The 57,231-nt window shown below is 70.8% G+C and carries 46 protein-coding genes, 2 tRNA genes and 3 pseudogenes (1 of these 51 only partly in view); 20 read left to right on the top strand and 31 right to left on the bottom strand.

The window, feature by feature from the left end; genetic code table 11:
- The 9 genes from ACFXOM_RS16660 to ACFXOM_RS16620 all read right to left on the bottom strand — a co-directional run.
- Positions 1 to 1,154, bottom strand: partial view of a protein phosphatase 2C domain-containing protein gene (locus ACFXOM_RS16660; protein WP_384945492.1) — the 5' portion only. It extends 178 nt beyond the left edge of the window; 1,154 of the gene's 1,332 nt are visible here — the first part of the coding sequence; the start codon lies at positions 1,152 to 1,154; its stop codon lies off the left edge, out of view.
- 3 nt (positions 1,155 to 1,157) lie between these two features.
- Positions 1,158 to 3,788 carry a tetratricopeptide repeat protein gene (locus tag ACFXOM_RS16655; RefSeq protein ID WP_384940646.1) on the bottom strand — a complete coding sequence of 877 codons (2,631 nt, stop codon included), beginning with the start codon at positions 3,786 to 3,788 and terminating at the stop codon, positions 1,158 to 1,160.
- A gap of 235 nt (positions 3,789 to 4,023) precedes the next feature.
- The gene (locus ACFXOM_RS16650) at positions 4,024 to 5,331 is read right to left on the bottom strand and encodes a hypothetical protein (RefSeq protein WP_384945494.1); all 1,308 of its coding nucleotides are present in this window, start codon (positions 5,329 to 5,331) and stop codon (positions 4,024 to 4,026) included.
- 89 nt (positions 5,332 to 5,420) lie between these two features.
- Complete coding sequence (locus tag ACFXOM_RS16645) at positions 5,421 to 6,461, bottom strand: glutamate ABC transporter substrate-binding protein (RefSeq protein WP_384945496.1); 1,041 nt, start codon at positions 6,459 to 6,461, stop codon at positions 5,421 to 5,423.
- Positions 6,462 to 6,472: 11 nt separating this feature from the next.
- Positions 6,473 to 7,915, bottom strand: coding sequence for a hypothetical protein (locus ACFXOM_RS16640; RefSeq protein WP_384940592.1), 1,443 nt, complete (start codon positions 7,913 to 7,915; stop codon positions 6,473 to 6,475).
- Positions 7,916 to 8,403: 488 nt separating this feature from the next.
- Positions 8,404 to 9,390, bottom strand: coding sequence for an N-acetylglucosamine kinase (locus ACFXOM_RS16635; protein WP_384940590.1), 987 nt, complete (start codon positions 9,388 to 9,390; stop codon positions 8,404 to 8,406).
- Positions 9,381 to 10,646 carry a 6-phospho-beta-glucosidase gene (locus ACFXOM_RS16630; RefSeq protein ID WP_384940589.1) on the bottom strand — a complete coding sequence of 422 codons (1,266 nt, stop codon included), beginning with the start codon at positions 10,644 to 10,646 and terminating at the stop codon, positions 9,381 to 9,383. Before ACFXOM_RS16630 ends, ACFXOM_RS16635 begins: the two co-directional genes overlap by 10 nt.
- Positions 10,647 to 10,941: 295 nt before the next feature.
- A complete protein-coding gene (locus ACFXOM_RS16625; protein WP_384940587.1) occupies positions 10,942 to 12,114 on the bottom strand; it encodes an ROK family protein in 1,173 nt (390 codons plus the stop codon).
- A gap of 318 nt (positions 12,115 to 12,432) precedes the next feature.
- Positions 12,433 to 13,530 carry a mechanosensitive ion channel family protein gene (locus tag ACFXOM_RS16620; RefSeq protein WP_384940585.1) on the bottom strand — a complete coding sequence of 366 codons (1,098 nt, stop codon included), beginning with the start codon at positions 13,528 to 13,530 and terminating at the stop codon, positions 12,433 to 12,435.
- Between the two features lie 227 nt (positions 13,531 to 13,757).
- Here ACFXOM_RS16620 and ACFXOM_RS16615 point away from each other — a divergent pair, with 227 nt between their 5' ends.
- Positions 13,758 to 14,294: an HNH endonuclease gene (locus ACFXOM_RS16615; RefSeq protein WP_384940583.1), complete on the top strand. Its 537-nt coding sequence runs from the start codon at positions 13,758 to 13,760 to the stop codon at positions 14,292 to 14,294.
- Between the two features lie 180 nt (positions 14,295 to 14,474).
- On the opposite strand, the gene ACFXOM_RS16610 is transcribed toward ACFXOM_RS16615, so the two are convergent.
- Entirely contained in the window at positions 14,475 to 17,369 is a 2,895-nt protein-coding gene (locus ACFXOM_RS16610) for a beta-N-acetylglucosaminidase domain-containing protein (RefSeq protein WP_385038272.1), read from the bottom strand.
- 240 nt (positions 17,370 to 17,609) lie between these two features.
- Here ACFXOM_RS16610 and ACFXOM_RS16605 point away from each other — a divergent pair, with 240 nt between their 5' ends.
- The 3 genes from ACFXOM_RS16605 to ACFXOM_RS16595 are packed head-to-tail and all read left to right on the top strand — an operon-like array spanning position 17,610 to position 20,278.
- Entirely contained in the window at positions 17,610 to 17,834 is a 225-nt protein-coding gene (locus ACFXOM_RS16605) for a hypothetical protein (protein ID WP_384940579.1), read from the top strand.
- The gene (gene malQ, locus ACFXOM_RS16600; protein WP_385038269.1) at positions 17,835 to 20,015 is read left to right on the top strand and encodes a 4-alpha-glucanotransferase; all 2,181 of its coding nucleotides are present in this window, start codon (positions 17,835 to 17,837) and stop codon (positions 20,013 to 20,015) included.
- A gap of 20 nt (positions 20,016 to 20,035) precedes the next feature.
- On the top strand, positions 20,036 to 20,278 hold the full coding sequence (locus tag ACFXOM_RS16595; protein WP_384940575.1) for a hypothetical protein: 243 nt from the start codon (positions 20,036 to 20,038) through the stop codon (positions 20,276 to 20,278).
- A gap of 104 nt (positions 20,279 to 20,382) precedes the next feature.
- On the opposite strand, the gene ACFXOM_RS16590 is transcribed toward ACFXOM_RS16595, so the two are convergent.
- The gene (locus ACFXOM_RS16590; protein WP_384940573.1) at positions 20,383 to 20,907 is read right to left on the bottom strand and encodes a MarR family winged helix-turn-helix transcriptional regulator; all 525 of its coding nucleotides are present in this window, start codon (positions 20,905 to 20,907) and stop codon (positions 20,383 to 20,385) included.
- 115 nt (positions 20,908 to 21,022) lie between these two features.
- On the opposite strand from ACFXOM_RS16590, the gene ACFXOM_RS16585 reads away from it, so the two are divergent.
- The gene (locus ACFXOM_RS16585) at positions 21,023 to 22,036 is read left to right on the top strand and encodes an EamA family transporter (protein WP_384940571.1); all 1,014 of its coding nucleotides are present in this window, start codon (positions 21,023 to 21,025) and stop codon (positions 22,034 to 22,036) included.
- Between the two features lie 82 nt (positions 22,037 to 22,118).
- Here ACFXOM_RS16585 and ACFXOM_RS16580 read toward each other — a convergent pair whose 3' ends face one another.
- Complete coding sequence (locus ACFXOM_RS16580) at positions 22,119 to 23,288, bottom strand: S8 family peptidase (RefSeq protein ID WP_385038266.1); 1,170 nt, start codon at positions 23,286 to 23,288, stop codon at positions 22,119 to 22,121.
- Positions 23,289 to 23,561: 273 nt separating this feature from the next.
- Between ACFXOM_RS16580 and ACFXOM_RS16575 the strand changes: the two genes are divergently transcribed.
- A complete protein-coding gene (locus ACFXOM_RS16575) occupies positions 23,562 to 24,236 on the top strand; it encodes a hypothetical protein (protein WP_384940567.1) in 675 nt (224 codons plus the stop codon).
- Positions 24,237 to 24,374: 138 nt separating this feature from the next.
- Here the strand turns inward: ACFXOM_RS16575 and ACFXOM_RS16570 are convergent, their stop codons facing one another.
- The 10 genes from ACFXOM_RS16570 to ACFXOM_RS16525 all read right to left on the bottom strand — a co-directional run bounded on the left by ACFXOM_RS16570 (position 24,375) and on the right by ACFXOM_RS16525 (position 35,995).
- Entirely contained in the window at positions 24,375 to 24,704 is a 330-nt protein-coding gene (locus tag ACFXOM_RS16570; protein ID WP_384940565.1) for a hypothetical protein, read from the bottom strand.
- Positions 24,705 to 24,790: 86 nt separating this feature from the next.
- The gene (locus tag ACFXOM_RS16565; protein ID WP_384945509.1) at positions 24,791 to 24,937 is read right to left on the bottom strand and encodes a hypothetical protein; all 147 of its coding nucleotides are present in this window, start codon (positions 24,935 to 24,937) and stop codon (positions 24,791 to 24,793) included.
- Positions 24,934 to 25,563 (bottom strand): ATP/GTP-binding protein, encoded by a 630-nt coding sequence (locus tag ACFXOM_RS16560; RefSeq protein ID WP_384940561.1) that lies wholly within the window; start codon positions 25,561 to 25,563, stop codon positions 24,934 to 24,936. The genes ACFXOM_RS16565 and ACFXOM_RS16560 overlap by 4 nt, the downstream gene beginning before the upstream one ends.
- The gene (locus ACFXOM_RS16555; protein WP_384940559.1) at positions 25,544 to 25,906 is read right to left on the bottom strand and encodes a DUF742 domain-containing protein; all 363 of its coding nucleotides are present in this window, start codon (positions 25,904 to 25,906) and stop codon (positions 25,544 to 25,546) included. Before ACFXOM_RS16555 ends, ACFXOM_RS16560 begins: the two co-directional genes overlap by 20 nt.
- Positions 25,903 to 26,328: a roadblock/LC7 domain-containing protein gene (locus ACFXOM_RS16550; RefSeq protein WP_384940557.1), complete on the bottom strand. Its 426-nt coding sequence runs from the start codon at positions 26,326 to 26,328 to the stop codon at positions 25,903 to 25,905. The genes ACFXOM_RS16555 and ACFXOM_RS16550 overlap by 4 nt, the downstream gene beginning before the upstream one ends.
- Entirely contained in the window at positions 26,325 to 27,785 is a 1,461-nt protein-coding gene (locus ACFXOM_RS16545) for a sensor histidine kinase (protein WP_384940644.1), read from the bottom strand. Before ACFXOM_RS16545 ends, ACFXOM_RS16550 begins: the two co-directional genes overlap by 4 nt.
- 206 nt (positions 27,786 to 27,991) lie before the next feature.
- Positions 27,992 to 30,562 carry an aminopeptidase N gene (gene pepN / locus ACFXOM_RS16540; RefSeq protein ID WP_384940555.1) on the bottom strand — a complete coding sequence of 857 codons (2,571 nt, stop codon included), beginning with the start codon at positions 30,560 to 30,562 and terminating at the stop codon, positions 27,992 to 27,994.
- A 119-nt stretch (positions 30,563 to 30,681) separates the two neighbouring features.
- Entirely contained in the window at positions 30,682 to 31,710 is a 1,029-nt protein-coding gene (locus tag ACFXOM_RS16535) for an aspartate-semialdehyde dehydrogenase (protein WP_384940553.1), read from the bottom strand.
- A gap of 185 nt (positions 31,711 to 31,895) precedes the next feature.
- Positions 31,896 to 35,231, bottom strand: coding sequence for a S8 family serine peptidase (locus ACFXOM_RS16530; protein ID WP_384940551.1), 3,336 nt, complete (start codon positions 35,229 to 35,231; stop codon positions 31,896 to 31,898).
- Positions 35,232 to 35,452: 221 nt separating this feature from the next.
- Positions 35,453 to 35,995 (bottom strand): CGNR zinc finger domain-containing protein, encoded by a 543-nt coding sequence (locus ACFXOM_RS16525; RefSeq protein WP_384945511.1) that lies wholly within the window; start codon positions 35,993 to 35,995, stop codon positions 35,453 to 35,455.
- A gap of 66 nt (positions 35,996 to 36,061) precedes the next feature.
- Between ACFXOM_RS16525 and ACFXOM_RS16520 the strand changes: the two are divergent.
- Positions 36,062 to 36,412, top strand: a pseudogene (locus tag ACFXOM_RS16520) (pyridoxamine 5'-phosphate oxidase family protein); the annotation flags it as partial.
- Positions 36,413 to 36,427: 15 nt separating this feature from the next.
- Positions 36,428 to 36,895 carry an NUDIX hydrolase gene (locus tag ACFXOM_RS16515; protein ID WP_384940547.1) on the top strand — a complete coding sequence of 156 codons (468 nt, stop codon included), beginning with the start codon at positions 36,428 to 36,430 and terminating at the stop codon, positions 36,893 to 36,895.
- Here ACFXOM_RS16515 and ACFXOM_RS16510 read toward each other — a convergent pair.
- Positions 36,892 to 37,902: a hypothetical protein gene (locus ACFXOM_RS16510; RefSeq protein WP_384940545.1), complete on the bottom strand. Its 1,011-nt coding sequence runs from the start codon at positions 37,900 to 37,902 to the stop codon at positions 36,892 to 36,894. The genes ACFXOM_RS16515 and ACFXOM_RS16510 overlap by 4 nt on opposite strands.
- A 178-nt stretch (positions 37,903 to 38,080) precedes the next feature.
- Positions 38,081 to 40,648 carry an aminopeptidase N gene (gene pepN / locus ACFXOM_RS16505; RefSeq protein WP_384940543.1) on the bottom strand — a complete coding sequence of 856 codons (2,568 nt, stop codon included), beginning with the start codon at positions 40,646 to 40,648 and terminating at the stop codon, positions 38,081 to 38,083.
- 138 nt (positions 40,649 to 40,786) lie between these two features.
- Between pepN (ACFXOM_RS16505) and ACFXOM_RS16500 the strand changes: the two genes are divergently transcribed.
- Positions 40,787 to 41,419 carry a DsbA family protein gene (locus tag ACFXOM_RS16500; RefSeq protein ID WP_384940541.1) on the top strand — a complete coding sequence of 211 codons (633 nt, stop codon included), beginning with the start codon at positions 40,787 to 40,789 and terminating at the stop codon, positions 41,417 to 41,419.
- Between the two features lie 134 nt (positions 41,420 to 41,553).
- Here ACFXOM_RS16500 and ACFXOM_RS16495 read toward each other — a convergent pair whose 3' ends face one another.
- From ACFXOM_RS16495 to ACFXOM_RS16485, 3 genes are all read right to left on the bottom strand, one after another.
- Positions 41,554 to 42,198 (bottom strand): superoxide dismutase, encoded by a 645-nt coding sequence (locus tag ACFXOM_RS16495; protein ID WP_384940539.1) that lies wholly within the window; start codon positions 42,196 to 42,198, stop codon positions 41,554 to 41,556.
- Positions 42,199 to 42,779: 581 nt separating this feature from the next.
- Complete coding sequence (locus tag ACFXOM_RS16490) at positions 42,780 to 44,213, bottom strand: amino acid permease (protein WP_384940537.1); 1,434 nt, start codon at positions 44,211 to 44,213, stop codon at positions 42,780 to 42,782.
- 61 nt (positions 44,214 to 44,274) lie between these two features.
- Positions 44,275 to 44,475 carry a hypothetical protein gene (locus ACFXOM_RS16485; RefSeq protein WP_384940535.1) on the bottom strand — a complete coding sequence of 67 codons (201 nt, stop codon included), beginning with the start codon at positions 44,473 to 44,475 and terminating at the stop codon, positions 44,275 to 44,277.
- A gap of 252 nt (positions 44,476 to 44,727) precedes the next feature.
- On the opposite strand from ACFXOM_RS16485, the gene ACFXOM_RS16480 reads away from it, so the two are divergent.
- A complete protein-coding gene (locus ACFXOM_RS16480; protein ID WP_384940533.1) occupies positions 44,728 to 45,321 on the top strand; it encodes a biotin transporter BioY in 594 nt (197 codons plus the stop codon).
- A 189-nt stretch (positions 45,322 to 45,510) separates the two neighbouring features.
- On the opposite strand, the pseudogene ACFXOM_RS16475 reads toward ACFXOM_RS16480, so the two are convergent.
- Positions 45,511 to 45,659, bottom strand: a pseudogene (locus tag ACFXOM_RS16475) (amino acid transporter); the annotation flags it as partial.
- A 99-nt stretch (positions 45,660 to 45,758) separates the two neighbouring features.
- Between ACFXOM_RS16475 and ACFXOM_RS16470 the strand changes: the two are divergent.
- Together ACFXOM_RS16470 and ACFXOM_RS16465 are read left to right on the top strand one after the other, a co-directional pair.
- Complete coding sequence (locus tag ACFXOM_RS16470; RefSeq protein ID WP_384940531.1) at positions 45,759 to 46,253, top strand: ribose-5-phosphate isomerase; 495 nt, start codon at positions 45,759 to 45,761, stop codon at positions 46,251 to 46,253.
- A complete protein-coding gene (locus ACFXOM_RS16465; protein WP_384940530.1) occupies positions 46,253 to 47,062 on the top strand; it encodes an Fpg/Nei family DNA glycosylase in 810 nt (269 codons plus the stop codon). The genes ACFXOM_RS16470 and ACFXOM_RS16465 overlap by 1 nt, the downstream gene beginning before the upstream one ends.
- Before the next feature lie 6 nt (positions 47,063 to 47,068).
- Here ACFXOM_RS16465 and ACFXOM_RS16460 read toward each other — a convergent pair whose 3' ends face one another.
- Positions 47,069 to 48,298, bottom strand: coding sequence for a GNAT family N-acetyltransferase (locus tag ACFXOM_RS16460; RefSeq protein ID WP_384940528.1), 1,230 nt, complete (start codon positions 48,296 to 48,298; stop codon positions 47,069 to 47,071).
- Positions 48,299 to 48,403: 105 nt separating this feature from the next.
- On the opposite strand from ACFXOM_RS16460, the gene ACFXOM_RS16455 reads away from it, so the two are divergent.
- Positions 48,404 to 49,546 (top strand): PP2C family protein-serine/threonine phosphatase, encoded by a 1,143-nt coding sequence (locus ACFXOM_RS16455; protein WP_384940526.1) that lies wholly within the window; start codon positions 48,404 to 48,406, stop codon positions 49,544 to 49,546.
- A gap of 60 nt (positions 49,547 to 49,606) precedes the next feature.
- Positions 49,607 to 50,090 (top strand): annotated as a pseudogene (locus ACFXOM_RS16450) (phosphohydrolase).
- On the opposite strand, the gene ACFXOM_RS16445 reads toward ACFXOM_RS16450, so the two are convergent.
- A complete protein-coding gene (locus ACFXOM_RS16445) occupies positions 50,038 to 51,192 on the bottom strand; it encodes an acyltransferase family protein (protein WP_384945517.1) in 1,155 nt (384 codons plus the stop codon). The pseudogene ACFXOM_RS16450 and the gene ACFXOM_RS16445 overlap by 53 nt on opposite strands.
- 443 nt (positions 51,193 to 51,635) lie before the next feature.
- Here ACFXOM_RS16445 and ACFXOM_RS16440 point away from each other — a divergent pair, with 443 nt between their 5' ends.
- Positions 51,636 to 51,830: a hypothetical protein gene (locus ACFXOM_RS16440; protein WP_384940522.1), complete on the top strand. Its 195-nt coding sequence runs from the start codon at positions 51,636 to 51,638 to the stop codon at positions 51,828 to 51,830.
- A gap of 405 nt (positions 51,831 to 52,235) precedes the next feature.
- Here ACFXOM_RS16440 and ACFXOM_RS16435 read toward each other — a convergent pair.
- A tRNA-Gly gene (locus ACFXOM_RS16435) sits at positions 52,236 to 52,309 on the bottom strand.
- A 142-nt stretch (positions 52,310 to 52,451) separates the two neighbouring features.
- Here ACFXOM_RS16435 and ACFXOM_RS16430 point away from each other — a divergent pair.
- From ACFXOM_RS16430 to clpX, 5 genes are all read left to right on the top strand, one after another.
- Positions 52,452 to 52,528 (top strand) — tRNA-Pro (locus tag ACFXOM_RS16430).
- A 192-nt stretch (positions 52,529 to 52,720) separates the two neighbouring features.
- Entirely contained in the window at positions 52,721 to 54,106 is a 1,386-nt protein-coding gene (tig, locus tag ACFXOM_RS16425) for a trigger factor (RefSeq protein WP_384940521.1), read from the top strand.
- Between the two features lie 290 nt (positions 54,107 to 54,396).
- Positions 54,397 to 55,002, top strand: a complete 606-nt coding sequence (locus ACFXOM_RS16420) for an ATP-dependent Clp protease proteolytic subunit (RefSeq protein WP_123190519.1) — start codon at positions 54,397 to 54,399, stop codon at positions 55,000 to 55,002.
- 84 nt (positions 55,003 to 55,086) lie between these two features.
- Positions 55,087 to 55,770, top strand: a complete 684-nt coding sequence (locus ACFXOM_RS16415) for an ATP-dependent Clp protease proteolytic subunit (protein WP_384940519.1) — start codon at positions 55,087 to 55,089, stop codon at positions 55,768 to 55,770.
- Between the two features lie 143 nt (positions 55,771 to 55,913).
- Positions 55,914 to 57,191: an ATP-dependent Clp protease ATP-binding subunit ClpX gene (clpX, locus tag ACFXOM_RS16410; protein ID WP_385038263.1), complete on the top strand. Its 1,278-nt coding sequence runs from the start codon at positions 55,914 to 55,916 to the stop codon at positions 57,189 to 57,191.
- Positions 57,192 to 57,231: the final 40 nt, after the last annotated feature.

Genomic DNA, 57,231 nt, shown 5'->3' with positions numbered 1-57,231 from the left:
ACCACCACCACCCCGGGGCGGTCCGGCTTGAACGCCGCCGTGTGCGGCTCCACTTCGTAGGCGTCGGCCCCGAGCCAGCCGGTGATGGCGTGGGCCCGCTCGTCCGCGTACGCCTCGGCCTCGCTCATGAGTCCCGCCGAGACCATCTGGGCCGCCCACGAGTCGTCCTCGGTGAGCCGGGCGGGCGGTGCCGTGCGGTCGTCCGGCACCCAGTATGCGCGACTGTCCCCGACCCAGCCCACGACCAGCAGTCCGGACGCCGCGACCGTGCCCACCAGGGTGCACGCCGGTGCGTTCTGGTGGCGGTGCGGGTCGTGTTCCATGGCCTGGCCGGGCTCGGACGCGAGGGAGTTGACGGCGGAGGCGGCCGCGAGAATCGCGTCGTGCATCGCCGCCTGCGGATGGGTGCCGCGCGGCAGGGACTCCCTCAGCGCCTCGCTCGCCGCGCCCGCTGCCGCCGCCGAGGCGTCGTCGGGCCGGGTCGCCGAGGACACCCCGTCGCAGACGATGGCGACGACCGCCGCGGACCCGTCGGGCAGGGCCGACGACACGACCGCGAAGGCGTCCTCGTTGCGGTGGTGGCGCAGCCCCCGGTCGCTGACGGCGGCGACCGCGTCCAGCTGCTGCTCCACGTGGTCGCGTTCGCGCGGCTGGGCGTGGCCGCAGTGTTCGCAGTACCCGTCGGTGTCGACGTGACCGGCACGGCACGCGACACAGAGCTTGGTACCCGCGGGAGGCGTGGCCGCATGGCCTTCCGCGTGCCCCGTCGCACGGGAGGAGGGGGCGGCCAGCTCGAAGTCGCCGGAGTCCCCCGCGGGGCCCGTTTCCCCGGGGCGTTCCCGGTCGGCCCCGTCGTCGGAGCCGACACCGCCGGTCACGGCTTCGCGTTCGTCGAAGGGTACGGCCGTCGACGGGGGTCGGCGCCCGCCCGGGTCCGCAGCCGGCAGCACGCTCGGCCGGTGCGACCGTCCGGACGCACCGGGGCCCTCCGTGCCCGCGGGGGAGCCGAGGGCGATCGTGGGGTGGTCCTGCTGCGGCTCGGGTACGACCGAGAGGTCGTGCCCGCACGCGCCGCAGAACAGGTCGCCGGACTCCAGCGGTTCCTCACAGCCGGGACACGTCGACCAAGTGGCCTGCTGGGGCTTCTGGGACATCACTCACACCCACGTCCGGGGGCGGAAACGGTTGGCCCGCTCCACCAGTTCGATGCGCTCCTCGCCGTTCCCGGCGAGCCGGGCGAGTACCCGGAACGAGCGCTCCAGCCCGAAGCGCAGACCGCGCTCGTCCAGATCGCTGCCGAGCAGGACACTCTTCGCCGGCCGGGCTCCGGTACTTCCGGAGAGCACCCAGTCCAGCGCCGTACCCAAGACTTCCGTCATCAGCCGCTCACGGCGCACCGCGTCGAGCCCGAGTCCGTCCAGCGCGGTGACCTGGTCGGCGGCGGCCGTCAGATCATCGATCAGCGGGTCGTCCGGGGCCCGTCGGCGCAGCCTCGCGCGGACGGCCGCGACCCGCGCGGCCGTGTAGTGGATCGACGCCTCGGGCACGGATTCCAGGGTACGCACGGCTCCGGCGCGGTCGCCGGCGGCGAGCTGTACCCGGGCCAGTCCGAAGGCCGCGCTGACGTAGCTCGGGTCGGTCGCCCACACCAGGCGGTAGTACTCGGCGGCGTTGTCGAGCTGTGCCAGGACCTCGGCGCAGACGCCGAGCGCCAACTTGGGTGCCGCCTCGCCGGGGAAGGCGTCGTAGACGGCGTCGAAGGACAGTGCCGCCGTCTCGTTGTCGCCGGTCCAGAGCGAGGCGATGCCGCGGTACCAGACGATGCGCCAGTCGTCCGGGTGACGGGCCTCGAGATCGGCCAGGGACGTCGTCGCGGACGTGAGCTCACCCATCTCCAGGCGCGCCCGTAGTTCGCGCAGCCGCAGTTCCACCGAGCTCGCGGGCGCGCTGTGCAGCGCGGAGATCAGCTCGGCGGGGGCCGAAGCCATCAGGCCCGCGAGGAAACCCGCGTTGGGGTCGTTCGGGTCGACACGGGGCACGGGCAGCGCGAGCGCCGTCGACCGCACGTCGAGTTCCGCGAGGAACCTTTCCGCGCCGCCGGCCGGGGTCGTCGGGGCGGTCGCCGCCTGCCGGGGCGACGGAAGCGCGGCCGGGGTCGGTGGACGGGTGGGCGCGGACGCCGCGCCCGTGCCGCTCAGCGCTGCGGCACCCGCAGCCGGACCGTTCGCGATGCCGGCCGCGCCGTTGACCGTGCCCGTTCCTGCGCCGGGACGCCCACCGCGGGGCGAGCCTGCAGGGGTAGCGGTCCCACCGGCGGCGGAAGCAGCGGATCGGCGGAGGAAGCCGCCTGTCGGGGTCCGCCGTTCACCGAGTGCCGACACCCCGCCCTCCAGCTTCCCGAACAGCTCCGTGTCCGTGACCCGGACCTCCGGGCCGAAGAGCGTGGACAGCGACGGGCGCGGACGTCCCGTCTGGAGGGCGACCACCTCGCGGAGCACCCCGGTCAGCTGGTCCGCCATCTCCTGCGCCGAAGCGAACCGGCGGCCGGGGTCGGGGTCGGTCGCCCGTACCAGGAGCCGGTAGAACGATTCGTACGTCCGGAACACCTCGATGTTGTCGGGGTCCGGGAGGGAGTCCACGAAGACGTTCGTGTATCCCTGGAAGTCGAAGGTCAGTACCGCGAGGGTGCGTGCCACCGTGTAGAGGTCCGAGGCGACCGACGGGCCCGCTTCGGCGACTTCCGGCGCCTGGTAGCCGACGGTGCCGTAGATCGCCGACTCGTCGTCGTCCATCCTCCGCACCGCGCCCATGTCGATGAGCTTGAGCTGGTCCTCGGTCTGGATCGCGTTGTCCACCTTGAAGTCGCAGTACAGCAGGTTGCGGCTGTGCAGGTGCCCGAGCGCATCCAGGGCCTCGATCCCGTACGCGCAGGCCTGCTCGACCGGTAGCGGGTCGCGCTTGCCGTGGGGGGTGCGGCGTTCGTTGGCGATCTCCTTGAGGGACTTGCCGCCGACGTACTCCATGACGATGTAGCCGTCCATGGATCCGGTGCGCTGGTCGAGGTGTTCGACGAAGTTGTAGATGCGGACGATGTTGGAGTGCTCGATCTCGGCGAGGAAGCGGCGTTCGGAGATCGCGGCCGCCATCGCGTCCTGGTCGCCCGTGTCGAGCAGGCCCTTGAGGACGACCCAGCGGTCGGACACCGCCCGGTCCACGGCGAGGTAGACCCAGCCGAGGCCGCCGTGCGCCAGGCAGCCGATCACCTCGTACTGGCCGTGCACGATGTCGCCTTCGCGGAGCTTGGGCACGAACGAGTAGGGGTGGCCGCACTTGGTGCAGAAGCCTTCGGTACGGCCGGGCCGGTCGCCGCGCGCACGGCCTACCGGCGCCCCGCAGTCGCTGCGACTGCAGAAACGCTTCCGCTCGGGTACCTCCGGCTGCTCCATGACCGCGGACCGCGGATCGGGTCGCGGCACGTCCGGAACCGCTACCAGGCCGGCGCCCAGCCGGTTCCGACCCGACGAGGAGGACGTGGACCCCGAGCTGCGCACCGACACCGAGCGGCCGGAAACGCGCCCGGACAGCGAACGGGACAGCCGCCCCGAGACGGACCGCCGTGACGTCGAGGAGCGCGACGAACGAGAGGAACGCGAACTACTGCGGGCCGAGGAACTGTTGCTGCTCCTGCCACCGCCCGTGATCCCGGTGGGCGGCGAGGACAGCGAGCCGTTCACCGAGACGACCGGGGCGAGGCCGCAGGTGTCGCAGTAGAGTTCGCCCCCGCCCATGTCCTCGTAGCGGCCCTCGCAGCCCGGGCGCTGGCACGTCGAGGGGGTCCCAGCGACGCCGCCTGCGGTCGGGGCCGACGCGGCGACAGGCTCGCCGGCCGGCTCCGCGACCGGGGCGAGGCCGCAGGTGTCGCAGTAGAGTTCGCCCCCGCCCATGTCCTCGTAGCGGCCCTCGCAGCCCGGGCGCCGGCACGTCGTCACGCCACTCATGCATCCCCCTGTTCGCGTGCGGACCTCATGCGTTCCCCCTGTGGTCGGCAGGACCGGCCTGACGCGGCACCAGGACGTCCGCGGCGGCTTGCTGGTAGCGGAGCACCGCCTGCTCGGCGGCGCGCAGATCGCAGGGCGCGCTCCACAGCATCCGCCGTGCAACGTCGTAGCGCTCGATCAGGAGGGGATCCTCGGCCATGCCGTGCCGGGCGACCTTCGCCCTGTACGCGTCGAGCCGGCCGCGCAGTTCGGCACGGACGGCCAGCGGTGCCGTCACCGCAGTCAACGACTCGCGGGCCCGGGACAGTTCGTCGTCGGCATCACGCTCCAGGGACTCCAGCAGCGGGGACAACCGGTGCCACTGGGCGTGCCGCCGGTACTCCGCCGCGGTGACCAGCCGTTCCTGCAGAGCGGTCGGCGGACCGCTGACCGCGGGGACCTCCGATGCGGCGATCTTCGCGAGCACCTCGCCGCGCGCCGCACGGGCCTCGGCGAGGGTGCGGTCCGCGCGCGAGAGCACGTCCCGGAGCCGGAACAGCCGTTCCTCGGAGTCCTGCCGCACGGCGAGGACCGCCTCGATCTCGCGGCGCACGTCTTCCAGGGCACGTGCCGCCCGGTCGTAGCGAGCAGTGTCCGGTCTACCGCCGCCGGGGGCCGAACTCGCCGACGCGGGAGACCAGAACGCCAGCGGATCGGACACGACCTGGGTGCGCAGCGAGGACAACTCGTGCGTGATCGACTCCAGATCGTCGCCCGAGGGGTGCTCGCCGGGCCGCACGCCGACCGAATGGGCCAGCGAGCGGGTCCGTTGCAGCTCGGCGGAGAGCAGGTCGATCCGGGCGGGCAGGGCCGACCACACGGTGTCGGCGGCCACCACCACGTCCAGGGAGCGTGCGTAGAGCGTGTTCATCCGACTGACCAGCCCCTCCAGAGTGAAGCGCTCGGAGAGTTTGGCCGGCCCCGTGAGGGAGGACGGCGGGTGCGCCGCGGAGCCGGCGACCGTCACGCTGGGCCCGCGCAGCCGGTCCGTCAGCTCGACCAGGTCCTCGCGGCTCGGCCAGCGACGCCTGGACCTGACCTCACGCGCCGAGTGCAGGGCCGCGGCGTACGCGTCGAAGTGGCTCCAGAGCAGCGTGATCGCCTGCTCGGTGGAGGCCCAGCGGTCCTTGGTGACGCCCGTCAGCTCCGCGCCCTCCAGGAGTCTGCGTCCTGCGTGGTCCTGGAGGGCGAGCAGCGAGGTCTCGATCGCCTCGTGCTCCTCCCCGAGCCGCGCCAGCGCACGGTCCACCTCGTCCCGGTCCATCACCGGCCCGGGGGGTCCCGCGACGCCCATCGATCACCTCTCCGCTCGTGCTCTCGGCTCCGGCAGCCGATACGCGGCCGGATCCTCTGCCGGACATCCTGCAGTACATCCCAACAGGCTCAGTTGTCCCGGTACTTAGGAGCAGGGGGGCCGGTGATGCCGGGCAGGTCCTTCTCCAGCCATTTCGCGTACGCCTGCATCCAGGGGCCCCTGCGGTAGTCGTCGAGCACCTTGTTGACGCGGCGGACGAGATCGTCCTTGCCCAGTTTGGTCGCCACGCCGTAGTACTCGGTGGTGAACGGCTTGTCGCCCTTCAGTTCCACGGCCGGGTCCTGGGCCGCCTGGCCGGCCGCGAGGGCGGCGTCCGTCACCACGGCGTCGACCTCGCCGAGCTGGAGCCTGACCAGGCAGTCCAGCTGGTTGGGGACGGTCAGCCGGTCCTCGTCACCCGCTCCGCCGTCGTCCTCGTCCTTGAAGACCGCGCCGTGCGACTCCTTCTGCAGTGCCTCGAACGCCGTCGATCCCTCCGCCGAGCAGACCTTCCGGCCCTTCAGCGAGGCGTCGTAGCCGGTGATCGCGGACTTCCTGGGGGCGAGCACCTGCTGTCCGGTCTGGAAGTACGCGGTGGAGAACGCGACCTGCTTGATGCGGCTGCAGTTGATGGTCATCGTGCGCACGACGATGTCGACGGTGCCGTTGTTGAGCGCTGCGATCCGCTGGTTGGTGGGGATCGCTCGGAAGATGACTTTCTCCGGGTCTCCGAGTACGTCCCGGGCGATCGCCCGGGCCAGATCGATGTCGAAGCCCTCCAGCTTGCCGTCCGCCCTGCGGTAGCCCCAACGGTAGCTGTTCTGGTCGATGCCGACGACCAGCCTGCCGCGCCGCTTGATCTCGGTGACCGCCGCTCCGTCCGCCGAGGAAGGCCGCAACGAGGCCTCCGGGTTCGTGCAGTCGTCCGCCGCCGTCTGCACCGCCGTGCTCCGACCCGCCCCGGCGACCGAGGAGGGACGGGTGTCCGAGCCGTCCGATGCGGGCGGGAGGGCGACCGCGGCGGTCAGCGCACAGGCCGCGGCGAGGCAGCCAGCACCACCCCGGCCGCGCAGCGCACGCACCGTGCGGCTGATCCGGGTCATCGACCGCTCCGTGCCGTCGATCGTCATCGCTCCCCCTCTCACCGGTACTCCGAAAGCCTGCGTCCGATGCCCAGGACCGCGCCCAGGGCGCCGAGCACCGCGAGGACCGCCGCACCGACCGGCAGACCGGTCAGCGCTCCGCGCCCGGCCTCCGCGGACCGGGTGAACTCCGTCTGCTCGTGCGCGAGGGCCTTCTCGAGTGCGGCGTCCACCCGGTCGAAGGACTGGCCCGTGGAGTCCTTGCTGCCGATCACCTTGGCCAGTGCCCCCTCGTAGTCACCGGCCCTGTCCGTGTCACCGGCCGACTTGTGACGGGCCCGCCACTCCTTCACGGCGGACGTGGCGCCCGCGACGGGGTCGAGCCCCTCGGGGTCGTCGGCGAGGCGCGCGGCCCGGTCGAGGGACGTGCTGAGGCTGTTCATGCCCGCCGTGTAGTCGGACTCGTACTTGTCACTCTTCCCGTCCGGCGTCAGCACGGCGCCCCGCGAGACCAGGATCAGGTTCTCGTTCGCCCGGGCCTTCAGGCTGCTGATCCGGGCGTCGTTGAGGACCTTCAGGGACTCCTGACCATGCACACGGGCGTCGTTCAGCTCGGCGCTGGCGACCGCGTGACCGACGCCCAGCCACAGCACGATCACCGTGGAGGCCGCGGTGGCCACGACCAGTCCGTGGTTGAACACCCGGTTCGTCAGGTGGTAGTTGCGGCGCTGTGCCGCGTACAGGGCGCCCAGGGCCACCGCACCGAGGCTCAGGGACAGGAACGGCCACAGCCGGGCGGCGTCGTGGTCGTCGTGCAGGCGGGCCGTCTCCGCGTCGTAGAGCTTCTGCGCCGCAGGGAGCAGTTGGGTGGTCATCTGCTGGTTCGCGTAGCGCAGGTAGGCGCCGCCCAGCGGGAGTCCTTGGCGGTTGTTGGCGCGGGCACGCTCGACCAGGCCGGTGTAGCGGGGCAGTTGCTCGTTCAGCGTTGCGATCCAGCGCCCCGACTCGCTCGAACCATCGGTGGTCGCGGCGGCCTTCACCAACAGGCGGGAGGCCCCCGCGATGTCCCTGCGGTAGCGCTCACGGGCCGCTGCGGGTTCCTCAGCCCCCGCCAAGAAGCCGCTCGCCGCGGCGGTGTCGGCGTCGGCCAGCGAGCGGTAGATGTTGGCCGCGTCCGCGCTCAGCGGCTGGCTGCGGCCCACCACGTCGTCGGCGAAGGACGCGCGGTCCGCGACTTCGAGGGCGGACACGGCGCCGAACGCGAGGACCAGCGCGGCCAGTACGGCACCGATGATCCGCAGTCGGCCGGGCTCCGTCGTCGCGGCGGCGCGCAGTTGCGCCGTCGTCTCCGCCCAGGCGCTGCGCCGTGGCGGCGCGCCCGGTGGCAGGGCGGACTGCTCCGCGGACGGTTGGGACGCCGGGCCCGGCTGCGGCCACGGCGGCGCGGGCACCTTCGGCAGCGGCGGCGCCTGCGGGCCTGCCGCGTGCGGCGTGTGTGTCACCTTGACCTCCCCCTCGGTCACTGACGACGTCCCGCCCCCCGGCCAGGCGGGAACGGCTTCCGGCCAGCAGTATGGCCGCAGGGGCGGACGACCACACCCGTGATTCTCTGGATCTTGAGCCATCGGGCCTGCGGCGTCAATGCTGCCCCTGCACTGCTGATCCGTGACGCATGGCGGTCTTCCCGCCACCGTGCGGGGAGGCATCCCCACCCGTCCCACGATCTCCCGTCGGTGTGCTGTCCGGTGTTCCTGCCCCGTGACCCCACCGTGAACACGTCGGGGGATGCCGCTCGGTTCCCGGTACGCCGCGTTCGCCGGTAAGGGGCGTCCGGACGCCGCCTTCCAGGGCCTCCTCCGCGGGCGCACCGTCTCGCACCGCCGGCCAGGACGCCGTCGGGGCCGCCGGACAGGTTCGGTTCGCACCGTCGGCGCCGTGCGTTCACCACGAGGCGACTCCGTCCCACGGGTGAACGGTTGCGCATCCGTATTCACGGGGACCAGGGAACCCGGCCGAAGTGCGCGCGCAGACGCGCCTGCGGCGGCGCGGGCACGCCGAGGTGGTCCAGCCCGAGGAGTGCCGCGCCCAGCACCGGGGGAGCCGTTACGACGGTCAGGTCGGCATGCGGTGCGCGCACGGCGAGGCGTTCGACGATCCCTGCGTCAAGCCGCGGGTGACGGGCGGCGAGGACTGCGCCGCCGAGCACCACCGGGGCGGCCTCGTCCGACAACCCGAGCCGGCCCAGTGCGACGACCGACAGGGCGACCACCTCGTCCGCGAGCCGATCGACGATCGCCTGGGCGACCGCGTCACCGCCCTCGCTTGTGGCGAAGAGGACCGGGGTGAGTTCCTGCTTGCGGGAAGCGGGGATGTGCCGAAGGTGCAGGGCCTCGATCAACGCGTACATCGTGGGCATCCCGAAGTGCCGCGGCAGCGTGCGAGCCAGCTGCGTCGGGTCGCCCCGCCCGTCGTCGGCCCGCGCCGCGAACCACAGGGCCTCGTCCGCGAGTCCGGCACCTCCGCCCCAGTCGCCGGAGATGGTGCCGACAGCGGGGAAACGTGCGGTCCGGCCGTCCGGGAGCAGCCCCACGCAGTTGATGCCCGCGCCGCACACGACGGCGACGCCCCTCGGTTCGTCCGTTCCCGCACGCAGCACGGCGAAGGTGTCGTTGCGCGCCGTGGAGGTGACCCCCCATGCGCGTGCTCTCAGCGCCGTGGACAACTCTGCTTCCTCCGGGGGGAGATCGGCTCCGGCGAGGCACGCCGAGACGTGCTCGGCGTGCCTGGCGCCGGCACGGGCCAGAGCCCGTTCCACCGTGGTCCCGAGCGCGTCGAAAGCCGCCCCGACGCCCGTCCGCTGCGGCTGGAAGCCACCGCCGCGGGCCGTTCCCAGCAAGGACCCGTCAGGTCCGACCACCGCCACGTCGGTCTTGCTGTTTCCGGCGTCGATGGCGAGGACGGCAGCGTTCACGCCCACGGAAGGTGCTCCCTGTTGTGTGCGACCAGCCGGTCGGTGAGCGCCTCGGCATGTGCGTACTGGCCGATCAGCGGGTGGGACAGCAGCGCGGTGAAGACCCGGTCGCGGCCACCGCGGAGGGCGGCTTCCAGTGCCAGGTCCTCGTATGCCGACACGTGGGCGATCAGGCCCGCGAAGAGCGGGTCGACGGGGGGCACGGTGAGCGGTGCGGCACCTTCGGGGCCCACGGAAGCCTGCACTTCGACGACCGCGTGGTCGGGGAGGAACGGCAGCGTGCCGTTGTTGCGGGTGTTGACCACCTGGTACGGGCTGCCGCCCCCGCCGAGCAGCGCGGCGGCCAGGTCGACGGCTGCCTCCGAGTAGTAGGCGCCGCCGCGCCTGGCGAGCAGCTCCGGTTTCTCGGCGAGTGCCGGATCGCCGTACATCGCCAGCAGTCGCCGCTCCAGTGCGGCGACCTCCGCGGCCCGTGGGGGCTTGGTCGCGAGGTCCCGCACGACCTCGTCGTGGGCGTAGAAGTAGCGCAGGTAGTACGACGGGACCACGCCGAGCCGGTCGAGGACCTCGCGCGGCAGCCCGAGGTCCCGGGCGAGTGCCTCCGCGTGCCCGGCGAGCAACAGGGGGAGCACGTCGGCACCTTCGGGGCCGCCGAGTCGTACAGCTGTTTCCCAGGTGAGGTGGTTCAGCCCGAGGTGATCGAGGTGGACCTCACCGGGGGGCACCCGGAGCAGTGCGGCGAACTTCCGCTGCAGCCCGATCGCCACGTTGCACAACCCGATGGCCCTGTGCCCCGCCCGCAACAGGGCCCGCGTCACGATGCCCACGGGGTTGGTGAAGTCGATGATCCAGGCGTCCGGGCTGGCGCGCCGCACCCGGTCGGCGATGTCGAGCACCACCGGAACCGTGCGCAGCGCCTTGGCGAGACCGCCCGCGCCCGTCGTCTCCTGTCCCACGCAGCCGCACTCCAGCGGCCAGGTCTCGTCCTCCTGCCGCGCTGCCTGTCCGCCCACGCGCAGTTGCAGCAGGACGGCCCGAGCGTCGGCCACCCCCGCGTCGAGGTCGGTGGTGGTGGTGATCCTCCCGGGGTGGCCCTGTCGCGTGAAGATCCGTCTGGCCAGTCCGCCGACGCGTTCCAGGCGGTCCGCCGCGGGGTCGACGAGCACCAGTTCGTCGACCGGCAGCGTGTTCCGGAGCCGGGCGAAGCCGTCGACCAACTCAGGTGTGTAGGTGGATCCGCCACCCACGACTGCGAGTTTCATGGGTCCAAGCCCTCCACGGGGGTCGATGGGGCGCCCCGGCGGAGGGTGCCACCGGGGGAAGCCGGTCGTCACGGGGGTGTCCGTGGTCGCCGTTCGCCGGCCCGTCCGGGGGTGGTCGAGGCGCAACCCGCTCGGGGGTGCGCCACCGCGGCAGGTCCGGCGCCGGACCTCCGTCTCCGGCGTCGCGCCGGCGCGGGTGGAGCTGCCGTGCAGCACGCCGCCGCGTCGACCGCACGACGGGCGTCCTAGGGCGGTTTCCTGGCACGGCGGGAGTCTCCCTTGTGGTGGGCCGGTCTCAGCGTGAGGTGTCGAAGACCTCGTCCCGGGTGGCGGCGAGGGCGGTTTCCAGTGCTCCGCGCAGCACGGGGTGTCGTTGCACCTCTCCGATGACCAGGCGCGGCCGCGCGGCGGCCAGGTCGGTGAGTTCGCGCTCCACCCGTTTCCGCAACGGTTCCCCGCCGGCCCTGACCAGTGGGCCGGACAGGACGACGAGACCGGGATCGAGTACGGCTACCAGCGCGGCGAGCCCGGTGGCCAGCCCGGTCGCGTGGGAGTCCAGCAGCCGGTGGTGGGGACCTCCCCCACCGGCGTCCGCCGCGTCCGCCGAGCGCTCCAGCAGCTCCGCTGCCACTCGCGTGCACGGGCCGCGGCCCACGTGCTCGACACCGAGGTCCTCGGCCAGCCGGACCACCGCCCGCGCCCCGGCCAACTGCTGGAAGCCGCCGCTGCCCGTGCGGGAGACCCGCCGCGCGAGCGGTGTCCCCGGAACGGGCAGGAATCCGACCTCCCCTGCGCCCCCGGTGACGCCCCGGTGCAGTCGGCCTCCGATCAGGAGCGCCGCACCGATGCCCGTCCCGCTCCACAGCAGGACGAAGTCCTCGTGGCCCCGGCCTGCACCGAGCCGCTGCTCGGCCACTGCGACCAGGTTCACGTCGTTCTCGTACTCCACCGGCGCGGGCAGCGCCGCGGCCAACTCGTCGAGCAGCGCGGGGGCGTGCCACCCGGGGAGGTGGGACGCGTACCGCAGCCGCCCCGTGGACGGGTCGAACGCACCGGGGGTGCCGACCACCAGCCGGCGCACCGCGCGTCGGGGGATCCCGGCGACCTCCACCGCCCCGTCGAGGGCCTCGGTCACCTGCCGGACCACCGCGTCGGCTCGCCGGCCCGGCGTCCTGACCACGTACTCCCCGGCCACCGAACCGGTGAGGTCGGCGACGGCCGCCCGGATCCGCCGAGGGGTCACGTCGAGCCCCGCGGCGTACGCGGCGCGCGGCTCGATGGCGTACAGCCGCGCACCGGGGCCGGGTCGGCCCTCGGTCGTTCCGGTCGCGACGACCAGCCCGGCGGCCTCCAGCCGGGCCAGCAGTTGGGAGGCGGTGGGCTTGGACAGCCCGGCCAGCTCGCCGATCCTGGGCCGCGACAACGGTCCGCCGGCCAGGAGGAGGTCGAGTACGGCGCGGTCGTTCATGGCACGGAGGACACTGGGGGTCCCAGCCACGTCGATCCACCCGCCCTTCCCGCCGTCCTGCACTGTTAGGAAGGTTTCCTGTTCTTCGGCGCGGGAAACGCGGGGGATGTTCGCCCGGGGCGCCCACTACCCCTACCGGGGCCGGGGACACCTCCTACTGGTCACGTCGGAGGCGCCCTTTCGGGCCGCGGGCGCGCTCATCCGGGCGAGGCCCCGCGGCGCGGAGGGGACCCGTGGCGCGTCCGGGGAGGATCAGCAGGCGTTCCGTGCTCGACCCTCACCTGCGCGGTGGGTCCGCCCGGGGCCCTGGGACGCAGCTCACTTCGACAGCGGCGTGGGCGGGGCGATGGGCGACGCCGCGATCGACTGCGGCGAGGTCGCCGAGGAGTACGCCGACGGCGCCGCCATGCCGGCCGTCGCGTCCTTGGCGGGCGGCTCGTCCCCGGCCGTGGGGGGCGTGTCGCCGACGATGCGGATGCCGGCCTCGTCGAACGCCCGCTTGATCCGCCAGCGTAGCTCGCGCTCCACGCTCAGGGCCTTGCCCGGCATGGTCTTCGCGGAGACCGAGACCGTCATCGAGTCCAGTCGCACCTCGGTCAACCCCAGGACCTCGACCGAGCCCCACAGTCGTTCGTTCCACGGCTCGTCCTTGGCCATCGCCGCGGCGGCGCCGTCGATCACGGCGCGGACGGTGTCCAGTTGCTCGGTCGGACGGACCGTGACGTCCACGGAGGCGGTCGACCAGCCCTGGCTGAGGTTGCCGATGCGCTTCACCTCGCCGTTGCGGACGTACCAGATCTCGCCGTTGTCCCCGCGGAGCTTCGTCACGCGCAGTCCGACCTCGATCACCTCGCCGGAGGCGACCCCGGCGTCGACCGTGTCCCCGACGCCGTACTGGTCCTCGAGGATCATGAAGACACCGGACAGGAAGTCCGTGACCAGGTTCCGGGCGCCGAAGCCCAGGGCGACGCCGGCGACGCCGGCCGAAGCGAGCAGCGGGGCCAGATTGATGTTGAGGGCGCCCAGGACCATGAGCGCCGCCGTACCGAGGATGACGAAGGACGCGACCGAGCGGAGCACCGAACCGATCGCCTCGGAGCGCTGCCGCCGGCGCTCGGCGTTCACCAGCAGACCGCCCAGGGCGGTACCCTCCACCGCCTGGGCGCTCCGGTTCATCCGGTCTATGAGCTTGGTGAGCGCACGACGGATGGCGATCCGCAGCGTCACGGCGATCACCACGATGAGCAGGATGCGCAGCCCGACACTGAGCCAGGTGGCCCAGTTCTCCTCCACCCAGCCCGCGGCGTTCGTGGCCGTTTCCGCCGCCTCGTCCAGGGAAACGGGCTTCGGTTGCGGATCAGTGGCCGGCTGGGCGGACCAGGACACGTCGGTGACCTCCGGAGCGTGCATCTGCATGCGTTGACGCGGAACCTCCACACTATCGGGGCCAGGTCGTGACCCTGCCGTTATCTCCGTGGGAGAGACGTGCCTCACCCGGGCGACCTGACGATGTGGTCGAGCGCACACAAAACTCTTCCGGCCCGTTACGAGGACGTAGTGGCGCTTCGACCAGGCATGAGGAGAGACTGAGAGCAGATCGTCCCGGCGCGAGCCACGCGCCGCCGGCGTACAAGGAGGCATCCGTGCCGCATGTCCTGGTCCTCAACGCGTCGTACGAGCCCCTCGGCGTCGTACCGCTCCGCCGCGCGCTCGTCCTCGTCCTCGAGAACAAGGCCATCTGCCTCGAGGAGTCCGGCGCCTTCATGCACAGTGCGACCCGGGTGATGCCCGCGCCCAGTGTCGTCAGACTGAAACGCTTCGTCCGGGTCCCCTACCGGGGGCCCGTTCCTCTGACCCGCCGCGCGCTGTTCGCCCGCGACGGTGGCCGCTGCATGTACTGCGGTGGCGTCGCAACCAGCGTCGACCACGTCATTCCGCGCAGCCGCGGTGGTCAGCACGTATGGGACAACGTGGTGGCCGCGTGCCGCCGCTGCAACCACGTCAAGGCCGATCGGCACCTGCGCGAGCTGGGCTGGCGGCTGAAGCACCAACCCGCCCCGCCGAGCGGTCTCGCCTGGCGCATCATCGGCACAGGGCATAGGGACCCGCGCTGGCTGCCATACCTGCAGCCCTTCGGCGCGGACGACGCGATGGCCCGGATCGACGGCATCTCCGCCTGACGGTCCGGGCCTCGTCATGAGGAGCGGGGGTCGGCTGCGGCGGCCCCCGCCGTGCGTGCTGCGTGCGGGCCGTTCGCCGTGACCGGAGGGGGCCGGCCGGTCCCGGACCCGTGGTCGCACCGCCCCCGTTCGCCCCGCCCGGTCAGCCGGACCCGGTCAGCCGACCTCGGTCGGTCACGCTCAGTCGGTCACGGCGTAGGCCTCCACTGACCACAACGAGTAGCCGTATCGGGTGGCACGGGCGTCGCCCTGCACCCGGACGAAGCGGGTGCCAGGCGCGTCCATGCGGACCGACTCACGGCCGCCGCGGCCGTCCCGTACGGTAGCCGCCGTGCGCCAGGTCCGGCCGTCGGCGGACACTTGGATGCGGTACCGCGAAGCGTGGGCGTCCTGCCAGCGCAGGACGACCTGGCCGAGGCGCACCTGCTGCGGCAGTTCCGCCTGCCACCAGGCGCCGTCCTCCGCGGGTGAGGACCAACGGGTGGACGGGTCGCCGTCGATCGCCGCGGAGGCGGGGAAGTCCGCCGTCTCGTCGCCGGACGACGAGGCGGTTGCAGTGCGCAGCAGGTCCCGGCCGCCGGTCCTCGGGTAGGCGCGGACGGTCAGGGTGCGTTCCTCGTCGCCGAAGGTGAAGGGCACCTCGTACTCGCCGGCCGGGGTCGTCGCGGGGACGCTCACCTCCACGGGCACCGCTGTGCGGGTGCCCCGGGGCACCCGGGTCTGCGGTGGCACGGTCACCTGGATCCCCTTCGGCGAGCGCACCGAGAGGGCCCCGCGCACCTCGTCGGGCCGCCGCGCCGAGACGAAGGCGTCGAAGCGCTGCGGGCGTCCGCCGATCTCCGTGTCCAGTTCGCCTCGCGCGAGTTCGAGGCGCGCCTGCGGTTCGTCCCCGAACCACGGGACGAGTGCGTGCACGCCGGACGCCCCGACGATGCGGAGCGCGTCCGCGCGCAGCCCATCCGTCCTGCTCTGGGTCCAGCCCGATGGCGTGAGCGGGCCGAGGCGGCGCCAGCCGCTGCCGGGAACGTGTGCCTCCAGCACGCCGTTCGAGCCGTCCTGGCCCGGCTCGGCCATGGCCGTCACCGCTTCGACCGGGCGGGCGCGGTCCAGCCGTACCGTGTGCGTGTCGGTGGTGCGGGTGACGGCCCCGGCCCTGCGGTCCGCCCCGGTCCATGCCGCCGACTCCTTCGCCGCCCGGCTCAGGAACGGGTCGAGCACGCCCTTCCCGACCGTGACGTGCTGTTCGGCGATCTCCCCGCGCAGCGGCTGGAGGGCCAGCGACGCCCGCCACGCCTTCGCGCCGTCGCCGAGGGACTGGGCCTGGAGCATGTCGACGGCCAGTTCGCCGGCCTGGCCGTACCGTGCCAGCTGCTCCACCCAGGGACCAACTTCGGCGCCGAGCCCGCCGAGGCGCTGCGGTGCCTCACGCATCACGGTGAAGGCCGCCCGCAGCCGCTGCGCCGAACGGTCCCGCGCGGTCGCGTCGGCGGTGCTGCGGGTCCGCCAGAACTCGGCAAGCAGTGGCCTCAGGTACGGGGACTCGTCGGTGTCGAGGAGGGAGGAGGCGTGGTTCCCGGCGAGCGCGGCGAGCGCCTCACGGGTTTTCGCGTCGTCGCCCGCGAGGTCGTTGATCGCCGCCCGCCAGGATTCCTGCGGCTGGTACCCCTTGGGGTTCCACGCGTAGTCCGCGGCGGTGAACAACGGGATGCGGGACGCGGTCGCCTGTTCCATCGCATTGGCGAGCAGTGCCGCCGAGCCGGTCGCCACCGCCGGTTCGCGGCCGGTGTACGGGCCGAGGAAGATGCGGTCCTGTGCGTAGTCGTTGACCGGGTAGTTGTCCACGGTCACCACCGGGTGCCGGAACACCTCGCGGGCGCCGGCGAGCTCTCGTCCGGTGATGGTCCGCGGTACGACCCCCACCCCCGTCCAGGCGACCTGCACCCGGGCGTCGAGCTCCGCGGCGAGCGCCGTGCGGTAGTCGGTCGCACCGTCCTGGTAGAACTCGGTCGGCATGACCGTGAGCGGCGCCGCTCCGGGATGGCGGTCGGCGAGGTGGCGTGCCACCTCGCCCGCCAGCCTCGCGTGTGCCTTCGCCGCGGCTTCGGGGCCCGAGCCGAAGGTGTCGGAGTCCCGGTCGCAGTGCCACTCGCTGTAGCTGACGTCCTGGAACTGCAGTTGGAAGGCGCGCACTCCGAGCGCCCACATGGCGTCGATCTTGCGCTTGAGCGCCTTGACGTCGTCCGCCGAGGCCAGGCACATCGACTGGGCGGGTGCGACGGCCCAGGCGAGCGTCACGTGGTTGCGGCGGGCCCGCTCTGCGAGGTCGCGGAACTCGGCGCGCTGGCCCGCGGGGTACGGCTCGCGCCAGCGGGCCTGCCGGAACGGGTCGTCGCCCGGCGCGTACAGGTACCGGTTCTGCTTGGTGCGGCCCATGAAGTCGAGCTGCGCCAGGCGCTGTTCACGGCTCCACGGCTGCCCGTAGAAGCCCTCCGAGGTGCCACGGACGGCGGTGCCCGGCCAGTCGCGAACGATGACCCCGGCGATGGAACGGCCCGTGACCAACTGCCGCAGCGTCTGGGCCCCGTGGAACAGCCCGTCCGCTCCGACGCCGTCGACGGCGACGGTCTCCCGGCCGGCGACACGGCCCACGGCGATGCGGTAGCCGCCGTCGGGCAGATCGGCGCGTTCGGCCGCGCGCAGGGCGCGCAGTGCCTCCTGCGCACCACTGTCGCCGAGATGGAGCACGGTGCCGCGACCCGGCAGCGAGGCGTGGACCGTCCGGACGCCCGCGGCGCGCAGCAGCTCGCGTACGACATCGACGGCGTACGGATCGGCGCCCGCACCGACCAGGAGGGTGACCTCCTCGCCGAGCGGCACGGCACGACCGTTGGCCTTCAGGGACTGCGGCCGGGGCCAGACGGCGGGGAGCGACGCGGCGTCCTCGCGTTCGGGAACGGCGGCGGTGGGGGCCCCCGGTACGTGCGGGGCTGCGACGGCCGGGGCCGTGCCGAGGAGCCCGCCCATCACGGCCACGGCCACCGCGGTCGCCGTTTGCTTCCTGTGCCCGAACCGCACGCGTGACTCCCCTCGCCCCCCGCTCCCGCCTCAATGGATTCGAGCCCACCACCGGTGTGGTGAACGTGTCAATCCGGGTGCCGGTTGTGTCGTGTTTGCGTGTCGGCGCGCGAAGGGCGTCCAACTTCCGCACGTGGAGCAGAATGTGACACGGAACACGATGGTGAGTGGTGTACGTCTGCGGCCGTGCCTTATGGGTAGGGCTGCTATGTCCGGTTGTCCACCGTTGGGAGGCCTCCAGTGGCCGCTTCTGCACAGCTCCTGCTCTCTGCCCTGTCCAAACAGGTGCCCGGTCCGCTGACCAGCGAGCCCCCGCTCGCCGACGCCGCGCCCCTGACCAGCGAGCCCCCGCTCGCCGAGGTTGCCCCCCTCACCAGCGAACCCCCCCTCGCCTACGCCGTTCCGCTCACCAGCGAACCCACCGCTCCCGGCACCGCCGGAGGCTCGGAGTCCCCAGGAGTCTGAATGGGCCTGGCCCGGCTGGCCGCGTTACACGGTGTCGCCACGTCGTACGCCCCGTCGCCGGGCGCCACCGTTCCCGTCCCCGACTCAACCGTCGTCGCCGTGCTCGCCGCGCTGGGCGTGGACGCCTCCACCCCGCAGGCGGTGCGCGCCGCCCTCGATGCGGCGCCGGTCGCGACCGGCACGCTGCTCCCGCCGACGGTCGTCGTGTGGCTCCCCCTCGACGCGCCGCCCGCCGCGGTCGGCGCCCTCCCTTCCGGCACGCTGCTGCGGGTACTGACGGAGGACGGGGTGACCGTCGAGTGGCGCGAGGGCGCCGCTCCGCACGGCGATGCGCCAGCCGACCGGGCCGGGCGGTCCCCGGGACCCGGGTGCGGCAGCGCGGGTGCCGAGCCGCCTCCCTCCCACTGGGGCCGGCTCCCCCACGGGGTGCACCGATTGACCGTGTGCACCCGGGACGGGCGGGACGCACGGGCGACCCTGATCGTCGCCCCCTCCGTCCTCGCGCGACCGGAAGGTCGCCAGCACGGGTTCCTGGTCCAGCTCTACTCCCTGCTGTCCAGCCGTTCCTGGGGGATGGGCGACCTGGGCGACCTCCGCGAATTGGCGGCGTGGGCGGGGCACGATCTCGGCGCCGGGTTCGTCCAGATCAATCCGTTGCACGCGGCCGTGCCCGGCGCGCCCACCGACCCCTCTCCGTATCGGCCGTCGTCGCGACGCTTCCCGGACCCGGTGCACCTGAGGATCGAGGACGTCCCCGAGTACGCGTACGTCACGGGCAGGGACCGGGTGCGGCTGGACGCCCTGCTGGAGAAGGCGGCGGTGCTGCGCGTGTCCGTCCTGGAGAAGGGCGCGCTGATCGACCGTGACGCGGTGTGGGAGCTCAAGCTCCGCGCGCTGGAGCTGGTGCTGCGGGTCCCGCTCGGGCCCGGCAGGAGGGCCGCCTACTGTGCGTTCCTCGCCGCTCAGGGGCGGGCACTCGACGATTACGCCACCTGGTGCGCACTCGCCGAGGTGTACGGCTCGGACTGGCACGCCTGGCCGGCCGGTCTGCGCGACCCGCTCTCGGCCGAGACGGCACGCGCCCGCGGTGAGCTGATGGACCGCGTTGACTTCCACTGCCGGCTCGCCTGGCTGACCGACGAGCAACTGGCCGCCGCCTCGCGCGCGGCCCGGGACGCCGGCATGGCGGTGGGCATCGTCCACGACCTCGCCGTCGGGGTGCACCCGGGCGGTGCGGACGCCTGGGCGCAGCAGGACGCGTTCGCCCCGGGGATCTCGATCGGGGCGCCGCCCGACGCCTTCAACGCGCGGGGCCAGGACTGGGGCTTGCCCCCGTGGCGCCCCGATGTCCTCGCCGCCACCGGGTACGCCCCCTACCGCGGGCTGCTGCGAGGGTTGCTGAGGCATGCCGGGGCGCTGCGCCTGGACCACGTCATGGGGTTGTTCAGGCTCTGGTGGGTACCGAACGGTGTCGAGCCGACGGAGGGCACGTACGTCCGCTACGACGCCGAGGCGATGCTCGCGGTGCTCGTCCTGGAGGCGCACCGTGCGCGCGCCGTGGTGATAGGGGAGGATCTCGGCACGGTCGAGCCCGGCGTCCGCGAGTCGCTCGCCCGGCGGGGCGTGCTCGGGACGTCGGTGCTCTGGTTCGAGCGCGACTGGGCGGGCACCCGCAGGCCGCTGCCCCCGGAGGGCTGGCGCGAGAACTGCGTGGCGACGGCGACCACCCATGACCTGCCGTCCACCGCGGCCCGTCTCAGGGGGGAACACCTGGTGCTGCGTCATCGGCTGGGGCTGCTCTCCCGGCCGCTGGAGCGGGAGCGGACCGAGGACCGTGCGGAGGTCGCGGAGTGGCGGGACCGGCTCGCCGCACTCGGCCTGCTGCCGGAGGGCACCCACGACGAGGAGGGCGAGATCCGGGCGGTCTACCGGTTCCTCCTGCGCACCCCGGCCCGGATGGTGGGGGTCTGGCTGCCGGACGCGGTCGGCGACCGGCGGCCGCAGAACCTTCCCGGGACGTGGGACCAGTACCCGAACTGGCGGCTGCCCGTCGCGGACGCCAGCGGACGTCCGATGTGCCTGGAGGACCTGGCTGCGTCGCCCCGGTTGCACGGACTGATGGAGATCTTCCGTCCCGCACCCGGACCCTGTACGGGCACCCCGGGCGCGCGTCGCTCCTAGCCGTTCGCTACGTTTGCACCGTGGACAAGAAGAACGCCCTGCGAACCGGCGCCGTCGCGGCCGGTACGACGCTGATGATGCTGCTGATGTCGTCCCCCGCGCTCGCGCTGACCCGCGACGACGGCGACGACCCGGGTCCCGGCCTGAGCGTGGCCCAGACGCTCGGTCTGTTCGTCGTGACGCCGATCGTCCTGTTCCTGCTGATCGCGGGTCTGGTGATGGTCCTCGACAAGTCCGACAGGCCCAAGAAGAAGCAGGCCTGACACCCACGACTTCCTGGGCGCGCGTCCCTTCACCGGGACCGCGCACCCCTGAGGGCGCCGCACGGCACACAGCCGTGCGGCGCCCTCCGTCATGTCCTGGGGCTTCATGCCCCCAGCGGGCCGAGCAGCTTCCTCAGCAGTCCGGCGAGCTCCTCGGCCTCCTTCCTGTCGAGGGCCGAGTCCAGCGCTTGTCGCTGTGCCGCCAGTCCGGCCACCACGGCCCCGTCCACCAGTTCGCGGCCCCGGTCGCTGAGCGTCACCCGCAGCGCCCGCCGGTCGTGCGGATCGGGGTTGCGGCTGACGAGCTCCGCCTTCTCCAGCCGGTCCAGCCGCCCGGTCATTCCTCCCGTGGTCAGCATCAGCGTGGCTGACAGCTGCCGCGGCGAGAGCGTGAACGGCTCGCCCGAGCGGCGCAGGGTGGCCAGGACGTCGAAATCGCCCCGCGAGATGCCGAAGGGGGCGTACGCCTCGTCCATCCGCAGCGCCATGGCGTGCGAGAGCCGGTAGATCCGTCCGAAGACGGCCATCGGGAGCGTGTCGAGTTCGGGACGCACGTCGGCCCACTGCGCGGTGATCGCGTCCACCGGGTCCTGTGCGGCCGGATCGCGGCCTTCGGGCATCGAGGTCATGGGTCCCAGTCTGCGTCCTCGTTCAGTTGCCGACAAGATAGTTGCTTGTCAATAAGTAACTTAGGGCTAAGCTAATTATTGGCAAGCAATTACTGGAGTCGCCGAAAGGGCCCGCATGTCCTGCAAAGCCGCCGTCATAGCCGTGACCGCACTCGCCCCGGTCGCCTGGGGCTCCACCTACGCCGTCACCACCGAGTTCCTCCCGCCCGACCGCCCCCTGTTCACCGGCCTCATGCGCGCCCTGCCCGCCGGGCTGGTTTTGCTCGCGCTCACCAGGACGCTGCCGCGCGGCACCTGGTGGGTGAAGTCGGCCGTGCTCGGCGCCCTCAACATCGGGGCGTTCTTCCCCCTGCTCTTCCTCGCCGCGTACCGGCTCCCCGGGGGAGTCGCCGCCGTCGTGGGCTCGGTCGGACCGCTCTTCGTCATCGGCCTCTCCACCGCACTGCTGGGCGAGCGCGCGTCCGTGCGGTCGCTGCTCGCCGCCGTTGTCGCCGCATTCGGGGTCGGTCTCGTCGTGCTGAAGGCGGGCGCGGCGCTGGACGCGGTCGGTGTCCTCGCCGCCCTGACCTCGTCGGCGTCGATGTCCGCGGGCACCGTGCTCACCAAGCGCTGGGGGCGTCCGGCCGGAGTCGGCCCGCTCGCGATGACCGGCTGGCAGCTCACCGCCGGCGGGCTGCTGATCGCGCCGGTGGCGCTCTTCGTCGAAGGCGCCCCGCCGGCGCTCGACGGGCGCGCCCTCGCCGGGTACGCGTACCTGGCGCTCGCCAACACCGCCGTCGGCTACTGGCTCTGGTTCCGCGGCATCGAACGGCTGACCGCCACCTCCGTCACCCTCCTCGGGCCTCTCTCCCCGATCACCGCCGCCGTGATCGGCTGGGCGGCGCTCGGCCAGGATCTCGCCCCGGTCCAACTGCTGGGCATGGCAGTCGCGTTCGCCGCTACGGTCACCGGACAGCTCGGGAACCGCGCGGCGCTGCCCCCCGCGGCTCCGGGGGCGCGGGCAAGGAAGGCGGTGGGCGCCGGGGCGGCGGTGCTGCCCACGGCGTTCCCGGGCGTGGTCCGCGCCGCGTCCCCGGGGTCGCCGGCCGGCCGGGACGCGGGCCGTACGGAGGGCCGCGACCCGGCCTGAAACAGTCCGCACGACCGGCCGGCGCCGGGGGCGCTGCAGGACGGGTGGCCAGCCGGGCCGCGGTCGGGGCGGGCCTGCCCGATCACAGGCCGCCGGTGAACAGCAACCGGTTGGGCGAGCGCGGTGAGATGGACTGCACCACGGAGCCGGTGGCCTGCCCGACGAGCCAGTCGGCGACCGCCTCGGCGTCGGCCGTGGGGTGGGCGGCCACGTAGAGCGCGGCCACGCCCGTCACGTGCGGTGCGGCCATGGAGGTGCCGTTCATGGACGTGCTGCCGCCGCCCATGAGGGCGGAGACGATGTCCGTGCCGGGGGCGTAGACATCCAGGCACCGGCCGTAGTTGCTGTAGTCGGTTTCCTGGTCCCCCCGGTCGGTGGCGCCCACCGCGAACGTGTGGGTCGCTCCGGCGGGAGAGACGCCGCAGGCGTCCGCCGCGGAGTTGCCGGCCGAGGCGACCGGCAGGACGCCCTTGTTGAAGACCGCGTCCGCGGCGGCGTTCGCGCTGGGAGAGCTGGCTCCGCCGAAGGAGGCGTTCATGACGGCCGGCCGTTGTGCGTTCCTGGCGACCCAGTCGAGGCCCGCGATGATTCCCGACCAGGGGCCCACGCCGTCGCAGTTGAGCACGCGCACACTGATCAGGGTGGCCTCGCGGGCGATCCCGTACGTCGCCCCGCCGGTCGTGCCCGCCACATGGGTGCCGTGGCCCATGCAGTCCTGCCCGTGGCGCCCGTCGCCGATGGCGTCGAAACCGAACACGGCACGTCCGCCGAACTCGGCGTGTGCGTAGTCGATCCCGGTGTCGACGACGTACACGTTGGCACCCCTGCCGGTGTGTGACGTGGTGAACTGACCGTCCAGCGGCAGCCTCCGCTGGTCGGTGCGGTCGAGCCCCCAGCTCGCCGCCGGGGTCGCGCCGCCCGCCTCGTGCACGGACACCAGGGCGTCCTCCTCCACGGCCGTGACGCCGGGGGCGAGCCGTACTGCCTCCAGTTGGCTCGCGTTGAGCGTCGCCGAGAATCCGCGCATGGCGCGGTTGTACGTGTAACGGGGTTTCACCCCGGTCTGTCGTGCCACTTCGACCGGGTCGGCCGCGGCATCCAGGGAGACGATGTACCTGCCCGTCAGCGGCTCGGTCGACCGGTACAGCGGGGCGGGGGTGGGGCCGGCCGGATGGTCCTCCGCCGCGGCAACCGGGGCCGCCGTCGAGGCGAGCAGCAGGGCGGCGGCCGCGCAGCGCACGAACAGGCGCATGGACACTCCCTTCGTCACGATGATCACGTCATCGTTCTCATCGACCCGCAGGCCCTCCCTCTTGAGCCGATGTCAGCCGATCGCCACAGCACGGCTCGTGACTCTGTTTCTGAATCAACTACAACTTTACCTAATCTTGGTGTGAAGTTGATCATTGTTCAGACAATCTCACAAATGACAGGCGGCGCCCGCTGTTCGGCCTTGGATGATCCCAAGTCCCGTATTGCACAGCGGTGTTCGCCGACCCCCCCGCACGGTTTGAAAGGCAACACCATGGCAATGAACCGCGTCATGCGGTACGGCAGCCGACTCCTGACTGCGACGGCCGCGGCATGCGGAATCGCGATATCGATCACTTCCCCCGCGGCAGCCGCCGAGCAGCCGACCCGTGAACTGCTCCGGGCGGACTGCGCGTCGGGCGTGGGCAAGTGCACCTTCAACTCCCCCCGGCTCGGCGAGGCGTACCTCGGAGCCTTCCACCAGGTGTCCAACTCGCTCTACAACTGCAGCTCTTCGGACGCCACCCAGTCCATGACCTGGAGCGACACCGTGGGATCCACGGACTCGCTCGGGGTCTCCGTCACCGTGGGCGGCAAGATCGCCGACATCGTGAACCTGAGCGTGACGACCTCGTACAGCCACACGTGGTCGAGCTCGCACGCGGAGAGCAGCTCGCTGAACATGACGGTCAAGCCCGGCGAAGTGGGCTGGATCTCCCGCGCCCAGGTGATGCAGAAGGTCTCGGGCACCTGGCAGACCCACTACGACAGCCCCAAGTGGGGTCACTACTACTGGTTCTTCGGCGACACCATCACGGGTCCGGCCCCCAACGGCACCGACGGCAAGAGCAACGCGGTCGTCGTCAAGAGCCGCAAGATGACCGAGGCGGAGAAGAAGTCCTGTTCGGCCGAGTCCCGACGGGGTCGTGCGCTCGTCCAGAAGCGCTGATCCGCGGCGCCGCGGCCCCGTCCCGCCCCGCGGGGCGGGGCCGCGGTCTGCGGGATGTTCCGGGCCCGGAGCCACCGTACGGACCGGGGGGCGGTTCCCCTGCGTGGACGGCGAGCTCCAGACCGGTCCGCCGCGTCATCAGGGTGTCGACGCCGGTGTCGGCGACGGCGCGGCCGATGCCCGGCCGGGGCACTCGCGCGTGCCGCTGCTGAAGGCGAGGTACGAGAGGTTGCCGTGGACCGGCGCCCTGGGGTCGGGCTTGACAGGGCCGAGTCGCCCGCCGTGAGCCGCGGCCCCGACGACGCGTGGCCGGAGGAGTCCGGTACGCCGACCGCTTGGGGCATCACCAGCGTGGGCACGCTCCGCGAAGTCGGTGACCGGGTCCGAGCCGTGCTCGGCGAAGCGGTCGATGAGCCGGCTCGCGAAACGCACCACGTAGCGCCGCACGTCACGCCGATCGAACTGCACCGGGGACTCCGGGACGACGCCACGCAGCCGCCGGTGCCCGTCCCCGTCGACGAACTGGCACACCGGCGGCCACGCGGCCGTCGGGCTCAGCGGACGGTCGGCTGGGACGCGGTCGTACAGGCGGTGCGTCCCGTCGGCGCCGAGTACGTGGGCCGGGCACCCGGGCGGCGGTGCGGCGCCGTGAGCGGGGTGCCGGGCACGCGTGCCGCGTGGGACTCCCCGGGAGCGGTCATGACGCCTCCTGAGTCGTCGCGAGGGTCTGCAGGTAGCGCATCAGCGTCATCAGGACGTCCTTGCCGGAGGACCGCTGCCGGGCGTCGCACAGCACGATCGGTACCGATGTCGGCAGGTCCAGCGCACCGCGCAGTTCCTCGACCGGGTAACCGGGAGCCTCGGGGAAGGTGTTGACGGCCACCACGAACGGCACGCCCCGTTCCTCCAGCCGGCCGATGACGTCGAAGCTGACTTCGAGCCGTCGGGTGTCGACGAGCACCACAGCACCGAGTGCGCCCTCGAACAGCCCGCGCCAGAGGAACCAGAAGCGTTCCTGGCCCGGTGTCCCGAAGAGGTAGAGGACCAGTTCCTGGTTGATGCTGATGCGGCCGAAGTCCATGGCGACGGTCGTCGACGTCTTGTCGTCGACGCCGGCCGTGTCGTCGATGCCGACGCCGGCCTGGGTCATCGTCTCCTCGGTCGTCAGCGGCCGGATCTCGCTGACCGACCCGACAAGGGTCGTCTTGCCGACCCCGAAGCCGCCCACGACCACGACCTTGACGGCGGCGGCTGCGGTCTGGGGCAGTACGTCCTCGCTCCGCGGGCCGGGGGTACGCGCCGGCTGCTCAGAGCCTTTGAAGTCCATCGATCACTGCCTCAATCAAAGCGCGGTCGGGGAGTTGGGCGGGCGGGATGGGCGCCCGGGAGATCACCTTGTTGTCGGTGAGGAGGTCGCCGAGCAACACGGTGACGACGCTGACCGGCAGTCCGGTGTACGCGGAGATCTCGGCCACGGACAGCGGTGACTGGCAGAGCCGGATGATCTCCGTGTGTTCGGGCTGCATACCGGGCTTGGGCGAGGACCTGGCCACGATCAGCGTGACCAGGTCCAATTCCACGGGGGCCGACGAGCTGCTGCGCCCGCCCGTGATGACGTAGAGCCGCTCGGGACTCGCGTCCTCCCAGTCCCCGCCGCCCGGGTGGCTCACCTGGTCCGGCCTTCCGCCGGTGAGGTCTCACCGATCCGGGGCGGACTGCTGATGTGCTCGCCGATCCGCAGCACGAGGTCGCGCATCCGCTGGCCCATCAGGCCGGCGTCGACGCCCTCGTCGGCGAGCACCGCGAGGAAAGCGCCGGCGCCGGCAGCCATCAGGTAGAAGAAGCCCCCGTCCATCTCGATCACCACGAGGCGCATCCTGCCGTCGCTGTACGGCAGTTCCGATGCGACGGCGCTGGCCAGCGACTGCAGGCCGGCACAGGCCGCGGCAAGCCGGTCCGCCGTGTCGGTGTCCGTGCCGTACTGGGCCATGCGCAGACCGTCGGCGGAGAGCACGACCACGTGCCTGGTCTGCGGCACGCCTTCCGCGAGGTCCTTGAGCATCCAGTCCATGTTGGCCTGCTGCTGAATCATGGCTGTGTGTTCCCCTTGCTGGCGTCGGTGGTCTCCCCGGAGAAGCCACTCTGGAAGGCGGCCAGCCACATGCCGGGCTGCACCTGTGATGTGGGCTCCTGGTCCGGAGCGGGCGTGGTCGAGGACGCCGTCGGCGTGGCGGGTGGCGTGGATGCGGCGACGGGCGCCCTGCGGCGCCTCTGGGGCAGGCCGTTCGAGGCCCGCTCGATCACGGCCGGCGGCGCTTCGGCGACGGCCGGGCCCCCGGCGGCCCGCGGTGCCGGGGCGGCCGCGGCGGCGTCGGCCGGGAGGGTCGTGCGGGGCACGGACGCGGCGCCGATGCCGTGGGCGAGGCCGGAGGCCGCAGCCGCCCCGGTGATCAGTTCCTGCGGCACGACGACGACCGCGCGGACCCCGCCGTAGGCGGAGGAGCGCAGCGACACCTGGAATCCGTAGGCCTGGGCGAGGCGGCCCACCACGGCGAGGCCGAGTCGCGGGGTCTCGCCGAGGTCGTTGAGGTCGATGCCCTGCTGTGCCTGGCGGAGCATCCGTTCGGCCCGGTTGCGGGCTTCCTCGCTCATGCTGACGCCACCGTCCTCGATCTCGACGGCGATGCCGGACTGGACGTCGACGGCGGTCAGATGGACCTTCGTCTGCGGGGGCGAGTAGCGGGTGGCGTTGTCGAGCAGCTCGGCGAGCGTGTGGATGAGGGGTTCCACGGCGGGGCCGACGACGGCGACCTCGGCCACGGAGTGAAGTTCGACGCGCTGGTAGTCGATGATCCGCGACATGGCGCCGCGCAGCACGCTGTAGAGCGGCACGGCGCGGCTCCACTGGCGACCGGGACGGGCACCGCCGAGCACGGCGATGGAGTCGGCGAGCCGGCCGATCAGGGCGGTGCCGTGGTCGAGGCGCAGCAGATCGCCGAAGACCTCCGGGAGCTTTCCGTGCCGGTCCTCCATCTCGCGCAGCTCCTGGGCCTGCTGGTGGACGATGGCCTGGACGCGGCGGGCGATGTTCACGAACGCGCGCTGTGCGGACTCGCGGAGGTCCTCCTCGGCGACGACGGCGTCGACGACCGTGCCGACGACCCGCTGGTGCGCCTCCGGGGCGATGAGCGAGGAGAAGACGTCCTCCGGGAACTCGCCCATGCGCAGCCGTTCCACGACGTCGGGGAGGAGGGTCCCGGCGAGGTGGGCGGTCTGGGCCGCCTGGTGGGCGAGTGCGGCATCGCGTTCGGCGACGCTGCGGCGCAGCGCGTCGATGGTCCTGCCTCGGCGAGCGGCCTCCGCGCCGATGGCGGCGACCATGACGGAGGCGACGGCACCGATGACGGCGACGGGCACACGGGACGAGTCGGACACCAGCACCACCGCGACGACGGTGGCGACAGCTGTCAGAGCGGCGGGTAGCAGCCACCCGAAAGAGGCCGCGGAACGCGAGCTCCCATTTCCGGGCGACGATTCCTCACGGACCATCAGCACCCTCAAAACCATCTGAATGGAAACGATCATATGACGACGGTGAGGGAGCATAGTCGTTCAGGAGCAAGGTTGTTGACGCCGGGTCACACTTCGGACACAGACGCTCGGTCCCCGTTACGGGCAAGCGAAAGGGCGCCGCGGACCGTGAGGTTCCGAGGCGCCCTCTCGTTCATCGGGGCGGGCCGGCAGAGCCCACCAGGTCAGGCCGCTGCGGCGTCCGCAGCCCGGGCCTTCAGCGCCCGCTCGACACCCGAACGGGACTCCAGCGCCAGCCGCCGCAGCGCAGGACTCGGAGCGGCCGAATCCAGCCAAGCATCTGTCGCGTCAAGGGTCTCCTTGGACACCTGCAGCGACGGGTAGAGGCCGGTCACGATCTGCTGGGCCATCTCGTGGGAACGGGATTCCCACACGTCCTTGACCGCCGCGAGGTACTTCTCCGCGTAGGGGGCGAGCAGCTCCTGCTGATCGGTCTGGACGAATCCGACGATGACCGCCTGCTGCACCGCGTTCGGCAGGGCGTCGGACTCGACGACCGAGGCCCACGCCTCGGCCTTGGCCTCCGGCGTGGGACGCGCTGCCCGCGCTGTCGCCGCATGGCGCTCGCCGGCAGCCGTCCTGTCCCGCTCCAGCTCGCCCGCGATCTCCGCCTCGTCGTAGACGCCGGTCGCGGCCAGCCGCTCCACGAACGTCCACCGCAGTTCGGTGTCGACGGCCAGGCCCTCGATCGTCTCCCGGCCCTCCAGCAGGGCCTCCAGCAGGTCCAGCTGCTGCGGGGTGCGCGCGGTCGCGGCGAATGCCCGCGCCCAGGCCAGCTGGTGGTCGCTGCCCGGCCGGGCAGCCCGCAGGTGCGCCAGCGTCGCCTCGGTCCACCGCGTCAGCCCGGCGTCGCGCCAGTCCGGCGCCGCGTACAGGTCGAGCGCCAGCTTCACCTGGCGCTGCAGCGACTGCACGACGCCGATGTCCGACTCCTTCGCGATGCCCGAGAGCACCAGGGACAGGTAGTCGCGCGCAGCCATCTCCCCGTCGCGGGTCATGTCCCAGGCGGAGGCCCAGCACAGCGCACGCGGCAGCGACTCGGCGAAGTCGCCCAGGTGCTCGATGACCGCCTGGAGTGAATCCTCGTCCAGACGGACCTTCGCGTACGACAGGTCGTCGTCGTTGACCAGCACCACGGCCGGGCGCGCCTTGCCCACCAGGTCCTGAACGGCGGTGAGCTCACCGTCCACGTCCAGCTCGACCCGATCGGTGCGCACCAGCTTGCCGGTGGCGTCGAGGTCGTAGAGGCCGATGGCGATCCGGTGCGGCCGCAGCATGGCCTCGCCCTTCGCGCCCGCGGGCAGCGCGGGGGCCTCCTGCTTGACGGCGAAGGAGGTGATGGCGCCCGAGGAGTCGGTGTCGATCACCGGACGCAGGACGTTGATGCCGGCGGTCTCCAGCCAGGCCCTCGACCAGGCCTTCAGATCGCGGCCGCTGGTCTCCTCCAGGGCACCCAGGAGGTCCGGCAGCCGGGTGTTCCCGAACGCGTGCTGCTTGAAGTAGGCCTGCACACCTCGGAAGAACTCGTCCGTCCCGACGTAGGCGACCAGCTGCTTGAGCACCGAGGCGCCCTTGGCGTACGTGATGCCGTCGAAGTTGACCAGCACGTCGTCAAGGTCGTTGATCTCGGCCATGATCGGGTGCGTGGACGGGAGCTGGTCCTGCCGGTACGCCCAGGTCTTCTCGGAGTTGGCGAAGGTGGTCCAGGCGTGCGGCCAGCGACTGCCCGGTGCGTACGCCTGGCAGGCGACCGAGGTGTAGGTGGCGAACGACTCGTTCAGCCACAGGTCGTTCCACCACTCCATGGTGACCAGGTCGCCGAACCACATGTGGGCCAGCTCGTGCAGGATGGTCTCAGCCCGCATCTCGTACGCGGCGTCCGTGACCTTGGAGCGGAACACGTACTGGTCGCGGATGGTCACCGCCCCCGCGTTCTCCATCGCCCCCGCGTTGAACTCCGGCACGAACAGCTGGTCGTACTTGGCGAACGGATACGCGTAGTCGAACTTCTCCTGGAACCAGTCGAAGCCCTGCCGGGTGACCGAGAAGATCGCGTCGGCGTCGAGGAACTCGGCGAGCGAGGGGCGGCAGTAGATGCCGAGCGGGACGCTCTGCCCGTCCTTCTCGTAGGAGCTGTGGACGCTGTGGTACGGCCCGACGATCAACGCGGTGATGTACGTGGAGATCCGCGGCGTCGGCTCGAAGTGCCAGACGTTGTCCTTCGGCTCCGGCGTCGGGGAGTTCGAGATCACGGACCAGCCCTCGGGAGCCTTCACCGTGAACTGGAACGTCGCCTTCAGATCCGGCTGCTCGAAGCTCGCGAAGACCCGGCGGGCGTCGGGCACCTCGAACTGGGTGTACAGGTAGGCCTGCTCGTCGACCGGGTCGACGAAGCGGTGCAGGCCCTCACCGGTGTTGGTGTAGGCACAGTCGGCGACGACCTTCAGCTCGTTCGGTCCCTCGAGCAAGTGCTTGAGCGCGATCCGCGAGTCCCGGAAGACCGCGGCCACGTCGAGCGCCTTGCCGTTCAGCACGACCTCGTGCACCGCGGGGGCGACGAGATCGATGAAGGTCTCCGCGCCGTGCTCGGCGGAGTCGAAGCGCACGGTCGTCACGGACCGGTAGGTGCCGCCCTCCTGCGCCCCGGTGAGATCGAGGTCGATCTCGTACGAGTCAACGGTGAGCAGGCGCGCTCGTGCTTGCGCCTCGTCACGGGTCAGGTTTGTGCCAGGCACCCGGTCATCCCCTCGGTATGTGATGTCTCGGGGCCATCCTTCCACGGCAGGGGGGTCCGCGAAGGGGGCGCTGCCGACCAGGGCGGGTCCGGTGGGACCCGCCCCGGTGGTGCCGTCCCTCAGCCCCTGAGCTCCTGCGCGACCAGCTCCGCGATCTGCACCGCATTGAGCGCCGCGCCCTTGCGGAGGTTGTCATTGGAGACGAAGAGGGCCAGTCCGTTGTCCACGGTCTCGTCCACCCGGATCCTGCCCACGTACGACGCGTCCCTGCCCGCTGCCTGCAGCGGGGTCGGGATCTCGGAGAGCTCGACACCCTCCGCGTCAGCCAGCAGTTCGTGGGCGCGTTCCACACTGATCGGACGCTCGAAGCGAGCGTTGACCTGGAGCGAATGGCCGGAGAACACCGGAACGCGGACGCAGGTGCCGGAGACCTTGAGTCCCGGGATCTCCAGGATCTTGCGGGATTCGTTGCGGAGCTTCTGCTCCTCGTCGGTCTCGTGGGAGCCGTCGTCGACGATCGAGCCGGCCAGCGGGAGCACGTTGAAGGCGATGGGGCGCTTGTAGACGCCCGGCTCCGGGTACACGACCGCCTCCCCGTCGTGGGTCAGCTCGGCGGCGCGGTCCGCGACCGCCTTGATCTGGCCGTCGAGCTCGGCGACGCCCGCGACGCCCGAGCCGGACACCGCCTGGTACGTCGTGGCCACCATGGAGACCAGCCCCGCCTCCTGATGCAGCGGCTTCAGCACCGGCATGGCGGCCATCGTGGTGCAATTCGGGTTGGCGATGATGCCCTTGGGGCGGTCCTTGACCGCGTGCGGGTTGACCTCGGAGACGATGAGGGGGACCTCGGGGTCACGGCGCCAGGCGGAGGAGTTGTCGATCACGACCGCACCCTGGGACGCGACCTTCTCGGCAAGTGCCCGCGACGTGGCGCCGCCGGCCGAGAAGAGCACGATGTCCAGGCCGGAGTAGTCGGCGACGGAGGCGTCCTCGACGGTGACGTCCCGGTCCTGCCAGGTGATGGTGGAGCCCGCCGACCGGGCCGAGGCGAAGAGTCGCAGTTCGTCGACCGGGAAGCTCCGTTCGGCGAGGATCTTGCGCATGACCGTGCCGACCTGCCCGGTGGCTCCGACGATTCCGACCTTCACGGGACTCCTCCGTATGTTCGTGCAGACTGCGTGGCCTGGGTGCCTTCCATGATGCGTATGTCCGTGGCCGCCTTGTCCAATCCATTGTCCGAGGGGCGGGACAGATGCTCCTGGTCACACACGGAGGGCGGGCGTCACGCGGACGCCCGCCCTCCGGGTGTGATGGGTCACACCGAGTCACTCGGTCACGGAATGACCTTTTCGATCACGACGCTGCCGGTGCCCGCGGCGGTTCCGCGCGCGTTCAGCAGCTGGACCTCGCCGAAGAACTGCCGGCCCTCGGGCGCGGCGCTGCCCACGTGGACCTCGGCGGCGACCTGCGCGGACGCACCGTTCGCCAGCTTCACTGCCTGGGCCTCGTCGACCTTGACGGTGCCGAGGGCGGGCGAGAAGTAGACGTCCCGGTAGTCGTACTCGGTGCTACCGGACGGGACCGCGTAGCCCACGACCTTGATGGTGTACGTGCCGGCGGCCGGCTTGGCGAGGCTCACGGCCTCGTCCGAGTCGCCGTCCGCGGACTGGCCGACCCGGGTAGCGCCCTTCCAGACCTCCAGGTCCAGGTCGGCCGCGTTGTCGGAGACGCCGCCGATGGCGACGTCGAGGCGCTCGACGCCCTCACCGACGGTGACGGTCGTCTCGAGGGTCTCGCCCTCCTTGATGGTGGGGCGGGTGACCTTCGCCGATCCGAGCGGGCCGCCCTTCAGCTTGCCGTCGATGGCGGCGAAGCCGTTGGCGACCGTCCAGTCGACCTTGGCCGGGGTGCCGACCTTGGCCTCGGAGATGGTCTTCACGGCCGGGTCGAAGGTCGCACCGAGGACGGTCACGTCCAGCTTGTACGGGTTGTTCAGCAGCGGGGACGTACGGCGCGCCTCGACCTCGATCTCCCAGACGCCCGGCTGCGGGTCGGCGTACGACCGCAGGTCGGGACGGCAGGTGTTGGCCGGGTTGTCGTAGTTCGGGTAGCAGTAGATCGTGGAGCTGTCCTCGACGCCCACGCCGTACGGGTGGATCGAGATGAACCGGGTCTGGCTCTTGTCCTTCAGACCGCCGAGCGCGACCTCGAGGGCCTTGGCGCCCGCGGGAACGTTGACGAAGTACGACCTGTGGCTGTTGCGCTGCACCGAGCCGGACGCCGAGTAGGAGTACGCCGGCTTGGCCAGCTGCTCGGCGGCGACGACGGTGGTCAGGATCTGCTTGTCGACGCCCTCGGTGCGGACGTCGTCCAGCTCCAGGATCGCGCTGTGCACGCCCTTGGTGCGGGCCTTCGCGTCGACCTTCACGGTGACCGGCTTGTTCAGCGGCAGCACCACGGCGCCGGACCCCGGCAGGTCGAAGGTGCCGTCGTTGTACTTCCAGTCCAGCTCGTGCTTGATCGGACGGTCCGGACCGGTGGTCCGGGTGATGGTGATCTCGTACGACTTCTTCTGGCGGGTCTTGAGGCCGCCCTCACGGTCGTACAGACCGGTGCCGAAGCCCGGGGTCTTCAGGAACTGGTCGATCGCGGTGTCGACCGGGGCCTTCACCGTGTAGTCGTGGGCAGTGGCGCCGTCCTTGATGGCGCGCCACGCGCCCACGATGTTGATCAGGCCGGAGCCCTGCTCGTGCGCGGCCACGCCGCGGATCTTCTTCGCGGTGCTGGTGAGCGCGGTGCGCAGGTTCGCCGGGGTGAGGGCGATCTTCTTCTGCTTCGCGGCGGAGATCAGCAGTGCGCTGGCGCCCGCGGCCTGCGGAGAGGACATCGACGTGCCCTGGAGCATGCCGTAGCCGGCCGGGAGCTGGTAGCCGGCTTCCTTCACCGATGCACCGGGCAGCCAGGTCTGGATGGTGTTGATGGCCGCGCCCGGGGCGGTGATGGTCGGCGTGAATCCGCCGTCCTCACGCGGACCGCGCGAGGAGAAGGGGAACATGGCGTACTTCTTCGTCACGGCCGAGCCGTAGTTGGCGGCCCAGGTCTCCTTGGAGACCGCGGCGCCCACGGAGATCACCTTGTCGGCCAGACCGGGGTCGCCGATCGTGTTGGTGCCGGGGCCCTCATTGCCGGCCGAGATCACCAGCTGGACGCCGTACTGGTCGATGAGCCGCGTGTAGAGCTCGGCGCGGGCGTTGTTGCCGTCGTTCAGCGCCGGCAGACCACCGATGGACATGTTGACGATGTCCACGCCGTGGTTGATGACCAGGTCGGCCATGCCCTCGGTGAGCGCGACGTTGGTGCAGCCGCCGCTCCAGGAACAGGCACGGGAGGAGACCAGTTTGGCGCCGGGCGCGGCACCGTTCATCCGTCCGCCGAAGAGGCCGTTGGCGGAGGTGATGCCCGCGACGTGGGTACCGTGCTCGGACTCGATGATGCCGACGTTGACGAAGTCGGCCTTCTTGCCGACCCAGGCGCCGCCCAGCGGGTCCATCGCGACGTCCTTGCGGATCTCGATGACGAACGGGATCCGCTCGGCGACGTCGGTGGCCGGGTCGTCCTTGCCGAAGTAGCCGATCTGGAAGCCGTCCTTGTACGGCTTCATCGGCTCGTTGTTGGTGAAGTCGCCGTCCTGGTCGGTGTCGACGCGCACGGTTCCGGCGGCGGGGTCGTAGAGGAGGCCGAAGCGGTCGGTGGTGTCGCCGTCGCGGTTGACGTCGCCCTTCATGTCGCCGTTGGCGGTGATCGACTCGCTGAAGCGGCTGAACTGGTACGTCCCGGCCGGGGCCTTCCAGGTGCTGCCCGCGCTGGTGAACACCGGACCGTCGACCGGCGTGATCTGGGGGCGCCAGGTGCCGTCGTTGTCGGTGATCGGGTCGGTGGCGGTGACCCAGTCGACGATCTTGCGCTCACCGGTGGTGGTCTTCTGCAGCGCCGGGTGGGCGATGTCGACGCCCGAGTCCATGATGCCGATGGTGACGCCCCGGCCGTCGAACTTCGGGTGGTCCTGCACGAACTTCACCGCGCCCGTCTCGAAGGACGGGTTGTACGGGTTCTTGGCGGGCGTGTTCTTGTCCGGCGCCGCGTAGGTGCCGGCGGCCTTGCCGCGACCCTTGGCGTTGGCGTCCGGTGAGGTGCCGGTCTCGGACGAGCCGTCCGCGGCCGGGGTCGGGTCGTCCAGCTTGATCTCGTGCTTGAGGTCGATGCCGTGGACGCTGGACAGCTTGGCGGCCGCCGTGATGGCGGCCTCGGCCTTGCCGGTCGGCAGGGTCGCGCGCACGTAGCCGAGCTTGTCGAAGGTCTTGCCGACCGAGGCGCCCTGGACGGCGTCCAACTGCTTGGCGACCTGGGCGGTCTGGCCCGGTGCGGTGGCGACCATTACGGTGACGGTCTTCTCGCCCTTGGCCTCGGCGTCGGCGAGGAGTTCGGCGTCGGTCCGGCCGAGCTTGTCGGAAGGCTCGGTGGCCTTGACCGGGCCGGGTTCTGCGGTGGTCGCGGCGATCGCGGGGGCGGCGCCGGAAGCCACCAGCGCGGCGACGAGGCCTGCGGCGGCGGCGACCCGGGCCACGCGTCTGTGCCCGGATATGGAGCCCTGAGACTCGAGGGTGGTCATCAGCATCCCTGTTTTGTGAAAGAGGGGTCCGGAATTCGGTACCGGATGACCGCTCAGCCTTTCGCAAGTGACAGGGGTTTGTGGAGAGTTGGCAGCGTTGTGATGCGTTCATGGCACACATCCGCCACTGGCGGTACATGTGTCTCAGGGGTCAAAAGGAGTGATAGCCGTCGATAGCGATCACCCTACTGTTCAGTAATGGACGATTTCATGGTGAAGTGTCAGCTCTCGCGCGTCTTCGCGTAGTGTCGGGACGCCTTCGCGCGGTTTCCGCAGATCGCCATGGAGCACCAGCGGCGCGTGCCGTTCCGTGACGTGTCGAAGAAGTGCAGCGTGCAGGCGTCGTGGGCGCAAGCGCGGATCCGGTCGGGTGCGGTGCGCAGTAGGTCCAGGTAGGTGCGCACGGCCATCCAGCCGGGCCCCCAGGCGGGGTTGGCGAACTCGGCTCGCTCGCCCGGCCCTTCGGTGTCGAGCGTGGCGCGGATGCGGCCGTGCTCCAGGATCGCGTCGACTCGTGAGGCGGCCGCGGCGTCCCCCGGGCTGCTCACGGCCGCGGCGAGTGCGTCGCGGGTGAGGAGGGTCCTCTCCAGGGTGTCGCCGTCGGCGGTGAAGCGGTCGTCCCATCCGTTGCTTGCGAGCCAGGTGTCCAGACCCTGTGTGGAGGTGAGTAGGTCCCGCGGCTCGCCGTCCTGGAGCCACTGGGTATTGAGCAGGTCCAGGCAGGCTGGCTCGCCGGTGAGTGGTCGGAGGTCGGGTGCGGGCATCGGGGCTCCTTCGGATGGCTAACCACTCAAGGTTACGTGACCGGTTGACGTTCCCGTGTGTAACCTTTCTTCATCACCACCAGGTCACGGGCCGGTGTCGAAGCCAGCCATCGCGGCGGCAACCCGGGCTTCGTGCGGGTGGAGACGCCGGGAAGGCTGAGCTGGCCGGACTATCCCGGCAACGCCATGTTCCTGACGTTGGGCAACCTCGAGACCGATCCGCGTGCCGGGCTGCTGTTCCTGGACTGGACCGGGGGCGCCACGCTCCAGCTCACCGGCGCGGCCCGGACCGAATTCGCCGCGGACGGCGCACGCACCGTCCGGTTCGACATCGAGGAGACCGCCGATATCCCCGGGGCGAGTCCGCTGCGCTGGGGTGCTCCCGAATACTCACCGGCCAATCCGGAGCTCCCCTGAGACTAACCTCTCCGCATGGAAGAGCAGCTGCGGGTGGCGGCCTACGCCGTGTGCGTGCAGGACGGGCAGATCCTGCTCGCCCGCTGGGTGGCGCGGGACGGCGCCAAACGATGGACCCTGCCGGGAGGCGGGATGGACCACGGGGAGCACCCCGCCGACACGGCCGTCCGCGAGGTCACGGAGGAGACCGGCTACACGTCCGAGGTGACCGCCCTGCTCGGCGTCGATTCCCTGCGCGTCCGCAAGGCACGCAGGTTCCAGGCGGAGGCGGACTTCCAGAGCCTGCGCATCCTCTACGAAGGGCGGATCACGGGCGGCGAGCTGCGCCCCGAGCGGGACGGCTCCACCGACCTGGCCGCCTGGCACCCGCTCGCATCGGTCCCTGCGCTCGACCGGGTCACGCTGGTCGACGTCGGTCTCGAGCTGTGGCGGGAGCGGCCCGCGGCGGGCCGGGTGCGGGGAGGGGCGGCGGATCTCCGCTAGCGGGGCAGCACGACGACATACGCGGCGGGGTCTCGGTGCTGCGAGGCCATCAGGGCCGTACGGACCACCGTCGCCACCTGTGCGGGAGTGTTCCGCAGCCGCTTCGGCGAGAGGTGGACCACCGTGATGCCCAGCCGCTCCAGGTGCTCGCGCCGGCGACTGCCCTCGATCCACTCCTCGTCCGGGCGGCCCGGGGCGCGGCCGGTACGGCGCGCGCGGGGGGCGCGGGTGTCGAGTTCCAGGGCCACCGCCCGCCCGGGCCAGTAGGCGTCGACGCCGCCCAGGTGCGGGCCGCCCGGCAGTCGCAGATCCACGTTCCAGAGCGGGTCGGGCAGTCCGTAGAGGTGGACCAGCTGGTAGAGCCGGTCCTCGGCCAGCGCGCGGCCCTCGGCGAGCAGCGCGTCCACGGCGTCCGTCACGTGGGTCCGTTCCAGCAGTCGGGCGCGGTTCAACTCGTTCACGATAGGCGCGGATTCACAGTGGCCCGCCCGCACGGCCTCGGTCAGCAGCCGGCGCACCGCCCCCGCGTCGGTGAGCCGTGCGACGGCGTCCGCCAGCGCGCGGGCCACCGGGGCGACGGGCAGCCCCGTCACCTCCTCGTGGCGCGGCAGGGACTGCGTTCGGATCAGCCGGGCGCATCCGGCGGACCTCAGCCGTCGGGTCCACGGTACGAGCACGTCGACGCGTTCGAGGGACGGCAGTGGGGGAGCGGAGGTGAACTGGCGCAGCGCGAGCGCTGCCAGTCCGGTGACCATCGCCTCGCCCCCGTCGGGGGTGTCCGCGTACAGCACTGCGGCGTGCAGTCGCTCCTCGCTGGTCGGCGGTCCCGGGTGCAGCACGTACACACCGGGCAGGAACTGCTGCCACGGCCCGCCCGGTCTGCACTGCTCGGCCGCCCGTGCGGCGGACACTCCGTGCTCCCGCAGTTGCCCGGCGGACATCACGCGCCTCTGTACGTCGGAGAGGTGGTTCAACGGGCAGGGGGAGAGCGGGGTGTTCGGGTTCATGCATCGTCAATTCCCGTGTGCCGCGAGACCTTTAACCGCTGTTACCTACTCGTCGACAATTCCGGACAACCCTGCACTAAAGTGCGGACGTTCGACAGTCGATCGCGTGATCCACGCGCTCGGGCGGGAGGGCGCCGCCCCCTCCCGCGAGGGAGGGGGCGTTGCGCGATCTGGGACCCTACGCTCCCGCGTCGCACGACTGCGCACGCAACGCCCGCGCCAGGTCGTCCCGGGACTCCAGTACGAGCCTGCGCAGGGCCGGGGGAGCCGATGAGTGGGACTCCAGCCACTCGTCCGTCGCCGCCAGCGTTCCCGGGTTGTCCTGGAGCGACGGGTAGAGGCCCTTCACCACGTCCATCCCGATCTGGATGGACCGCTCGGTCCAGATGCGCCCGATCGCCTCGAAGTACTTCGAGGCGTAGGGGGCGATCAACTCCCGCTGCGAGGCCTGGGCGAAACCCGAAATGGTGGCCTCGACCAGTGCGTTGGACAGTACGTCCGATTCCACGACCTGTACCCAGGCCTGGTCCTTGACGGCGGCGGACGGCCGGGCCGCCAGGCAGCGCACCTGGTGGCGCCTGCCCGATGCGGTGTCGTCCCGGGACAGTTCCGCGTTGATCACCGCCTCGTCGGCCACCCCGGCCGCGGTGAGGGGCTCAAGGAACGCCCACCGCAGCTCCTGGTCCACGTCGAGCCCGTCGATCTTCGCGGAACCCTCCAGCAGCCCCTGCAGCAGCTGCAGGTCGGCGTCCGTCGTGGCGCTCTCCGCGAAGTAGCGCGCCCACGTCAGCTGGTGCTGGCTGCCCGGCTCGGCCAGGCGCAGCTCCCGCAGTGCGCCGGTCGACAGCAGCCGTCCGCCCTCCTCGCGCCACTCCGGTGCCGCGTAGTGGACGAGAGCGGTGCGGGCCCAGGCGTGCACCATCTGCAGCACGCCGACGTCGGACTCGCGGCCGGCGAAGTCCAGTACCAGCTTCACGAAGTCGCGCGCCGGCACCAGCGCGTCCCGCGTGAGGTTCCACAGCGCGGTCCAGCACAGCGCCCGAGCCAGCGGGTCCGTGATGTCGCCGAGGTGGCCGCGCAGCGTGTCCAGCGAGCCCTGGTCGAAGCGGATCTTGCAGTACGTCAGATCGTCGTCGTTCACCAGCACCAGGGCGGGCTTCTCCAGGCCGGCCAGCTCCTCGACGACCGTGCGCGGACCGGTCACGTCCACGTCGGCGCGTGCGTACCGCACCAGGTCCGCGCCCTCGATCCGGTACAGGCCCACCGCCGCCCGGTGCGGCCTGAGGTGCTCGCCCTCCTGCAGTACCGCGAGCTCGGTGATCCGGTCACCCGCGTCATACGTGACCCGGGGTGTCAGCGCGTTGACTCCGGAGGTCTCCAGCCAGGACCGCGACCACGCCTTCATGTCCCGCCCGGACGTCTCCTCCAGCACCGACAGCAGGTCACCGAGGCTCGTGTTCCCGTAGGCGTGCCGCTTGAAGTACTGCCGCGCCCCCTCCAGGAACGCGTCCCGCCCCGCGTATGCGACGAGTTGCTTCAACACCGACGCCCCCTTGGCGTAGGTGATCCCGTCGAAGTTGAGCTTGGCGTCCTCCAGGTCGCGGATGTCGGCCGTGACGGGGTGCGTGGACGGCAGCTGGTCGGCCCGGTACGCCCATGCCTTGCGGTTGTTGGCGAACGTCACCCAGCCGTTGGTGAAGCGGGTCGCCTCGACCAGGCAGAACGACCCCATGAAGTCGGCGAAGGACTCCTTCAGCCACAGGTCGTCCCACCAGCGCATGGTGACCAGGTCACCGAACCACATGTGCGCCATCTCGTGCAGGATGACGTTCGCCCGCCGCTCGAACGCGGCCTGCGTCACCTTGCCCCGGAAGACGAACTCCTCCCGGAAGGTCACGCACCCAGGGTTCTCCATCGCGCCGATGTTGTACTCGGGTACGAAGGCCTGGTCGTACTTCCCGAAGGGGTACGGGTAGTCGAAGTGGTCGTGGAAGAAGTCCAGGCCCTGCTTGGTGACGAGGAAGACGTCGTCCGCGTCGAAGTGCTTGGCGAGCCCCTTGCGGCACATGGCGCCGAGCGGGATCTCCACGGTTTCCCCGTCGTCGAAGGTCCGTGTGTAGAGATCGGTTTCGTAGTGGTACGGGCCGGCCACGACCGCGGTGATGTACGTCGAGATCGGCGCGGTCTCCTCGAACCGCCACACCCCGTCGTCCCCGCGGGAGCCCGCCCCGTTCGACCAGACCGTCCATCCCTCGGGCGCGGCCACCTCGAAGCGGAACGGCGACTTCAGGTCCGGCTGCTCGAAGTTGGCGAAGACGCGGCGCGCGTCGGCCGGCTCGTACTGCGTGTACAGGTACACCTCGCCGTCCTCGGGGTCGACGAAGCGGTGCATGCCCTCACCCGTCCGGCTGTACGCGCACTGCGCGTCGACCACCAGTACGTTCTCTGCCCGCAGGCCGGTCAGCGTGACCCTGGCGCCGTCGAAGACGGCGGCGGGGTCCAGGCTTTCCCCGTTCAGTGTGACGGCAGTCACCTCGGGGGCCACGAGGTCGACGAAGGTCTCCGTCTCAGGACCGGCGTCCGACGCCCGGAAGCGGATCGTGGTCACGGAGCGGAAGGTCCGTGCTCCTGTTCCGTCGCTCTCCATCGTTGCGGACCGCAGGTCGAGGAAGACGTCGTACCCGTCGACGGACAGCAGTTCCGCCCGTGCGCGGGCTTCGTCGCGGGACAGATTCTCTCCGGGCACGGCCACTCCTTCGTGTCTCGTTCGAACAGGACCGATCCTCGCACGCGCCCGTGGCGGCGGGGAGGTGGGGAATGCGCGCGGAAGGCGGGACGTTGTCCCGTGAGGCCCATCGACCCACCCCGTCCCACGAGGAGAGACATGCCCGAGAGCAGGACCCCTGCCGACTTCTGGTTCGACCCGCTGTGTCCGTGGGCCTGGATGACCTCCCGCTGGATGCTCGAGGTGGAGAAGGTCAGGCCGGTGGACGTGCGCTGGCACGTGATGAGCCTGGCCGTTCTCAACGAGAACAAACTGGATGAACTCCCCGCGCAGTACGCCGAGGCCATGAAACACGCGTGGGGTCCGGTCCGGGTGGTCGTCGCCGCGCAGCAGAAGCACGGTGACGAGGTCGTCGGCCCGCTGTACACCGCACTCGGCACCCGCATCCACAACGAGGGCCTCGGGCCGACCCCCGAGGCGATCGCCGGCGCGCTGGAGGACGCGGGCCTGTCCGCGGACCTTTTGGAATTCGCCCACTCGGACGTGTACGACGCCGAGCTGAGGGCCTCCCACGAGGAGGGCATCTCCAAGGTCGGCCAGGACGTCGGCACTCCGGTGATCGCGGTCCCCGGCACCGACGGCGAGCAGATCGCGTTCTTCGGTCCGGTCGTCACCCCGGCGCCGAAGGGTGAGGCGGCGGCGCGGCTGTGGGACGGCACGCTGCTGGTCGCGTCGACCCCGGGCTTCTACGAGATCAAGCGCACGCGCACGGCCGGTCCCAGCTTCGACTGACGTCCCCGGTCGATCCGACCGAAGTGCCCCCGCGAGTCCTGTCCTCGCGGGGGCACTTCTTTCATCCGCCTGCAGGTGAAGGTTGAGAAGACGATCACGAGCAGGACGACTGTACGGCCGCTCCGGGCCTCACGTCACGGAGCGATGAGCGGGGTGCGCTCCTTCGCCCGGGCGTACCGCCCGGCCACGTCCTGCCAGTTGACGACCTCCCACATCGCCTCGATGAAGTCCACTTTCTGGTTCTTGTACTGCAGGTAGAAGGCGTGCTCCCAGGCGTCGAAGACCAGGATCGGCACCGAGCCCTGCCCGACGTTTCCCTGATGGTCGTATACCTGTTCGACAATCAGTCGGCCGCTGACCGGCTCGTACGCGAGTACGCCCCAGCCGGAGCCCTGTGTGGTGGCGGCCGCCTTGGAGAGCTGCGTCTTGAACCTGGCGAAGGAGCCGAAGGCCTCGGTGATCGCGTCCGCCAGCTCGCCCACGCCGTCCGCGGCGAGCGGCTCGCCACCGCCGCCGTGCTTCGGCGCGGCCATGTTGTGCCAGTAGATGCTGTGCAGGATGTGCCCGGAGAGGTGGAACGCGAGGTTCTTCTCCAGGCCGTTGATGGAGCCCCAGGAATCCTTGTCGCGCGCCTCGGCAAGCTGTTCGAGGGTGTCGTTGGCGCCCTTGACGTACGCGGCGTGGTGCTTGTCGTGGTGCAGCTCGATGATCTGCGGATTGATGACCGGTTCGAGTGCCGCGTAGTCGTACGGGAGTTCAGGAAGCGTGTACATGGCCATGTCCGAGCCCTCCGACTGCTTATTGCAACTGATGCGCAATTGCAGGTTAGCAGCAGAAAGGTGCGGAACAAGATCAGTCCTTCGCCCTACGACCACGCGTCTCGCCGCCCGCCCGTCGATGCCGTTCCGTTCAGGGAAGGCAAGGAGAAGAGGAGGAGATGGGTCGGTGCGGGGCCCGTTGCGCCGGCGTGCCGCCGTGCACGTCCCGCCCCGTCCGTGCCGAACCCCGTGGACCGCATGGTTGCGATCCCTGCTGGCCGGACCGGCACGGTCGCACCCGCCCGGAACGCGGAGTGCCGCTGCGCAGGAGGCTTGCCGACCCGGCTCCGCCACCGTTCCGGAGACGCGGAGGACCCCCGGGCCGTGGTGGCCCGGGGGTCCGGTGCGCCATGCCGCATCGCCGGCGCGCACGATGGGGGGCGGGGGTTCGTGGTTGCCCGCGACATCATCCTGCTGGGGCGGGGCTGGTACTCAGCCTGCTGTCGTTCCAGCCGGGTGAGTAACGGTGGGTCTTACCCCGGCCGCAGGACGCGACGGTCGGCGGGCTCCGCACCGACGGCGTAGGTCGGTGCTGCCGTCACTCAACCTTCCGTGCGGTCCGCAGTCGGCTCCGCGGCCTCCCGCTTCGACGCCTTCGACTGCAGGGTGAGCCCGAGGACCGCCAACACCAGCGTCATGGCGCCGGTGGCGAGCAGCTGGTCCCGGGTACCCGGCTGGCGCAGCATCAGCACGAAGACTCCGAGCATCCCGGCGATGGCGACCCAGGTGAGCGCGGGGTAGAGCCACATCCGCACCACGAGCTTCTCCGGGGACTCCCGCTCGGTGCGGCGGCGCAGCACCAGCTGGGAGACGGCGATGAAGAGCCAGACGACGAGGATCACGGCGCCGATCATGTTCAACAACCAGGGGAACACGTCGTCGGGGCGCCAGTAGCTGAGCAGCACACACAGGAAGCCGAAGACCGACGACACGAGGACGGCGACCCGCGGCACGCCGCCGGAGACCCTGCCGATGGCCTTCGGACCCTGGCCGCGGGCGACCAGTGAGTACGCCATGCGGGAGGACCCGTAGATGTTGGCGTTCATCGCGGAGAGCAGGGCGACCAGCACCACGATCTGCATCACGATGCCTGCGCCCGGGATGTCGAGGTGGCTCAGCGCGGTGACGTAGGGGCCCTTGTCGGGGTTCGCGACGTCGGGGTCGTTCCACGGGACCAGCGTGACGATGACCGCCATGGAGCCGATGTAGAAGAGCGCGATGCGCCACATGGCCGTGCGCACCGCCTTGGTGACGCCCTGGACGGGGTGCTCGGACTCGGCCGCTGCGATCGTCACCGTCTCCAGGCCGCCGTAGGCGAACACCGATGCGAGCAGACCGATGACCAGTCCTTCCGTACCGTTCGGCAGGAAGCCACCGTCGCCGGTGAGGTTGGCGGCGCCGGGGGCGTCGGTGCCGGGAAGGACGCCGACGATCGCGAGCCCGCCGAGGATCAGGAAGAGCGTGATGGCGCCGACCTTGAGGGCGGCGAACCAGAACTCGAACTCGCCGAAGTTCTTCACCGCGGCGAGGTTGGTACCGCAGAAGACCACCATGAAGAGCGCGACCCAGGCCCACTCGGGGGTGCCGGGCAGCCAGCCGCTGACGATCTTCGCCGCGCCGATGCCCTCCAGACCCACGGCGACCGACAGCAGAACCCAGAACGCCCAGCCCGCCGTGAAGCCCGCCCACGGTCCGAGAGCTCGTTCGGCGTGCACGGAGAACGAGCCGGAAGCCGGGTTCGCCGCCGACATTTCACCCAGCATGCGCATCACCAGCATGACGAGCAGGCCAGAGGTGGTGTAGGCGAGGACGATCGCGGGGCCGGCGGCTGCGATACCGGCGCCGGAGCCGACGAAGAGGCCTGCGCCGATGACGCCACCGAGGGCGATCATCGACAGGTGGCGCTGCTTGAGGCCGTGCGCGAGCGACGAGTCGACCTTGGTGTCGACGGGCGCGGGCGCCGTGGTCCGAGACATGGTCGTGCCCTGTTCGTGGGGGAGCGGAAAAGAACGGCCCACAGTCTGCGGCCCGTACCGCTCACAGGGCGCGGATGCCCGCTATACGGACAAGATGCTCACACATTGTGAAGGTCTGCGCACGGTCGCGTCGCCCTGCGCGAAACCCCGCGACGACGAGCACCGCAGCCGTCGCCGCGCCCGGCCGCAGCACGTGCGGCCGTGCGTCGTCATCGCCCGGCATCAGCACCAGCGCCAGCCAGGTCAACCAGGGGAAGCCCACGGGGAATTTAGCGGGAACCTACAGTCTCCATGAGGTGCGACCGAGCGCCAAAAAGAGAGAACCTTGCCCACAACCGGTAGTGACGAGCATCACGCAGTCGATCCCTGACATCGAGGGTTTTGTGGAAACCCCATCAATTCGCCGATCGTCGCTTTGTTGTCTACCGACGGTGATCGGGCGGTGACCGGTCGGTTAGCTTCGCCCTGTCACCCCAGAGCCGAGACCACGGCCCACGACCCCAGCGGAGTTCCGATGAGCACTGTTGCCGCCCCTGTCCGCCACGGAAAGGTCCTCGCCGACCTGCTCCCCGCCGGCCGCGCCGCGTACGCGGTGGACGCCGCACTGGTGATCGGCGGTGCCGTGCTCACCGGCCTCGCGGCCCAGATCGCCGTACCGGTGCCCGGCTCCCCCGTCCCCGTTACCGGCCAGACCTTCGCCGCCCTCTTCGTGGGCACCGCGCTCGGTGCTCGCCGGGGCTTCCTCTCCCTCGCGCTGTACGCCCTGGCCGGCATGGCGGGCACACCGTGGTTCGCCGAGGCGCAGTCCGGCTACGCGATGCCGTCCTTCGGCTACATCCTCGGTATGTTGCTGGCCGCCACCGTGGTCGGTGCCCTCGCCCGCCGCGGCACGGACCGCTCGGTGCTGCGCACGGCGGGCAGCATGGTGCTCGGCTCCGCGATCATCTACGCGGTCGGCGTGCCGTACCTCGCCCTCGCCACCGGCATGACCCTCTCCCAGGCCGTCGCGGCGGGTCTCACGCCGTTCTTGATCGGTGACGCGCTCAAGGCCGCGCTCGCGATGGGCGCGCTCCCCGGCGCGTGGAAGCTGTTGGGCAAGCGCGGCTGAGTGCCCGACAGGGCACGGCACCGGTACGCGCGGGACCCCGGCCCGTCCTTGTGGCGGGCCGGGGGTCGGCGTTCGTGCATGGTGGCTCAGGCGTCCACGGAGTTGCGCGGGGCGTCCTCCACGGCCGGCTGGCGCTTGCGCACCTTGTCCAGCACGAGTCCGACGGACAGCACGACGGCTGCGACATCAGACTGCTCGGCGCGGGTCCTCGGACTCGCCGGCGGCCAGCGTGACGATCTCGCTGCCCTGAAGGAGAAGACCACCTTCAGTACGCCCGCGAGGATCGCGCCCGCACCGTTGGGCAGGAAGCCGCCGGCATCGGTCAGGTGAGCAAGCCGGCGCCCGGGTTGCCGGGCAGGGACGGCTCCTCCGAAAGGGCCCCGACGCCGGGACCCCACTCACGGCCGCCCGCGCTCCCGCATGCCACACTCATGACCATGCGCGTGTACCTCGGCTCCGACCATGCCGGCTTCGAACTCAAGAACCACCTCGTCGAGTGGCTCAAGGCCCATGGCCACGAGCCCGTGGACTGCGGACCCCACCTCTACGACGCCCAGGACGACTACCCCCCGTTCTGCCTGCGTGCCGCCGAGCGGACGGCCGCGGACCCGGACAGCCTCGGCATCGTGATCGGCGGCTCCGGCAACGGCGAGCAGATCGCCGCCAACAAGGTCAAGGGCGTCCGGGCCGCCCTCGCCTGGAGTGAGCAGACCGCCGCCCTCGGCCGTGAGCACAACAACGCCAACGTGATCTCCGTCGGCGCCCGGATGCATACGCAGGACGAGGCGACGAAGTTCGTGGAGATCTTCCTCGCGACCCCGTACTCGGGTGAGGAGCGTCACACCCGTCGCATCGAGATGCTGTCGGTGTACGAGACCACCGGCGAACTCCCCCCGATCCCGGCCCACCACCCGCAGGAGCCCACCGCCTGATGCCCGAGGGGCACACCATCCACCGACTGGCCGCCGACTACCGGGAACGGTTCGGCGGCCGGTCCGTGCGGGCGACCAGCCCGCAGGGCAAGTTCGCCGACTCCGCGGCACTGCTCGACGGCACCGTCCTGGAGCGCACCGAGGCCCACGGCAAACACCTCTTCCTGGGCTTCGACAGGGACGTCTGGGTCCACATCCACCTCGGCCTCTTCGGCAAGGTGGACTTCGGCGACGCGCCCGCACCGCCGCCCACCGACACGGTCCGACTGCGCATCGCCCACCCCCGGGCCTACGTGGACCTGCGCGGGCCCACCACCTGCTCGCTGATCACCGACGGCGAGAAGGGGGCGATACACGACCGACTCGGCCCCGACCCGCTGCGCCCGGACGACGACCCCGACCGCGCCTGGTCCCGCGTCTCCCGGTCCCGTACGACCATCGCCGCGCTGCTGATGGACCAGAAGGTGATCGCGGGCGTCGGAAACGTCTACCGGGCAGAGGTGCTCTTCCGCCACGGCATCGACCCGTACCGGGCGGGGAAGGACCTCACCGCCCGCGAATGGCAGGCGATCTGGACGGACCTGGTGGCCCTCATGGCAGAGGGGGTCCGTAACAACCGCATCGACACGGTGCGCCCCGAGCACACCCCCGAGGCCATGGGACGTGCCCCACGCGTCGACGACCACGGTGGCGAGGTCTACGTGTACCGCCGGGCGCAGATGCCGTGCCACGTCTGTGGCGGGGAGATCCGCACCGCCGGCCTCGCCGCCCGCAACCTCTTCTGGTGCCCCGCCTGCCAGCCCGTGTAGCGACGGCTAGAAGCCGTGCTGGAGCCACGGCGCGACCGTGGAGGCGAAGGCCACCGACGCCTCCGCGAGCGCGCCCTGGCGCACCTCGCGCACACTGCCGGTGCCCGCGAGCGTGGAGAGAGTGACCCCGCCCAGGTAGGCCGAGCCCAGGTCGCGGACGGAAAGCACCAGGTCCGCCGTGTCCGCGGTGCGTTCGCAGGACGCGCCCTTGGCGTCACCCGTGAGCCGCCAGCGCCCCTCGTTCCAGGGGCAGAAGGCATCCTCGACCTCCAGGACGACGTCCACCGGGGCCTGGTACGTACGAGCCGACAGCGCCGCACCCACATCCACCAGCCGGACGTACATGCCGTCCCGCACCCGGACGGCGCAGCGCCGGATGTCGCTGACGAGGTACAGCAGCGGGTCGTCGGCCGGCCGGTTCCGCGCCCGGACGGTCGAGGTCAGGTCGATGTCAAAGAGGAAGCGCCACAGCGCCGCGTACGCAGCCGGGTCGAGCGCGTCGATCTGCATCAGGGAGATCGAACCGTTGGCCGACGCGGCGGTCCACTCCGGTTTGTTGTGGAAGTGCACGTAGCCGACCACCTCGCCGTCCCGCTCGGCGAGCACGCACTGCAGGGGGGAGGCTCCGTCCCGCTCGGACGGCGGGTCGAGGAGCGGGAGCCGTTCCCAGCCGGGAGTGCGGTCGAGCATCCCGGGCCGGGAACCGATCGCGCGCCGGTACACCGCCTCGCACGCGTCGGCCGCCTCCGCGACGGGCACGAAACGCAACCGTACGTCGTCCGTCCCCGGCGGGACGGTGATCCCGACCCGTGAGGTGTCGATCTCCAGGCTCATCTGGTGCGTCGCGATGCCGTACCCGAACCGGCCGTAGATCGACGGCTCGGAGGCCGTGAGTACGGCGATGGGCTCACCCAGACTGCGCACGTCGTCCAACTGCCGCCGCATCATCGACCGGAGCACTCCGCGCCGGCGGTGGGTCGCCGCCACGCTGACCATGGTGACGCCTGCTGCCGGCACCAGCGCACCGCCGGGTACCGACACCCGGAAGCTGAACGCCCCGGCCGTGCCGATGCACTCGCCCCCGTCCCACGCGCCGATCGACCGCTCGACCTCGGTCAGCGCTTCCCACAGCTCGCGCTCTTCCCGAGCCTCTGCGACGCCGCCGAAGGCAAGCTCCAGCCTCCCGTACCACCGGTCCCACTCGTCTTGCCGGAGTACCCGCAGTTCAGTCGTCATATGCCATCCCTACCAGGGGTGTGCGTCCCGTCGCGACCCGATTTCGAACGCAATGTCACGGGGTCCCCCTGCACGCCGGGCGGGTGGGTGGATAGGGTCCACGCGATGGCACGTCGTGCAGGAGACTCGTACGCGGCCCGGTGGCGGAGGTCCGTGCACCGGGCCCGTACGGCGCTGCGCAAGTCCGGTGTCGACTACTTCCGCGGCGACGGCAGCGACTGGGTCGCCCTGGTAGGACTGCTGCTCACCGTTCCGGCGATCGCCTGCGGCACGATCCTCATGCCGGTCTGGTGCGCGCCCGCCGCCCTCGTGCTGCCGATCGTCGCCGGAGGACTGCTCCTCCGGCCGGCGAGCCTGCTGGGGCTGTACGCGGCGGCAGCCGGGGCCCTGATCGTCGAGTCGCTGGTGCTCGGCCCCTACCTGGAGGGACCGGCCCGGGTCACTCCCGGCACCGTCCTGGTCGTCGCCGCCTGTGGCTTCTTCGGGCTGCTCATCGCCCAGTTCCGGGCCAGGGTCGGCGTGCCGTGGCGGCGCGGCGGCACCATGCTCTTCGACCTGCGCGAGCGCATCCGGGTCCAGAGCGCCCTGCCGCGGCTGCCCAAGGGTTGGCACCGCGAGATGGCGCTGCGACCGGCCGGCGGACAGTCCTTCTCCGGCGACTTCGTCGTGGCCGCCCGCACCAACGGAGGACGCACCCTCGAGGTCGTCCTCACCGACGTGTCGGGCAAGGGCATGGACGCGGGTTCCCGCGCGCTGCTGCTCTCCGGTGCCTTCGGTGGTCTCCTCGGCTCGCTCCCGCCGCACGGCTTCCTTCCCGCGGCCAACGGCTACTTGCTCCGCCAGGACTGGGACGAGGGGTTCGCCACCTCGGTGCACCTCGTCCTCGACCTGGACTCGGGCGACTACGAACTCCTGTCAGCGGGTCACCTGCCCGCTCTCCAGCTGAACGCGGGCAGTGGCCGCTGGGAGGAGAAATCCGCAGAAGGACCGCTGCTCGGCGTGTACGACGGTGCACAGTTCGACCCCGTCAAGGGCACCCTGCGCCCGGGAGACGTCCTGATGCTGTTCACCGACGGCCTGGTCGAAGCCGCCGACCGGGAGATCGCCGAGGGCATGGACCGGCTGACCGGTGAGGCCGACCGCTACGTGGCGAACGGCTTCGAGGGGGCGGCCTGGCACCTCATCGAGGCCGTAGCCAAGGACGTCAACGACGACCGCGCCCTGCTGCTGCTCTGCCGTGAGTCCTGACCGTACCCGCGGACCCGCGAACCGCCGCGGCAGGTCGCTGGTGCCGGCGAGCGGCTGTCCGTGGTCGGCGTCCGGACCTGCAGTCGATCCAAGTCCCCTCTCACGCTGACCGAGGCCGAGGCGATCGCCCGCGCGGCCCACTCGACCCAGACGGACAAGGCGGGGCGCCCCTACGCCGAACACCTGAGGGCCGTGGCCGACGGGGCCGGGTACGGGCACGGGGCGGAACCGACGAGCATTCGCCGCGGCGTGGCTGCACGACGCGGTCGAGGACGAGGCGCTCCCGCCACAGTGGTTGGACGCCGCCGAACTCCCGCAGTCCGTCAAGGACATGGTCCTCGCGCTGACCAGGAGGAAGGGCGAGGAGCTCCCCGACTACGCCCGCCGCATCCTCGCCACGCCGGGCGCCCTGCTGGTCAAGGAGGCCGACCTCGCGCACAACGCCGGCCCTCGCCGGCTCGCCGTCCTCGACGAGCCGACGTGGGCGCGCCTCACCGCGAAGTACGCGACGGTGCGCCGGTTGCCGGGGCTGCCAACTGGCTGACGTTCCGCCGGAACGCCCACGACACGTCGGGTTCCGTCACGATCCGCAGGGCCTTGCGCACCGGTGGGGTGCAGAACAGCGTCACCGCCGCTGCTGCCGCCAGCGTCACCGCGATTTCCCCGGCGGGTTCGGCCAGCCAGGGGTGTTGTGCCACCAGACCCAGGTACTCCAGGGATTTCACCAGGAAACCGTGCAGCAGGTAGCCGCAGATGGTGCCGGCACCCAGCACCGTGAACCAGGTCCTGCGGCTCGGCACCCAGGCGAGGAAGGCCACCGTGAGCACCAGCGCGCAACCGAACAGCCCGAGGGTCATGATCGGCCCCGCCCACCAGGGCGCGTCCAGTTCCTCGGCGCTGGTGGAGCGGTAGAACCAGCCCATCCGCAGGTGCGGTGCCACCCAGTAGGTGAACACCACGGCCGTCGTGACCACCGGCAGGGCCAGCAGCCGCACCTTCCGCCGCCGAAGCATCTGGAAGTGCTCGGGCTTCATGGACAGCCCGAGGACGAAGAAGGGGAGGAACTGGAAGATGCGCTGCAGGTCGAGGTCTTGGCCGATTCCCGGTGTGAGCGAGGCGAGCGAGGCGAGCAGCAGCGCGACGGGCAGCGGGTACCGCAACGAGCGCCACAGCGGAGTGGAGAGCCGCCAGACGAACAGGGCGATCAGGAACCACGTGAGGTAGAGCGGATCGGTCAGGCTGAACGGGTAGTCGGGGTCGTCGTCGGCCCAGCGCTTGAAGAGCGTGTACGCCGCCTCGAAGACGAGGTACGGCACGACCACGCCGCTCACCAGCCGCTTCAGCTGATGGGGGCGGGCTTCGAAACTCCGCGAGAAGTAGCCGGAGATGATGATGAACGCCGGCATGTGGAAGGTGTAGACGAGCATGTAGAGCGCTCTGGTGGCGCGACTGCCGTCCATCACCGGCTCCCACGCGTGGGCCACGGCCACCAGCACGATCGCCAGGTACTTCGCGTTGTCGAAGTAGGCGTCGCGTCTCCTGGCCGCTGCCGCCCCGGGCTTCGGCGGCGTCGCGGGAACGGGCTCCGACTCCCGCGCGGCTTCGGGGAGCGGAGCCCTCTGCAATTCATGCGGAGCGTGGAACATTCGAGGCACCCTAGCTCTGCAAATCGATTTCGTAAAACGTCCCCGGGTGTGTGCCCATTCGCTGAGGAAACCATAGACAAACGCACCGTATGCCCCAATTAATCCGACTTAAACAGGGCATATCAACAGCTCTCGAGGTGAGGTGAATTTCCTCACGACATATCTTCTGACATTTCTGTGTGTGTGATGTGTATTTCCCGTAGGGCGGGGAAATGATCAGGTCGAAATCGAATGCGAGGTGCGGAGATCGGGCAAGGTTCCGCCGGTCCCGGGGGTGCGAACCGGCCGGTGCCCTCGACGGCGTTGGCGAGATCCGTTCGTCGACGGTTCGTCAGCGGGTAACCGATGCGGCCGGGTTGGTGGCACGATGGTGGAAACGGGGGTGCGCCGGGCCGCATGCCCCCAGCGTGGGCTAGGCGGACCGACCGAGGGTGTGATCAGTTGTGGCCATTTCGCTGTCTGTGGTGCTGCTGTTGGCGATCATCCTCGTAGTGATGATCAGAGGCGGCTCCATCAAGGCCGGACCCGCGATCGTGGCGGCGCTCTTCGGCTTCTTCCTCGCTTCTTCGGGTATGGCGCCGTCGATCAGCAAGTTCCTCAACTCGATAGCTGAGAGCATCAACTCGATCAGCTTCTGACGCTGGTCGGCTACAGATCGCGCGCGAGGGGCACGAGTGGTCTGACCCTGCTCGGCTTCCTCCAGGGCTGAGATCGCCCGTCGTCGCCGGCGCGTGACCGCCGTGCCGACGACCACCCGGAGCAGCGGCGGGCGGGGATGACTCCGCCGTGCCGACGACCACCCGGAGCAGCGGCGGGCGGGGATGACTCCGCCGTGCGGGACCGCCCCGGTGCTGCGACCGGGGTCGGCATCCGTGCACGCCACCACTGAACGGGAGCGGCTGATGGGGCAGGCCGTGAGCACGGTCGTTGAGCGCGTACCCAAGCAAGAACCCGACCGGTAACGGGCGCGTAGGCCCGAAGGGAAGTCGGAGAAAGCACCAGGGCCAGGCTGGAGGATGACCCTCCGTCCTGGCCCCGGGATGTGGAGCGGGCGACGGGAATCGAACCCGCGTAGCTAGTTTGGAAGACTAGGGCTCTACCATTGAGCTACGCCCGCAAGGCTGCACCGCAGGTCGCTGACGCCGCGGCACGAGGAGCATCGTAGCGGGTCCGCGAGCATCGCCGCACACCCACGGGTCGCCGGTCGCCAAACGGGCCGACGAGTGCCGGTGGGCATGTACCCTACGTGTCGCACCGAACGGGGTGTGGCGCAGCTTGGTAGCGCGTCCGCTTTGGGAGCGGAAGGCCGTGGGTTCAAATCCCGCCACCCCGACCACCGTCGCGATCGTGCCCGTCGGATGATCGCGTTGTGGGGCTCATCCTGCTTGCGGTTACTATGCAAGCTGTGTGCCCGTGTGTCTGACGCGTGTCTGAAGAACCGGGCCCGATCCGCTGAGCCGCCGCCGACCTAACGTCCCGTGGTGGGCCCAGCAGAACCCCAGTATTCAGCCACCAAGGAGACCGAACCGTGAAGAGCGCCGTGGAGACCCTGAACCCGACCCGGGTTCGGCTCACTGTCGAGGTGCCCTTCGAGGAGCTCAAGGCCAGCCTCGACGCGGCGTACAAGAAGATCAACCAGCAGGTCACGGTCAAGGGCTTCCGCAAGGGCAAGATCCCGGCCCGCGTCATCGACCAGCGGTTCGGTCGCGGCGCCGTGCTGGAGGAGGCCGTCAATGACGCGCTCCCGAAGTTCTACACCGAGGCGGTCAACGAGGCCGACGTCAACCCGCTCGGCCAGCCCGAGGTCGACATCACCGAGCTGAAGGACGGCGAGCTGCTCGCCTTCACCGCCGAGGTCGACATCCGCCCGACGATCGAGATCCCGGACTACTCCGGCATCGAGGTCGAGGTCGACGCCATCGAGGTCAGCGACGAGGACGTCGAGAAGTCGGTGGAGCAGCTCCGCACCCGCTTCGCGTCCACCTCCCCGGTCGAGCGCGCCGCCGCCGACGGCGACGTCGTGACCGTCGACCTGGAGGCCAAGGTCGACGGCGAGGTCCTCGCGGACGGCGTGGCCGACGGCGTGCAGTACACCATCGGCTCCGGTGAGCTGCTCGACGGCATCGACGAGGCCGTCACCGGCTTGGAGGCCGGTGGCGAGGCCACCTTCACCTCCGAGCTGAAGGGCGGCTCGGCCCAGGGCAAGGAAGCCGAGGTCACCGTCAAGGTCACCCAGGTCGCCGCCCGTGAGCTTCCCGAGCTGGACGACGAGTTCGCGCAGATGGCGAGCGAGTTCGACACCCTGGACGAGCTGAAGGCGGACAGCCGCAAGCGTCTCCGGAACATGAAGGAGTACGACCAGGCCACCCAGGCTCAGGAGCGCGTCCTCGAGAAGCTCCTGGAGCTGGTCGAGGTCCCGATCCCCGAGAAGCTCCTCGAGGACGAGGTCAACACCCGCAAGCACAACCTCGAGCACCACCAGCTCGGTCAGATGGGCCTTGACCTGGAGAAGTACCTGGAGCTCCAGGGCAAGACCGTCGAGGAGTTCGACGCCGAGACCAAGGAGCAGGCGGTCAAGGGCATCAAGACCCAGTTCGTCCTGGACGAGCTGGTCTCCAAGGAGAAGCTGAACGTCGGCCAGGAGGAGCTCACCGAGCACCTCATGCGTCGCGCCGCCTCCTCCGGGATGTCCCCCGACCAGTTCGCCCAGGCCGTCGTCGAGGGCGGCCAGGTGCCGATGCTCGTCGGGGAGGTCGCCCGCGGCAAGGCGCTCGCCGTCGTCGTCGAGGCCTCCACGGTCAAGGACACCAACGGTGACGTCGTCGACCTGAGCGACGACGAGGACGAGGTCGAGGAGGCCGCCGAGGTCGCCGCCGCGGCCACCGGAGACACCGAGGAGAAGACCGAGGCCTGATTCCTCGCTGCGACCCCTACGACGGGCCCGGACGCGTCTCGCGCGTCCGGGCCCGTCGTCGTACCGGCACCGGTACGCCCCGGGGAGGTCAGGCCGCCGCGCACCCGCCTAGCTTGCGCTCCCAGCGAACAGTTGGGGAACCGGGATGGCGCCCGCCCACCAGCGCGTTAGGGTCCATGAATACGAGGGCAGGGGAGTACCCGCCCAAGGGGATCTCCGGCCCCACGTACAAAGACGCTGAGACGGCCGCAGCCGTCAGAGACGAGCAGGTGGATTACGTGACGATTCTGATGCCTAACGCCGCCGGTGAGCCGTCCATCGGTGGAGGCCTCGGCGACCAGGTCTACAGCCGGCTGCTCGGCGAGCGCATCATCTTCCTGGGCCAGCAGGTCGACGACGACATCGCCAACAAGATCACGGCGCAGCTCCTCCTCCTGGCCGCCGATCCGGAGAAGGACGTCTACCTCTACATCAACAGCCCCGGTGGCTCGGTGACGGCTGGCATGGCCATCTACGACACCATGCAGTACATCCCGAACGACGTCGTCACCATCGGCATGGGCATGGCCGCTTCCATGGGCCAGTTCCTGCTCACCGGCGGTACCGCGGGCAAGCGCTTCGCGCTGCCGCACACCGACATCCTGATGCACCAGGGCTCCGCCGGTATCGGCGGTACGGCCTCGGACATCAAGATCCAGGCCGAGTACCTCCTCCGCACCAAGCAGCGGATGGCGGAGATCACCGCCCGCCACTCCGGCCAGACCGTCGAGACGATCATCCGCGACGGTGACCGCGACCGCTGGTTCACGGCCGAGGAGGCCAAGGACTACGGGCTCATCGACGAGATCATCTCCGCCGCTTCGGGCGTTCCGGGCGGCGGCGGCACCGGGGCCTGAGCCCGGCTGCCGGGGGTCCAGGCCCCCGGCGCCGTGCCGGCACCCCGCCCGCCCCCTCGGCCCAGCCCACCGAACGCCACCAGGATGGTGAACACGACCATGAACCAGTTCCCCGCAGCCTCCGCAAGCGGCCTCTACACCGGCCCGCAGGTGGACAACCGCTACGTCGTCCCCCGCTTCGTCGAGCGCACGTCACAGGGCGTGCGCGAGTACGACCCGTACGCGAAGCTCTTCGAAGAGCGCGTGATCTTCCTGGGCGTGCAGATCGACGACGCCTCCGCCAACGACGTCATGGCTCAGCTGCTGTGCCTTGAGTCGATGGACCCGGACCGTGACATCTCGATCTACATCAACAGCCCCGGTGGCTCCTTCACGGCGCTGACCGCCATCTACGACACGATGCAGTTCGTGAAGCCGGACATCCAGACGGTCTGCATGGGTCAGGCGGCCTCCGCGGCCGCCGTCCTGCTGGCCGCCGGCACGCCCGGCAAGCGGATGGCCCTGCCGCACGCCCGCGTGCTGATCCACCAGCCGTCCTCGCAGACCGGCCGGGAGCAGCTCTCCGACCTGGAGATCGCCGCCAACGAGATCCTGCGCATGCGCGAGCAGCTGGAGGCGATGCTGGCCAAGCACTCCTCCACGCCGATCGAGAAGGTCCGCGAGGACATCGAGCGCGACAAGATCCTGACCGCCGAGGACGCCCTCGCGTACGGTCTCGTCGACCAGATCGTCTCCACCCGCAAGAGCACGGCCGCAGCGGCCGCCTGACGCCCGACCTTCCTTTGGCGCGGCACACGTCGACGTGAACCGCGCCAAGGGGGGCCCGAACCAGGGGCCCGGCAAGGTACCGTCGGATATGAGGCACCAGGAGCCGCTGAACCAAGCGCTCCCAGGCGAAGGGGAAGCACCTCGTGGCACGCATCGGTGATGGCGGCGACCTGCTCAAGTGCTCATTCTGCGGAAAGAGCCAGAAGCAGGTGAAGAAGCTCATCGCAGGCCCCGGGGTGTACATCTGCGACGAGTGCATCGACCTCTGCAACGAGATCATCGAGGAGGAACTCGCCGAGGCCTCCGAGGTGCGGTGGGAGGAGCTTCCCAAGCCGCGGGAGATCTACGAGTTCCTCGAGGGCTACGTCGTCGGGCAGGAGCCCGCGAAGAAGGCCCTTTCGGTCGCGGTGTACAACCACTACAAGCGCGTCCAGGCGGGTGAGAACGGTCAGGGGCGCGACGACGCGATCGAACTGGCCAAGTCCAACATCCTGTTGCTCGGCCCGACGGGTTCCGGCAAGACCCTGCTGGCGCAGACCCTGGCGCGGATGCTCAATGTCCCGTTCGCCATCGCGGACGCCACCGCGCTGACCGAAGCGGGCTACGTGGGCGAGGATGTCGAGAACATCCTGCTGAAGCTGATTCAGGCCGCGGACTACGACGTCAAGAAGGCCGAGACCGGAATCATCTACATCGACGAGATCGACAAGGTCGCCCGGAAGAGCGAAAACCCGTCGATCACGCGGGACGTGTCCGGTGAGGGCGTCCAGCAGGCCCTGTTGAAGATCCTGGAAGGCACCACTGCGTCGGTCCCGCCGCAGGGCGGCCGCAAGCACCCGCACCAGGAATTCATCCAGATCGATACGACCAACGTGCTCTTCATCGTCGGCGGGGCGTTCGCCGGCCTGGAGAAGATCATCGAATCGCGGGCCGGCGCGAAGGGCATCGGTTTCGGTGCCACGATCCGCTCCAAGCGCGAGATCGACGCGAGGGACCACTTCCGCGAAGTCATGCCGGAGGATCTGGTCAAGTTCGGGATGATCCCCGAGTTCATCGGCCGGCTCCCCGTCATCACCTCGGTGCACAACCTGGACCGCGAGGCCCTGCTCAAGATCCTGGTCGAGCCGCGCAACGCCCTGGTCAAGCAGTACCAGCGCCTCTTCGAACTCGACGGCGTGGAGCTGGACTTCGACCGCCCGGCACTCGAAGCCATCGCCGACCAGGCCATCCTCCGTGGCACGGGCGCGCGCGGTCTGCGCGCCATCATGGAGGAGGTCCTGATGTCGGTGATGTACGAAGTGCCGTCCCGCAAGGACGTGGCGAGGGTCGTCATCACGGCGGACGTGGTCCACAACAACGTCAACCCGACTCTGGTGCCGCGGATCGTGAAGAACGACGGTCGGCACGAGAAGTCGGCGTAGCCTCATACGGCTACGGGGCGCCCGGCCGGTTCATCGAACC

It is taken from the genome of Streptomyces sp. NPDC059169, from assembly GCF_042755225.1.
Classification (GTDB): domain Bacteria; phylum Actinomycetota; class Actinomycetes; order Streptomycetales; family Streptomycetaceae; genus Streptomyces.
Note: the sequence above shows the minus strand (reverse complement) of the source record. Positions and strands in the feature narration are given on the sequence as shown.

Bases quoted from the DNA above. Each gene is read 5' to 3' on its own strand.
- malQ (WP_385038269.1), top strand. From the start codon at position 17,835: ATGGGCCTGGCCCGGCTGGCCGCGTTACACGGTGTCGCCACGTCGTAC.
- ACFXOM_RS16565 (WP_384945509.1), bottom strand. From the start codon at position 24,937: ATGACCGCTCCCGGGGAGTCCCACGCGGCACGCGTGCCCGGCACCCCG.
- ACFXOM_RS16580 (WP_385038266.1), bottom strand. From the start codon at position 23,288: ATGCGCCTGTTCGTGCGCTGCGCGGCCGCCGCCCTGCTGCTCGCCTCG.
- ACFXOM_RS16420 (WP_123190519.1), top strand. From the start codon at position 54,397: ATGCCTAACGCCGCCGGTGAGCCGTCCATCGGTGGAGGCCTCGGCGAC.
- ACFXOM_RS16630 (WP_384940589.1), bottom strand. From the start codon at position 10,646: ATGAAACTCGCAGTCGTGGGTGGCGGATCCACCTACACACCTGAGTTG.
- ACFXOM_RS16490 (WP_384940537.1), bottom strand. From the start codon at position 44,213: ATGTCTCGGACCACGGCGCCCGCGCCCGTCGACACCAAGGTCGACTCG.
- ACFXOM_RS16445 (WP_384945517.1), bottom strand. From the start codon at position 51,192: ATGTTCCACGCTCCGCATGAATTGCAGAGGGCTCCGCTCCCCGAAGCC.
- ACFXOM_RS16585 (WP_384940571.1), top strand. From the start codon at position 21,023: ATGTCCTGCAAAGCCGCCGTCATAGCCGTGACCGCACTCGCCCCGGTC.
- ACFXOM_RS16560 (WP_384940561.1), bottom strand. From the start codon at position 25,563: ATGGACTTCAAAGGCTCTGAGCAGCCGGCGCGTACCCCCGGCCCGCGG.
- ACFXOM_RS16495 (WP_384940539.1), bottom strand. From the start codon at position 42,198: ATGGCCATGTACACGCTTCCTGAACTCCCGTACGACTACGCGGCACTC.
- ACFXOM_RS16500 (WP_384940541.1), top strand. From the start codon at position 40,787: ATGCCCGAGAGCAGGACCCCTGCCGACTTCTGGTTCGACCCGCTGTGT.
- ACFXOM_RS16645 (WP_384945496.1), bottom strand. From the start codon at position 6,461: ATGACGATCGACGGCACGGAGCGGTCGATGACCCGGATCAGCCGCACG.
- ACFXOM_RS16515 (WP_384940547.1), top strand. From the start codon at position 36,428: ATGGAAGAGCAGCTGCGGGTGGCGGCCTACGCCGTGTGCGTGCAGGAC.
- ACFXOM_RS16550 (WP_384940557.1), bottom strand. From the start codon at position 26,328: ATGATTCAGCAGCAGGCCAACATGGACTGGATGCTCAAGGACCTCGCG.
- ACFXOM_RS16415 (WP_384940519.1), top strand. From the start codon at position 55,087: ATGGTGAACACGACCATGAACCAGTTCCCCGCAGCCTCCGCAAGCGGC.
- ACFXOM_RS16650 (WP_384945494.1), bottom strand. From the start codon at position 5,331: ATGGGCGTCGCGGGACCCCCCGGGCCGGTGATGGACCGGGACGAGGTG.
- ACFXOM_RS16620 (WP_384940585.1), bottom strand. From the start codon at position 13,530: ATGCAGATGCACGCTCCGGAGGTCACCGACGTGTCCTGGTCCGCCCAG.
- ACFXOM_RS16545 (WP_384940644.1), bottom strand. From the start codon at position 27,785: ATGGTCCGTGAGGAATCGTCGCCCGGAAATGGGAGCTCGCGTTCCGCG.
- ACFXOM_RS16525 (WP_384945511.1), bottom strand. From the start codon at position 35,995: ATGCCCGCACCCGACCTCCGACCACTCACCGGCGAGCCAGCCTGCCTG.
- ACFXOM_RS16470 (WP_384940531.1), top strand. From the start codon at position 45,759: ATGCGCGTGTACCTCGGCTCCGACCATGCCGGCTTCGAACTCAAGAAC.
- ACFXOM_RS16590 (WP_384940573.1), bottom strand. From the start codon at position 20,907: ATGACCTCGATGCCCGAAGGCCGCGATCCGGCCGCACAGGACCCGGTG.
- ACFXOM_RS16625 (WP_384940587.1), bottom strand. From the start codon at position 12,114: ATGAACGACCGCGCCGTACTCGACCTCCTCCTGGCCGGCGGACCGTTG.
- ACFXOM_RS16655 (WP_384940646.1), bottom strand. From the start codon at position 3,788: ATGGGCGGGGGCGAACTCTACTGCGACACCTGCGGCCTCGCCCCGGTC.
- ACFXOM_RS16465 (WP_384940530.1), top strand. From the start codon at position 46,253: ATGCCCGAGGGGCACACCATCCACCGACTGGCCGCCGACTACCGGGAA.
- ACFXOM_RS16575 (WP_384940567.1), top strand. From the start codon at position 23,562: ATGGCAATGAACCGCGTCATGCGGTACGGCAGCCGACTCCTGACTGCG.
- ACFXOM_RS16530 (WP_384940551.1), bottom strand. From the start codon at position 35,231: ATGACCACCCTCGAGTCTCAGGGCTCCATATCCGGGCACAGACGCGTG.
- ACFXOM_RS16455 (WP_384940526.1), top strand. From the start codon at position 48,404: ATGGCACGTCGTGCAGGAGACTCGTACGCGGCCCGGTGGCGGAGGTCC.
- ACFXOM_RS16460 (WP_384940528.1), bottom strand. From the start codon at position 48,298: ATGACGACTGAACTGCGGGTACTCCGGCAAGACGAGTGGGACCGGTGG.
- ACFXOM_RS16480 (WP_384940533.1), top strand. From the start codon at position 44,728: ATGAGCACTGTTGCCGCCCCTGTCCGCCACGGAAAGGTCCTCGCCGAC.
- ACFXOM_RS16510 (WP_384940545.1), bottom strand. From the start codon at position 37,902: ATGAACCCGAACACCCCGCTCTCCCCCTGCCCGTTGAACCACCTCTCC.